The organism is Streptomyces sp. RLB3-17 (genome assembly GCF_007113425.2).
Lineage (GTDB): Bacteria > Actinomycetota > Actinomycetes > Streptomycetales > Streptomycetaceae > Streptomyces > Streptomyces mirabilis_D.
The window spans coordinates 2,042,756-2,099,415 of the sequence record NZ_CP041610.2 but is presented as its reverse complement, the minus strand read 5'-3'; the positions used below and the strand labels follow the sequence as shown (position 1 = coordinate 2,099,415).

The window sequence follows — 56,660 nt, the reverse complement described above, 5'->3', positions numbered from 1 at the left end:
CCTCAGGTCATCGGATGTCCCGGCGAAATCTCTTGCGTGGTGCGGCTCTAGGCGCCGGCGCGCTCACGCTCCCCGCCCTGCTGTCCGCCTGCGGCGACGGACCCGGCGGAAACAAGAACGAAGTCACCGTGGGGTCCAACGCCTCGGACCCGGTCCCCAAGAAGGCGTACGCGGCGGCCTTCTCGGCGTACGAGAAGAAGTCCGGCAAGAAGGTCAAGGTCAACACCAAGGACCACAACGACTTCCAGGAGAACATCAACCGCTATCTCCAGGGCACGCCCGACGACGTCTTCATGTGGTTCGCGGGGTATCGCATGCAGTACTTCGCGGAGAAGGGGCTCCTGCACGAGATCAGCGACGTGTGGAGCGGATTCACCGGCTTCTCCGACGCCCTGAAGGAGCAGTCCACCCACTCCGGCAAGCAGTACTTCGTGCCGTACTACTACTACCCGTGGGCCGTTTTCCACCGCAAGAGCCTCTTCCAGTCCAAGGGCTACCAACAGCCCAAGACCTGGGACGACTTCATCGCGCTGGCCAAGCGGATGTCGAAGGACGGGACGCCGGTCGCCTTCTGCGACAAGGACGGCTGGCCCGCGATGGGCACCTTCGACTACATCAACATGCGCCTGAACGGATACGACTTCCACAAGTCCCTGATGGCCGGCACGGAGTCATGGACCGACACCAAGGTGAAGAACGTCTTCGACACCTGGCGCGAGGTCATGCCCTACTACCAGAAGGGTGCCCTCGGCCGGACCTGGGAGGAGGCCGGGCAGAGCCTGCAGCAGCGCAAGACGGGGATGGCGGTCTTCGGAATGCCGCACCCGGGCACCCAGTTCCCCGAGAACGAACGCGACGACATCGACTTCTTCGCCTTCCCCGAGATCGACCCGCAGTACGCGCAGGACGCCGTGGAAGCGCCCATCGACGGCTTCCTGGTCGCCAAGAAGTCGAAGAACCTCGACGGCGCCAAGGCCCTCCTGAAATGGCTGGGCACCCCCACCGCCGAGAACACCTACCTCGCCCTCGACCCCAACAACGTGGCCGTCAACGACGGGGCCGACACCACCAAGTACAGTGCCCTGCAGAAGAAGTCGGCCCAGCTCGTCTCGGGCGCCAAGCAGATCTCGCAGTTCATGGACCGCGACACCCGTCCGGACTTCGCCTCGACCGTGATGATCAAGGCGATCCAGGACTTCATCGGCAACCCGAAGGACGTCGACGGTCTCTGCAACAGCATCGAACGACAGAAGAAGACCATCTTCTCGTCGCCCGTCGGCTGATCACTGGGGGAAGACGTTCCGTGGCGCTCAACATCCCACGGCGCGCCGGACGACGGCGGCTGCGGCGGTTCACCCGCCGCGACACCGTCGTCCTCGGCGTGCTCCTCGGCATACCCGTCCTGCTCGACATCGTCATCGTCTGGGGCCCGACCCTCGCCTCCATCGGGCTCTCCTTCACCTCCTGGGACGGCATCGGCGACATCCACTGGGTGGGCGGCGACAACTACAAGAACGTGTTCGAGAACTACCCGGCGTTCTGGCCCGCCGTCCGCCACAACGTCCTGTGGCTGCTCTTCCTCGGCCTGATCGCCACCCCGTTCGGACTGTTCCTCGCGGTGCTCATCGACCGCGGAGTGCGCTTCAGCCGCTTCTACCAGTCCGTGATCTACCTGCCGGTCGTGCTCTCGCTCGCCATCGTCGGCTTCATCGCCCAGCTGATCCTCGGCACCGACCAGGGCGTGGTCAACACGATCCTCAACAACCACGAGAACCCGATCGACTGGCTCGGCGACGCGCACCTCAACATCTGGATGATGATGATCGCGGCGAGCTGGCGGCACACGGGTTACGTCATGATCCTCTACCTCGCCGGGCTCAAGTCCGTCGACCCGCAGCTGAAGGAAGCCGCCGCGATCGACGGCGCGAACGCCCGCCAGACCTTCTTCCGTGTCGTCTTCCCGACCCTGCGCCCGGTCAACGTGATCGTCGGGGTCATCACCGTCATCGAGGCGCTGCGCGCGTTCGACATCGTCTACGCGGTCAACAAGGGCCGCAACGGCCTGGAACTGCTCTCCGTCCTGATCACCGACAACATCATCGGGGAAGCCAGCCGCATCGGATTCGGCTCCGCCATCGCGGTCGTCCTGCTCACCGTCTCCCTGGGGTTCATCGTGACGTTCCTGGTCCAAGAGCTGCGAGGTGCGCGCGAACGATGACCGCCGACATCCGCACCGGCGCCCCCGCGCGCCCCGCAGCCGCTCCGGAGAAGGTGCCCGCTCCCCGCCGCCGGCCACGCCCCGGCCGCTTCGGCGTCCACATCTTCCTGATGGGCGTCTCGCTCGCCTTCCTCGCGCCGCTCCTGCTCGCCGTCTACGCCTCGCTGCGCCCGTACGAGGAGACGGCGCAGAACGGCTACTTCTCCTTCCCGAAGCACCTGTCCTTCGAGTACTACCGCCGCGCCTACAGCGAATCCGGCATGGGCAAGTACTTCACCAACACCCTGCTCATCGCCGTGCCCGCCGTCCTCGTGACCCTCTTCCTCGCCTCGTTCGTCGCCTTCGCCGTGTCCCGGCTGAAGCTGCGTGGGGGCCTGGTCCTGCTGATGTTCTTCACCGCGGGCAACCTGCTGCCCCAACAGGTCATCGTCACCCCGCTGTACGTCCTGTTCAACAGGATCCCGCTGCCGTGGTGGATGTCCGACTCGCTGACGATGTACGACTCCTACTGGGCCGTCATCATCGTCAACATCGGCTTCCAGATGGGCTTCTGCGTCTTCGTGCTGGCCAATTTCATGCGGACGCTGCCACAGGAGATCCTCGAGGCCGCCATCGTCGACGGCGCGGGCGTGTGGACCCAGTTCTGGCGCATCACCCTCCCGCTGTGCCGCCCCGCCCTCGCGGCCCTCGGCACCCTGGAGTTCACCTGGATCTACAACGACTTCCTCTGGGCCCTGATCTTTATCTCCAACCCCGACAAGCTCCCGATCACGTCATCCCTCAACAACCTCCGCGGCCAGTTCTTCACCGACTACAACCTGCTGGCCGCGGGCTCCGTCCTGGTCGCCCTCCCCACGATCCTGGTCTTCCTGCTCCTGCAACGGCACTTCGTCGCGGGCCTGACCCTGGGGTCCACCAAGGGGTAGGTCCTGACGAGCGATGACGCCCGCTCCTGCGAGGGCCTTCCTCCAGTAGCCGCGGGCCACCGAGCAGTACGTGACTGCCGTCAAGCTCTCCGGCAGCAACAGCCATGCCGAACGAATGGCCTCCAGCTGGGTCGCGCGTCAGGTCGGTGGAGACCACGCTTCAGGTCCGCCGCCGTGCCACTCGATCACCCTTGAGTTGGCCACGTCGACTTCGTCGATCCCTTCCAGTCCGGCGTAGCGGAGGAAGGCGGCCAGGTCGCGCAGTGAGTGTGCGGTGAGAAGTTCTCCGTTGACGCGCACCTGCCGACTGCCGTCGGTCGGGGATGGTGGGTACACGATCACATGCAGCTCTCCGGGCATGGTTTCAGACTCGCCCGGCCCGCCCGGATGCGCATCCGGAGCCCGGGCTCAGAGCCCCCCGGGCAACGCGTGCCGGACGGCGTGGGCGCTCGTAGGCTGATGTCGCTTCCCGGTAAGCGGTGGCGCCGGCCCTCGATGCCGGCCCGTTCCCCCGGGCCGATGGCAGGGTGCTGCTCGCGCCGGTCACTTCCGTTCCAGCGCGGCCAGCCGCATCTCAAGCTGGTCAACCCGGTGCCGTAGCAGGGTGACCTGGGCTTCCAGGCTGACTTCCCGTTCCGCCCTGCGCTGAATGCGCGGTGACGCGGCGGCGCGCTCGATCACCGCGTCCAGCTGGACCAGGCGCTGCGGCCCGTTCGGGCCGTCCACCAGCCGGGACCGGATCTCGCCGTTGCGGTACCAGGACCGCAGGGCCGAGCGGGAAACGCCGGTCTCGGCTTCCGCCTTGGCCAGCGTGACCCAGGGTGTCTCGTCCAGCTGCTCGAACAGCTCCAGCTCGTTCTGCCAGCGCGCGAGCCGGCCCTCCCAGTCCGACGGTGTCTCCATCACACCCTCCCTTCAGCAGAGTGACCCTATTAATAACAGTGTATTGACATGGTTGGGACTATGGAGCCATGCCATTTGAACGGTTCACGGTGGAAGCCCGCAAGGTGGTCGTCACGGCTCAGGAGGAGGCGAGGCTGCTCAAGCACCACCACATCGGCACGGAGCACATCCTGTTGGGGCTGCTCGACGCGCCGGACAGCATGGCGGCGCAAGTTCTGCACCGGCTCGGGTACGACAAGGAGACGGCGCAGGTCGATATCGCCGCGGTGGCCAAGCCCGGCACGCAGGAGCTGAGGGGTCATATCCCCTTCGCGCCGAGCGCGAAGAAGACGCTGGACCTCGCCCTGCGAGAGGCGCAGCAGCTGCACCACACCTCCATCGGTACGGAACACATCCTGCTCGCCCTGGTCACCGGGGACGGTGAGGGCGTCGGCGCGAAGGTGCTTGCCGAGCGGATCAATCCGGTCAGCAAGATCCGTGCCGCGGTGCTGGCGTCATTGGAGGGATCGCAGGACATCGAGGCCGGCCCATGGCCGGCCGGCACGCCTGCCACCGAGGACACCGTGTCCGCCGCCAGCGCGCTGGCCGGTGGTGCACCGGTCGGCAGCCATCACCTGCTCGAGGCGATGCTGCGGGCGGAGAACAGCATGGCGGCCAGGGTGCTGCGCGAACTCGGGGTCGACCCGGACGCGGTCGCCGCCAAGATCGACGAACTGGATCCGGAGACGACCACGGACGCGAACCCGGAGGAGGCCGCCGCACGCAAGATGGAAATCCGGCTGGTCGACGACGAGGTGCACCTGATCCTGCGGGACCCGACAACGGTCACGATCGCCAAGAAGGTCACCGAGCTGTCCAACGGCCCGATCCAGGGCGTCGGGCCGGCGGCCGGCATGTTCGTCCCGCTCTGGCGGTCGACCAATCAGCTGCTGCTGCAGATCCAGCGTGTGCTGGAACCGGAACCCGGAGAGGAGGACGGATCCGCCGCGAGCAACGTGGCCAAGGTCGTGCGCACGGTCCTCGCGCCCCGGCTCCGCCGGCGAACCGGCTGAGGGCCGGAACCTGTCGGCGGGACAGGTGAGGACGCCGTCGGCCGGCACGCGCCGGTAGTCGCGCCTCGCCGAGCCGAACGAGGCCGGCCGACCGGCCAGGTTCCCGACCGAGGCCGGCCGACCGACCAGGTTCCCGACCGAGGCGGTCGGCGCGTCCGGTCTCGCGTTCGGCGCCGCGCCGGTGGGCGCCCGCGCGCACCACGGGTCGATCTCCCGCGAGCAGGCAATACGGCGAATCGGAGGCGACCATCACCATCACCATCACCATCACCATCGTCGGAGCCGGACCGGGCGGACCATCTGTGTGCTGGTGGCTCGGCGGCGCAGCCGGCCCGCGTTGTCAGTGGCCGCCCGTAGCATTGTCGTCAACATCCCAACGATCCAGTCGGGTTGTTGCTGATGCCCCGCCCGGAACAGCGCCCGGTGCGGGGCTCGCTGCTGTCAGAAGCGGCGGGACAAGGCGTCCCGACTGTGACACCGGGGTCCACCGAGGGCTGATCCGCGAGTCACTCGCAGCCGACGCCGTCTCCGTCGCGGTCGAGGTGGCGGCCGTAACCGGGGTCTCCCACGTGGACGGGCGCGGCGCCCGCCGCCCGGGCCGCGGCGCAGTTCTCGTAGTACACGGAGCCCCCGCCGCTGTCGTCGCTGCCGGCACCGCCCGCGGCGGCGGGCTGCGCGGTGACCGTCGCGCGTACGGTCTTCGTGCTCCGCACGGTCACGGTCTCGGCGGGCGTCGCCGTGACCGTCTCCGTGGCGGTCCGCGTCGCGGTCGCGGTCGTCGTCGCGGTGACGGTGGTGGTCGGACCGGGCTTCGCCGCGGCGGACTCGGTGGTGTTTCCGCCGCTGTTGCCGATGCCGGCGCCGATGAAGAGGGCCACGGCCAGCGCGGGCAGTACGTAGCGCTTGCGGGCCCAGCCCGGGGCGGTGCGGGCCGATGCGGCGGGTGGTGCCGTGTACGGGTTGGTCATGTCCCCCCCTGAGGTGTTTCGAGTGGGATGACGGTAGTGCCGCTGATGTGACCGAAGGGGAGGAGTGGGAGTTGCGTGACCCACCCGTGACTCCTCGTCGCCTCGGGAGTTGAACCGGGCATGAAGAAGCGCAGCATGCTCGCCATCGCCTCCCTCGCCACCGGGTTCGTCGTCGCGGCGATCACCCCGTCCCACGCCGTCGACGGCGATTCCCTGGGCGACCTGCCCGTCAAGGACACGCTCAGCAGCCTCGACCACACGCTCAGCAGCGACAGCCTGGCGGTGGACGACACCGCGCTCGGCAAGGACGGCTGAAACGCCGGGGCGGACACGCGGCGCCGGTGCTCCCCGCGACCGGAACACCGGCGCCGCGCCGTCGGCTCCCTCATCTGCGGCTGGTTTCCGTGGCAGGGTGAAGCGGGCAAGCCTCAGGGGGCCAATAGAAGAGGGGGAACTGTCCGTGATCGTCTGGATCAACGGAGCGTTCGGTGCGGGGAAGACCTCCACCGCACGGGAACTGATCGACCTGATCCCGAACAGCACGCTCTTCGACCCCGAGGTGATCGGCGGCGAGCTCGCGCACCTGCTGCCCGCCAAACGCCTCGCCGAAGTCGGCGACTTCCAGGACCTGCCGATCTGGCGGCGCCTGGTGGTCGACACCGCGGCCGCCCTGCTCGCGGAGCTCGGCGGCGTGCTCGTGGTTCCCATGACCCTGCTGCGCCAGGAGTACCGTGACGAGATCTTCGGCGGTCTCGCCTCGCGCCGGATCGAAGTACGCCATGTGCTCCTCGCCCCGGCGGAAACGATCCTGCGGGCGCGCATAGCCGACCGGGAGATACCCGAGAACCTTCCCGACGGCGAGATACGGGTGCGCCAGTGGTCCTACGACCACATCGAGCCCTACCGCGCGGCGCTCGCCTCCTGGCTCACCGCCGACGCCCACCCCGTCGACACCAGCGCCCTCACCCCGTACGACACCGCAGTGCGCGTCGCCGAAGCCGTACGCAGCGGTGACGCGTCGGCGTGCGACATCGTGCAGACCCCCGAACCGACCTCCGAGACCGTCGCCGCCGGAGTCCTCCTCTTCGACGAGGAGGACCGGGTGCTGCTCGTCGACCCCACCTACAAGGCGGGCTGGGAGTTTCCCGGCGGCGTCGTCGAGCCGGGGGAGGCTCCCGCGCGCGCGGGCATGCGCGAGGTCGCCGAGGAGACCGGCATACGGCTCGAGGACGTACCCGGTCTGCTGGTGGTGGACTGGGAGCCGCCCGCACCCCCCGGCTACGGCGGTCTGCGCCTTCTCTTCGACGGCGGCCGCCTCGACTCCGACGAGGCCCGCCGGCTGCTGCTCCCCGGCCCCGAACTGCGCGCCTGGCGTTTCGTGACCGAGCGGGAGGCCGCGGACCTGCTGCCACCGGTGCGCTACGAGCGGCTGTGTTGGGCCCTGCGGGCGCGGGAGCGCGGCGCCGCACTCTACCTGGAGGCCGGTGTACCGCTCGGCTGACGTCGATGCCGGGCCACCCCTCGGCCGACGCCGAGGGCGTACGGACACGGGGTGATCCGGCGCCGATGGTCGACGGCGCACGAGCGCAGGCTGTTCACCAGACCGAGCCAGAGGGTCCTCGCCGGGTTGCGAGGACCCTCTCGGCCGGGTGGTCAGCTCGCCGCGTACTTCTGGAGGAACAACGCCTCCGTGACCGAGAGACGCTCCAGCTCGTCGGGGGAGACGCTCTCGTTCACGGCGTGGATCTGCGCCTGCGGCTCGCTCAGGCCGATGAGGAGGATCTCCGCGTGCGGGTAGAGCGAGGCGAGGGTGTTGCACAACGGGATGGAACCGCCCTGGCCCGCGGACTGCATCTCCTCGCCCGGGTAGGCGATGGCCATCGCCTCGGCCATCGCCGTGTACGCCGGGCTGGAGGTGTCGGCGCGGAACGGCTGGCCCTGGCCGATCTGCTCGGTGCGCACCCGCGCGCCCCACGGCGTGCGCGCCTCCAGATGGGCCTGCAGGAGCTTGGTCGCCTCGACCGCGTCCACGCCCGGCGGCACCCGCAGACTCACCAGCGCACGCGCGCCCGCCTGCACGGACGGGGTGGCGCCGACGACCGGCGGGCAGTCGATGCCGAGTACGGTGACGGCCGGACGCGCCCAGATGCGGTCGGCGACCGTACCCGAGCCGACCAACTCGACCCCGTCCAGCACCTTGGCGTCCTTGCGGAACGCCTCCTCCTCGTACTGCAAGCCTTCCCAGCGCGCGTCCCCGGTCAGCCCGTCGATCGTCGTCGAACCGTCCTCGGCGCGCAGCGAGTCCAGTACGCGGATCAGCGCGCCCAGCGCGTCGGGCGCCGCCCCGCCGAACTGGCCCGAGTGCAGATTGCCTTCCAGCGTGTCGATCTGCACGCGAACGAGCGTCATCCCGCGCAGGGTCGAGGTGACCGTCGGCAGACCCAGCCGGAAGTTGCCGACGTCGCCGATGACGACGGTGTCGGCGGTCAGCAGCTCCGGGTGCTGTTCGGCGTACCGCTCCAGACCGCCCGTGCCCTGCTCCTCCGAACCCTCGACGATCACCTTGACGCCCACCGGAACGCCACCGTTCGCCTTCAGCGCGCGCAGCGCGAGCAGGTGCATGATGAACCCGCCCTTGCAGTCGGCGGCGCCGCGCCCGTACCAGCGGCCGGCGCGCTCCGTCAGCTCGAACGGCGGGGTCGTCCAGGCAGCCTCGTCGAGCGGCGGCTGCACGTCGTAGTGCGCGTACAGCAGCACGGTCTTGGCGCCCTCGGGCCCGGGCAGGAAGCCGTACACCGACTGCGTGCCGTCCGGGGTGTCCAGCAGCGCCACGTCCTGAAAACCCTCGGCGCGCAGCGCGCCGGCGATCCAGTTCGCGGCGCCCTCGCTCTCGCTCCTGGGGTACTGGTCGAAGTCCGCCACCGACTTGAAGGCCACCAGTTCGGCGAGCTCCACCTGCGCCCCGGGCATGAGCGAGGCGACGGTCTCGGCGACCGGATTCGACGACATGGGCACGCTCCTTGTAGGTGCGACGTTGTACTTCTGTGTACAAGTGATCGGGTGGTGCGTACGCGCGTTCCTGGTGTGCAGGGCGCATACGCCCCTGATCCTCCCACAGTGGCCTGCGGCGATGCCCGCCGTAGGATGCTCGGGACCGTGGCGGCAGACGGCTGGACTGGGAGCAGTAGACCATCGTGAGCAGCGAGAACTCTTCGGCGGACGACGAACAGCGGGTGTGGGACGTCGTCGTGGTCGGCGCGGGGCCGGCGGGCGCCTCGGCCGCCTATGCGGCAGCGGTCGCGGGACGCAGCGTCCTGCTGCTGGAGAAGGCGGAACTGCCCCGCTACAAGACGTGTGGCGGCGGCATCATCGGCCCCTCGCGCGACGCCCTGCCGCCCGGCTTCGAACTACCGCTCCAGGACCGGGTGCACGCGGTCACGTTCTCGCTCGACGGCAAGTTCACCCGCACACGGCGCTCCAAGCAGATGTTGTTCGGGCTCATCAACCGGCCCGAGTTCGACCAGCAGCTCGTCGAGCACGCCCAGAAGGCGGGCGCCGAGCTGCGCACGGGAGTGACGGTCTCGCGGGTCGAACAGCACGGGTCCGCCGTGCCCGACCGGCGCACCGTCGCCGTCGTCCTCCAGGGCGGCGAGGCCGTGCTGGCGCGGGCGGTCGTCGGCGCGGACGGCAGCGCCAGCCGCATAGGGGCGCACGTCGGGGTGAAGCTCGACCAGGTCGACCTCGGCCTGGAGGCGGAGATCCCGGTGCCGGAGACCGTCGCCGAGGACTGGCAGGGGCGGGTCCTGATCGACTGGGGTCCCATGCCGGGCAGTTACGGCTGGGTGTTCCCCAAGGGGGACACGCTCACCGTCGGCGTGATCTCCGCGCGCGGCGAAGGTGCCGCCACCAAGCGGTACTTGGAGGACTTCATCGCCCGGCTCGGGCTCGCCGGCTTCGAGCCGGGCATCTCCTCCGGACACCTGACGCGCTGCCGCGCCGACGACTCCCCGCTGTCGCGCGGGCGCGTGCTGGTCTGCGGCGACGCGGCGGGGCTGCTCGAACCCTGGACCCGCGAGGGCATCTCCTTCGCCCTGCGCTCCGGTCGGCTCGCGGGGGAGTGGGCGGTACGGATCGCCGAGGCGCACGACGCGGTGGACACCCGGCGCCAGGCGCTCAACTACGCCTTCGCCATCAAGGCGGGGCTCGGCGTGGAGATGGCCGTCGGCAAGAGCATGCTCGCGGCCTTCGAGCGCCGGCCGGGCATGCTCCACGCGGCGATCACCAGTTTCCGGCCCGCCTGGAGGGCGTTCGCCGGGATCACCCGCGGTTCGACCACGCTGGGCGAGTTGGTGCGTTCCCACCCGATGGCAGGGCGCGCCCTGTCCGCGCTCGACCGGCGCTCGGCCGTCGCCGCGCCGACGGTTGTTGAGAGCACTCCGACCACGGAGTGACCGTCGGCCGCGGAGCCGTGTCCGTGTCCGTGTGCGTGTCCGTCTCCGTGGCCCTGGAGTGCCGGTGGCCGACGGGGGTGTCCGTCGGCTCCCGGCCGGTCAGCTCGTGACCGTGATCCGGAAGACCGGGTGGTCGGGGGCGATGCGGCGCAGCTCCTCGGGGGAGGAGTCGGGGCCGACGCCTCCGAAGAAGACACCGACCTCGGCCTTCCAGCGCTTGAGGTAGGCGCGCAGCAGCGGAACCTTGTCGTCGTCGCCGACCTCGGTCGCGGTGAACGTGTCCACCCTCTTGCCGAGGCGCAGTTCGCCGCCGCCCGCGGCCCGCATGTTGTGCGTCCACTGGACGTGGCCGCGGGGGGCGACCAGGTACTGCTGTCCGTCCACGGTGAGCAGATTGACCGGGGTGGTGCGCCACGCGCCGCTCTTGCGGCCACGGACGGCCAGGACCCGGGAGCCCCAGATGCTGAGACCGCGGCGGGTCATGAACGCCACGCAGCGGTTGAAGACGTTGACGGTGAACCAGCCGGGCTTCTGGACGTGTGTGGACATGATGACCCCCATCGGTTGCGAGAGCGCCGCTCTCTGAGTGGGAGCGCTGCTCGCTTTTGTGAGCACCGCTCTCGCTTGAGAGCAGTCTGCATGAGATCAGTGATCCAAATCAAGAGCAGTGCTCTCGTTTGTGTGCACTGCTCTGAAAGCGTGGCACACTCTCCCGCATGAGTACCGCACGCGGAGCACGCGCCCGAGCCAGGATCGAGGTCACCGCGGCCATCAAGGAAGAGGCACGCAGACAGCTCGCCGCGGAGGGCGCCGCCAAGCTCTCGCTCAGAGCCGTCGCCCGGGAGCTCGGCATGGTCTCCTCCGCGCTCTACCGCTACTTCCCCAGCCGTGACGACCTGCTGACCGCGCTCATCATCGACGCCTACGACTCCCTCGGCGAGAGCGCGGAGACGGCGCACGCGCAGGTCGCGGGCGCCGGGCCGCGCGAACGCTGGATCGCGGTGTGCATGGCGGCGCGCCGTTGGGCCCTGGCGCAGCCGCACGAGTACGCGCTCATCTACGGTTCGCCCGTGCCCGGCTACACCGCGCCGGACACGACCATCCCGGCCGCCTCCCGCGTGGGGCTGCTGCTGGTCGGCATCGTGCGTGACGCCTATCGGGGCAAGGGCGTGGCCCGCACCCCGCTGCCGCCCGACCTGAAGGCCGAGGCGCAGCGGATGGCCGCCGACCTCGCGCCCGACCTGCCGCCCGAGGCGGTCGCGGCGCTCGTCGCCGCCTGGGCCCAGCTCTACGGGCTGATCGGGTTCGAGCTCTTCGGGCAGTTCAACCGGCTCGTGGAGGACCGCGAGCCGTTCTTCCGGCACGCGGTGGACCAACTCGCCCACGGCGTGGGCCTGGTGTACCCCGAGCCGACCGGGTCATCGGGCAAGGGGAACGGCACGGGCGGTCCCTGACGACGACCGGGTGGTGATCCGTGGAGGGACCGGGCGGTACTCCGTGGGGAGTACGCGTGATCACCTCGCCCGGCTGACGCCACCGGCGGCCCGTGCCGTCTAGCGTGACCGTCATGGAAGAGCAGCGAACCCCCAGGTCCCCGGTGTGGGCCGGGGTACCGCCGTGGTGGCGGCACGGACCACCGGGGTGGCGCCGATGGAGCGGCGAGGACCATGGTGACGGGCGCGGCGGGCGCGGTGACCGGTGGCCGTGGCGTTCCACCCTGCTGCTGACCGTCTTCGTGGTGGGCGGCTCCCAGTTCGCGGCGCACGCCCAGGACAGCGAACGCACCCCCCTGGACCCTTTCGGGAGGGCGCTGCTGATCCTCGGCACCGGCCTGCTGCTGTGGCGGCACCGGCACCCGGTGCTCGTCGCCTTCGGCACGGCCGCGGCGGCGCTGGTCTATCTGGCCGCCGGATATCCGTACGGTCCCGTCTTCGTCACCGTGGCCGTCGGCTGCTTCGGAGCGGTCGTCGCGGGGCACCGCTGGGCCGCCTGGACGGCCGTCGGCATGCTGTGGGCCAGCCATCTGCTGGTGGGGCACTGGCTCTACCGTTGGTTGCCACCCGCGGGGGACCGGGCCGCCTCCTGGAACCAGGAACTCGGCTTCCTCACGTGGGGCGTGCTGGTCGTGGTGGTGTCGGAGCTGGCCCGGATACGCCGTGAGCAGTGGGCCCGCGACCGCGCCGAACGCGCGCGGGCCGCCGCCCGGCGCGCCGACGAGGAGCGGCTGCGGATCGCCCGTGAACTGCACGACGTCCTCGCCCACAGCATCTCCGTGATCAATGTTCAGGCGGGCGTCGGCCTCGCGCTTCTCGACTCCGACCCGGAACAGGCGCGCACGGCGCTCACCACCATCAAGGAGGCCAGCAAGGAGGCGCTCGGCGAGGTCCGCCAGGTGCTCGACACACTCCGTACGCCGGGGGAGGCGCCGCGCGCGCCGGCGCCCGGGCTCGACCGGCTCCCCGAACTCGTCGAACAGGCGGCGAGCGCGGGTCTGACGGTCGAGGTAGAGAAAACCGGCGGCGTTCCGAAGCTTCCGCCGGGTACCGACCTCGCCGCGTTCCGTATCGTCCAGGAGGCCCTCACCAATGTCGTACGGCACTCGGGGTCGCGGCACGCGCGCGTGCGGCTCGAAGCCGCGCAGGGCACGCTGCGGCTGCGGATCGACGACGACGGGCCCGCGACCGGCACCGACGCGGGCGGCAGCGGCAACGGGCTGGCCGGTATGCGGGAGCGGGCCGTCGCCCTCGGTGGCACGATCGAGGCGGGCCCGCGCGACGACGGAGGCTTCCGGGTGCTGGCCGTGCTCCCGCTGAAGGTCAAGGAGGACCGGTGAACGGTGCGGGAGAGCCGGCGGACGGCGCAGGAGAGCCGGCGGGTGGCGGGGGAGGATCGGTGGACGGCGGGAGAGGATCGATGGACGGCGCGGGAGGACCGGTGGACGGCGCGGGAGGAACGGTGATCCGCGTCCTGCTCGCCGACGACCAGTCACTGGTCAGGGCGGGCTTCAAGGCGCTGCTCGACGCACAGGCGGACCTGGAGGTGGCCGGTGAGGCGGCCGACGGCGAGGAGGCGGTGCGCAAGGTGCGCGAACTGCGCCCCGACGTCGTTCTGATGGACATCCGCATGCCGCTGCTCGACGGCCTCGCCGCGACCCGCCGTCTCACCGACGACCCGGACCTCAAGGACGTGAAGGTGGTCATGCTCACCACCTTCGAGCTCGACGAGTACGTCTTCGAGGCGATCCGCTCCGGTGCCTCCGGCTTCCTCGTCAAGGACACCGAGCCGGACGAACTCCTGCGCGCGGTACGGGCGGTGGTCGGCGGCGACGCGCTGCTGTCACCGGGCGTGACGCGTCGGCTGATCGCGGAGTTCGCGGCCCGCTCCAAGGAGCCCGCGGCCGCGGAGTCGCTCGTCCGGCTCACCGAGCGGGAGCGGGAGGTGATGGCCCTCGTCGGTATCGGACTGTCGAACGACGAGATCGCGCGGCGTCTGGTCGTCAGCCCGCTCACGGCCAAGACCCATGTCAGCCGCACGATGGTGAAGCTCGGCGCCCGTGACCGGGCCCAACTGGTCGTGCTGGCCTATGAGTCGGGGTTGGTGCGGCCGGGGTGGCTCGGGTGAGACCCGGCCGCGCGGCCGAAGCGGACGAGTACCGTGACCACGCGTACCGCGAAGAGCGCGGTCGCCAGCAGTACCCCCGAGGTGATCAGGCCCTTCTCGATGGTGAGCGGGAGATCGAAGAGCAGCGCGGGGCCGGATACGGCGCCCAGCGCCAGGCCCGCCGCGAAGGTCGCGCTGAGGAGCGCGTACCCGATCTCGATCGTCATCGCGTCCCGCTGCTCCTGCGTGCGTCTCCCCATGGTCCGAGTCTGTCACGACAGCGCGCCCGGCGGACAAGGGGTTGCCCGCCGGGCGCGTCGGGTCGAAGCATCGGGCCCAAGTGTCGTGTCTACGCGGTGAGTTGACGCGGTGAGTTGAGGCCGACGGTGAACCGGATCAGTCGCCGATCGCCACCCGCCCCTCCGAGCCCTCCCGTACGGAGTCCTCCCGCGCGGATTCGTTCCCCGTGGAGCCGTTCCCCATGGAGTCGTTCCCCGCGGACCGTGCGACCACGACGGTCGGCCTCGGGCGCCGGGTTCGCAGCCCCGGCAGGGTGATCAGCAGCCCCGCCACGGCGATCCCCGTCACCACGATCAGACCGGGCCGGTAGCTGTCGAGGACGGCCTGCGGGGAGGAACCCGCCGAGGAGTTCGCGGTCACGACGGCGGTCACCACGGCCAGGAAGAGGGCGCCGCCCACCTGGACCGAGGTGTTGAGCAGACCCGAGACCATGCCCTGCTCGTGGTCGTCGACACCGTTGGTGGCCTGGATGTTGAGCGAGGGGAAGATCAGCGCGCAGGCCGCGCCGATCAGCAGCATGGTCGGCAGGATCACGGCCGCGTACCCCGGGTCGAGGCTGATGCGCAGGAACAGCGCGTAGCCGACGACCATCAGCACGAAGCCCACCGCGATGAGCCGCGGGGTCCCGAAGCGGTCGACGACGGCACCGACCTTCGTGGAGGAGAGCGCGACCAGCGCGCCGGCGGGCAGGAAGGCGAGCGCGGTGTGCAGGGCCGACCAGCCGAGCAGCGACTGCATGTACAGCGTCACCAGGAACTGGAATCCGACGTACGAGCCGAAGAACGCCATCGCGCCGAGCTGGGCGCGGATCTGACTGCCGGAGCGGAGCACGCCGAGCCGGATCAGCGGCCCCGCCGAACGCCGCTCGACACGGACGAAGACGGTGAGCAGGACGGCCACGGCGAGGAAGGACAGGAGGGTACGGGTCGAGGCCCAGCCGACCTCGGGGGCCTGGACGACGGTGAACACCAGCAGCAGCATCGAGGCCGTGCCGAGGACGGCGCCGGGGATGTCGTAGCCGTTGTGGTCCTTCTCGCGTTCGCTGCGCGGCAGCAGCTTCAGGCCGACGAGCAGGGCGAGCAGCGCGATGGGCGCGGGCAACAGCATGGTGAGGCGCCAACTGGCCTCGGTGAGCAGGCCGGACAGTACGAGGCCCATCGAGAAGCCGGTGGCCGCGCACGTCGTGTAGATGGACAGGGCGCGATTGCGCAGAGGGCCCTCGGCGAAGGTCGTGGTGATGATCGACAGGCCCGCCGGGGCGGTGAACGCCGCGCTCAGGCCCTTGATGAAGCGGCTGGCGATCAGCAGCGGGCCCGAGTCGACGAGCCCGCCGAGCAGCGAGGCGAGCGCGAAGACGCCCAGGGCCACCAGAAAGACCTGGCGGCGGCCCAGCAGGTCGGCGGTGCGACCGCCGAGGAGGAGCAGTCCGCCGTATCCCAGGATGTAGCCGCTGACGATCCATTGCAGCGTCGAGGTGGAGAGGTCCAGTTCGGAGCCGATGGACGGCAGGGCGACGCCGACCATCGACACGTCCAGCGCGTCCAGGAACATCGCGGCGCAGAGCACCAGCAGGGTGCCCCACAGCCGCGGGGTCCAGCGTCCCTCGGTGGTGGAGGTGGTGAGCGGAGAGGTCATGCGGGAGACAGTACATGCACATGCATCGAATGCAAGCGCATTTAATTCCGATGCAACAAACTCGATTCTTTGCTACGGTGCGGCCATGGCGGCGAAGAAGGCCGAGCAGGTGCTCGTGGACCAGTGGCGTGACATCCTCGCGGTGCATGCGCGCACCCTGTGCGAGCTCGACCGCGAGCTGCACCGACACGGCCTGGGCGCAAGCGACTTCGAGGTGCTGGACGTGTTGGCGGGAGGCGCCGCGTCCGACGGTGACTGCTCCTATCGCGTCCAGGAGATCTCCGACCGCGTCCATCTGAGCCAGAGCGCCCTGTCCCGGCTGATCGCCCGCCTGGAGAAGGACGGTCTCGTGACGCGCGGCATGTGCCCGGAGGACCGGCGGGGGGTGCGCGTCTGCCTCACCCCGAAGGGACGAACGCTCCATGCCGAGGTGCTGCCGGTGCAGCGGGCGGTGCTGACGCGGATGCTGGCGGACGGGACGGCCGCCGGCGACTGACACCGCGGACCGCGGGCCGGAGGTCACCACGCGCGGACCGCAGACCGGAGGCCACCACACGCGGACCGCCATCGCACGCGGACCGACCCGGACCGACCTGGTCGGGCCCGGTGTCTCAGCCTCAGGTGATGCCGGACTTCTCCCGCCACAGCGCGGCGAGCGAGGTGTCACCGGTCACGTCGGGGAACGGCAGCCGGTTCCACAGCGCCAGATAGAGCTGTGCCGCGGGCCCCGCCAGCTCGCAGTCGACGTCTCCGCCCGCCGCCACGCCCCACTCGCTGACCGGCGGCTCGGGCGACAGCCGTACGGTCCACACCGCGTCCACGTCGGTGGCGCGCACCCGCAGCACGCGGGGCGTTCGGGAACGCACCTGGCTCCTCGAACGTCCGTGGAAGCCACGCAGCAACTCGTCGATCCCGTCCACCGCGAAGCCCCGCGTCACCGTGTCCGGCGTCGCGTCGAGCGCCGACTGCGCGTCGACCCGGTGGATGGTCGTCTCGTGCGCCTGCCGCCGTGCCCAGAAGGCGAGCGGCGAGGGTGCGGGCAGAAAGCTCCAGCAGGACAGGTCGGGCGGAGCGGCCGCGAGCGTGTCGACCAGGCGGCGGTGGCCGTCCCTGAACCAGGCCAGCAGTTCGGCGCCGTCCAACTCGGGCAGGCCGCCGTCCGGGTGGTACGCGGCGTACCCCTCGGCGACGAACGCCGTCGCCCACCGGTGCACCATGCCCGTGTGTCGCACCAGATCCCGCACCTGCCATCCCGGGCAGGTCGCCACTTTGGCGTCGGGTCCCGCCTGCTCGGCCGCCGCGGCGAGCGACCGGCCCTCCTGGTCCAGGGCCTCCACGAACTCCGGAATCTCCATGCGGCGAGTGTGCCAGGTGGTGGGCAAGGAGAAGCCCCGGCTGGACGGGGGAGACCAGCCGGGGCCGTATGTCGTGGCCGGCGGAGGGCGGTCGCCTCGCGGCGGAACGCTCCATGGGGCTTCAGCCGGACGATCGTCCCCATGGGCTGTAGGTGAGACCCGGGGACACTGTCCCCTCCGCAGCCACGTACGGATCAACGGCCGATGCCCCTGGGTTGTTCCCGCCCGGCTCCGTCGCCCGCTGTGAGGTGGAGCACGCCCGCCCGGTCCGCGGGGGCGTCCGGCAGGACCCAGGGGCGACGTGCCGTCAGCTCACGGCCGCCCGGCGCGTCCCGAACCCGATCAGCGCGGCCAGCGCCGCCAGCGCCGTCACGCTGGTGAGGGCGACGGGCAGCGAGAACCAGTCGGCCATGAACCCGATCGCGGGCGGGCCCAGGAGCATGCCGCCGTAGCCGAGCGTCGAGGCGATGGCGACACCGCTCGGGCCGGCGAGGGAGCCCGCGCGTTCGACGGCGACGGGGAAGATGTTGGCGAGTCCGAGCCCTGTGATCGCGAAGCCGAGCAGGGCCGCCCACACGGAGGGGGCGAGCGCGCCGAGCAGCATGCCGGTGGCGGCCGTGGCGCCGCCTCCCACCAACGTCCGGGTGCGACCCAGCCGTTCCAGCAGCGTCGTACCGCCGGCCCGGCCGATGGTCATGGCGAGCGCGAAGCAGGAGTAGCCGGCGGCCGCGACGCCCGGGTGGGCCCGCAGATCCTGTTCCAGGTGGAGGGCTCCCCAGTCGGCCAGGGCACCCTCGCCGTACGCGGTGCACAGGGCGATCAGGCCGAAGACGAAGACCAGCCCCCGGGTGCGTGCGTCGAGGCGACGCGGGGCGCGCTCCTCGTGTGACTGTCCGCGCTCCGGGGGCGCCGGAGGCTCATGGCTCAGCAGAGTGCGTCCGGCGAGGGCGGTCACCAGCAGGCCGATCACGGTGAGCGCGAGCAGGTGCCGGGTGGGGGACAAGGAACCCGCCACCAGCGCGCCGAGCCCCGCGCCGATCATGCCGCCCAGGCTGAACGCCGCGTGGAAGCTCGGCATGACAGGCCGCCGCAGCGCGGCCACCAGGTCGACGGCGGCACTGTTCATGGCGACGTTGATACCGCCGTACGCCGCTCCGAACACGAGCAGGACCAGCCCCAGCGCGACCGCCGAGTGCGTCAGTGGGGGCAGGGCCACGCTCAGCGCCAGCAGGATGCCGCAGACGACGGTCACCGGATGGCTGCCGAAGCGGCGGCACAGTCGGCCGGTGAGCGTCATCGTGATCACCGCTCCGGCGGAGACGCCGAGCAGGGCGAGCCCCAGGGCGCTCACCGAGGCGCCGGTCTGCTCCTTGATGGCCGGGATGCGCACGACCCAGCCCGCGAAGACGAAGCCGTCGAGGGCGAAGAAGGCGGTGATGGCGCCACGCAGGCGGGTGAGGTCGTCGGGGCCCCGCACGGCACTGTGCGACCGGGCTTTGTTTATTAGCGGCACAAAGTCAGCGTAGGTGGCGGGCCGGGGTGGGGGCAAGGAGCCTGTCGCGCCGAGCCGGACACGAGCAGGGCGGAACCGCGCGACGCCCTCGCCTGCGCCGGGGTGCAGCGCGTGGTGTCGCTCGGCCGGGCCGACGGTGCGCCACCGGGCCTCTCCCGCGACGGCTTCCACCCCCTGCGGCGCCTCATGCGCCGGGCGGACGAGGAGTGCATCGGGCTCCGATCCGCCGTCGAGACCCGAGCGCCGATGGCCTGTTCGGATCCGGGCAAGCCAATTCCCACTCTTCCGTTACGACAGACACCCTTGACAGCTTGCGTACTGATTCGCGACGTTTGAGCCTCGCGGAAGAGTTCGAGACGCGTCATGGGGGAATGGGGGGCGGTCGGCCGTGCGATCGATGAACAACGATCCTCGCGCCTTAGGGGTCCGCGCTGCGAACGGTACGTCCCTCGCGGAGCCCGCGGAAGGGCGGTTGATCTGAGGTGGAGATCACGATCCACAGACCGGAGGAGCTGAGCAGTTCGCTCCTCCTGGCCTGGCATCGGGTGATGGACGAGTCACCCGACTACGCCAACCCGTTCCTGGCCCCGGAGTTCGCGGCGGGGATCGACAGGTACCGAGGCGGGGCCCACGTGGCGGTCCTCCACGAGAGAGGGGAGCCCGTCGGCTTCTTCCCGTACGAGCGCAACTCCCTGGGCGTCGGCCGGGCCATCGGTCTCGGTCTCTCCGACTGTCAGGCCCTGGTGCACCGCCCCGGGGTCACCTGGGACACGCAGGAACTACTGAGGGCCTGCGGGCTGTCCGTCTTCGAGTTCGACCACCTCGTCGAGGAGCAGAAACCCTTCGGCAGACATGTCACCGGGACGTTCGCCTCACCGGCGATAGACCTGAAGGTCGGCGAGGGCACCTACGCCGAGTGGCTGCGCGGCGCCTACCCGGGACTGGCCAAGACGACGCTGAAGAAGGAACGCCGCCTGGGACGCGACCTGGGCGAGATGCGGTTCGTCTACGACGAGCGCGACCCGCGGGTGCTGCGCACCCTCATGCGCTGGAAGTCCGCCCAGTACCGCAGGACGGGACGGATGGACCGGTTCGCGCGGCCCTGGATCGTGGACCTGGTGGACCATCTCTTCCGGGTCCGGGAGGAGCACTTCAACGGAGTGCTGTCCGTGGTGTACGCCGGTGACCGGCCGGTGGCCGCACACTTCGGACCGACCTCGCGCACGCTGTTCGCGGCCTGGTTCACCGCGTACGACCCCGAACTCCGGTACTACTCGCCCGGGTTGATCATGCACCTCCGGATGGCCGAGGCCGCCGGGCGGGAGGGCGTGCGGCTCATGGACCTGGGCCGTGGCGACAAGGAGTGGAAGGACTGGCTCAAGACCCGGGAGCTGCGCGTGGGCGAAGGGTTCGCGACCCGTCCCCACCCGATGGCCACGGCGCACCGGCTCTGGCGCAGGCCGGTGCGGGGCCTGCGCAACACGGTCCTGGCCCATCCCAGGCTGCGGGATCCGGCCGACCGGCTGCTGAAGACGGTCGGCACGCTGCGTACTTCGGGCCGGCCGGAGTCCGGCGCGGCGGGCCCCCGCGCCCGCTGAGCGGCTTCTCCACCGACGGTCCGGGGGCCGTGCGGCATCGGTGGGGGCGCGTCCACCCGGAGGGTTTCCGGGTGGTGTCGCGTGGCTTGGAGTGGCATGGGCGACGTGGTGGGTAATCTCGCGCTCCGACCGGCGGCATCGCTGCGAGCGGACCCAGGAGAAGACCCATCACCGAACCGAAGCCCGTACAGGCGGAGCCCGCCCCGGGAGATCAGCCCCGCGAGGCCGAGCAGCTGAGGGACATGCTGCGCCAGCCCGCGTACCGGCGGACGTTGCTGTTCTGCGGCCTGATCGGGATCCCGGTGTCGTTGGTGGCGTTCTGGTTCCTCGTTCTGCTGCACGAGCTGGAACGCCTGATCTGGGTGGACTGGCCGCACCGTCTCGGGTGGTCGAATCCGCCGTGGTGGTGGCCGTTGCCGCCGGCTCTGGTGTCGGGTGCCGTCGTCGCCCTGGTCGTCCTGCGGTTTCCCGGCCGGGGCGGACACGTCCCGGCGGGGGGCCTGCAGCCCGGAGGCGCGTCGAAGGCCGCCGTTCCCGGCGTGGTCCTCGCCGCGCTGGCGAGTCTGCCGCTGGGAGCCGTGCTCGGGCCCGAGGCGCCCCTGATCGCCCTGGGCGGCGGTCTGGCGCTGATGTTCAGGGATCTCGTACGTGTTCCCGCGACCGAGGCGAACACGGAGTTGCTCGGTGCCGCGGGCGCCGCGTCGGCCATCTCCGTGATCTTCGGGAGTCCGCTGGTGGCGGCCGTGCTCCTGATGGAGGTGTCCGGAGTGGGCGGGCCGCAGTTGTTCGCGGTGATGCTCCCCGTCCTGCTGGCCGGCGGGATCGGCGCCATCGTGTTCACCGGCTTCGGACACTGGACCGGGCTGAAGACCGGAAGCCTGGAGATCGGACTGCCCGCGCCCTCCGTTCTCGACGCCGGGGACGTGGTGTGGTCGGTGCTCATGGCGGTCGTCATCGGGGCGGCCATCCACTGGATCCTCGTGGGCGGGCGGATCGCGGCGCGCCTCGTGGTCGCGCGCCCGTTGCGCAACACGGTGCTCTGCGCACTCGGCGCGGCCGTCTGCGCGGCGCTCTACGCGGTCCTCACCGGCCGTTCGCCGTCCGACGTCGCCCTGTCGGGCCAGTCCATGCTGGGGCAGCTCGCCACGGACCCGCACGCCTGGTCGGTCGGCAGCCTGGTGGCGGTCCTGGTGTTCAAGAGTGTCGCCTACGCGCTCTGCCTGGGCAGCCTGCGCGGCGGTCCGGTGTTCCCCGCGCTGTTCCTGGGCGGCGCGACGGGCGCCCTGCTCGCGCCGCTGCCGGGGCTCGGCGTCGTGCCGGGCGTGGCGGCGGGCATGGCGGCCTCGTCCGCCGCCGCGCTCCGACTGCCGGTCAGCTGTGTGGTGCTGGTCGTGCTGATGGTGGGCAACTCGGGCACGGTGCCGGTGATCGTGCTTGCCGCGGTGGTGTCCTTCGTGACCACCGAACTGCTGTCGCAGGGGCCGGGAATCCCGGTGTTCAGCGATGGAGCGCGTCGAGCGCCTCGTCCAGCGTCGTCGCGGCCATGATCAGCGAGAGATGGGTGAAGGCCTGCGGGAAGTTGCCCAGTTGCTCCCCGCTGGGACCGATCTCCTCGGCGAACAGGCCTACGTGGTTCGCGTACGTCTGCATCTTCTCGAAGGCATAGCGGGCCTGGGGGAGGCGCCCCGCGCGGGCGAGGGCGTCGACGTACAGGAAGGTGCACAGACTGAAGGTTCCTTCGGAGCCGCGCAGTCCGTCGGGCGAGGCCCCGGGGTCGTAGCGGTAGACCAGGCTGTCGGAGACGAGGACGCGGTCCATGGCGTCCAGGGTGTTGAGCCAGCCGGGGCTGCGGGGGGCCAGGAATCCGACCCGGGGGACGAGCAGCAGGGAGGCGTCCAGGACGTCGCCGCCGTAGTACTGGACGAGGGCCTGCTCCTTCTCGTTCCAGCCGCGCTCCATGACCTGTTCGAGGATCGCGTCCCGGGCCCGGGTCCAGCGCACGGTGTCGGCCGGTCTGCTGAAGTCGCGCGCCAGCTTCAGGCCGCGGTCGAACGCGGCCCAGCACATCACCCGGCTGTAGGTGAAGTCCTTGCGTCCGCCCCGGGTCTCCCAGATGCCCTCGTCGGGCCGGTCCCAGGAGTCGGCGAGCCAGTCGAGGGTGGCGGCGAGCCCCTTCCAGCCGTGGTAGCCCGTCTGTTCGCCGACCTCGCGGCCCTCGGCCAGGGCGTAGAGGGCCTCGCCGTAGATGTCGAGCTGCAGTTGGTCACAGGCGGCGTTGCCGGCCCGGACCGGGTAGGAGCCGCGGTAGCCCTCGAAGTGCTCCAGGATCTCCTCCGTCAGATGGGGGTCGCCGTCGACCCGGTACATGATCTGGAGGGGTTCGTCGTCGGGGCCCTCGCGGGCGTTCAGGCGGTCGCCCAGCCAGCGGGTGAAGCGGGTGGCCTCCTCCACGAAGCCGAGGTCGAGCAGGGCCCGCACCGAGAGGGAGCCGTCCCGCACCCAGGTGTAGCGGTAGTCCCAGTTGCGCTCGCCGCCGACCTGCTCGGGCAGTCCCATGGTGGCGGCGGCGACCGGGGCGCCCGTGGGGGCGTAGGTGAGGAGCTTGAGGGTGATCGCGGAGCGGTGCACCATGTCCGTCCAGCGGCCGTGGTAGCGCGAGGTGCGCACCCACTTCTGCCAGAAGTCGACGTTCTCCCAGAGATCTTCGGTGATCCCTTCGACGGTGGGGGGCGGTGGCGCCTCCCCGTCCGGCGCGCAGACGGTGAACACCACGGCCGCCGTCTCCCCGGCGTGGAGGGTGATGGCGCCTCGGACGTCCTGCCCGTCCCGTTCGAGCGGGATGCTGCCCTGGAGGTAGGCGGTCGTCCCGGGAGCCCGGAACGTCGCCGTCTCCTGCATCGGCCTGTCGTGCGTCAGGTCGAGGTCGTGGGCGGCCCGCGCGTAGTCGAACCGCGGCCGGCATTCGAGTGTGAAGCGCACGGTGCCGCGCACCGAGCGGACGACCCGCACCAGGCTGTGCCGGTCGGTCGCCGTCGGGCCCGGCTGGACCGGCATGTGGTCGACGATCTCGCCGACTCCGTCGGGCGACATGAAGCGGGTCACCACGATGGCGGTGTCCGGGTAGTAGAGCTGTCTCCAGGTGCCTTCGGGGTGTTCGGGCGCGAGGAGGAAGTAGCCGCCGCCGTCGTGGTCGAGCAGCGCGGCGAAGATGCTCGGTGAGTCGAAGCGCGGTGCCGCGAACCAGTCGATGACTCCCTGGGACGAGACCAGAGCGGTGGTCTGAAGGTCCCCGACGAGCCCGTGGTCGGCGATGGGCGGATAGCGATCCATGCTGCTCTCCTTGTCAGGCGTGTCAGGCGGTTTCCGCCTTGACCCGCCCGGAACGGACGGCGTCGAGGAGTGCCCGGTGGTCCTGCTCGTTCTGGTCGGCATAGCGCTCGGCGAACGTCACCAGCGCCCGGTCGAATACCTCACCCCCGCCCAGGTAGGCGGCGATGGCGATCCGGTCCCCCGACCTCGCGTGCGCGCGGGCCAGCGTGGCACCGCACAGTTCACCGAAGGCCCGCATCCCGTCCGGCACCATCGACTCGGGCTCGGCGATGCCCTTCCAGTCCCGCAACTGGCGTACATAGAAGTCCCGTCGGCCGCCGTCGATGCCGTCGGCCCGAGCCCAGCCGAGGAAGATGTCGCTGGTGGCCTGCATGAGCCGCTGACCGCAGACCACGCGCTCGCCCTGCGTCCGGCAGTCGCTCGCCCCGGTGAACGGCGCGAGTACCGACTCGTCGGCCTCCTTGGCCTGCAGGAGCAGCGGATCCTGGTCGTCGCGGCCGAGCAGCAGAACGATCCAGCAGCGGGTGCCCACGCTGCCGACCCCGACCACCTTGCGGGCCATGTCGACCAGCCGGTACTGCTCCAGCAGCAACCGCCGGTCCGACGGGAGGCTCTGACCGTACCGTTCGATCATCCGGCCGATCCGCTCCTCCAACGCGTCGCGTTCGACGTCCGGAAGCAGGTCCTGGAGCGGTGTGACCAGCGGGGGATCCGGAGCGATGCGGACCCTCCCGTCGACGACGTGGGTCAGCTTGTCGAAGGCCTGAAGGCTGTCGCGGGTGCGAGCCTTCGCCACCGACCGGGTCCAGCGCTCGCGGGCTCGCGCGCTCACCTCCTGGATGACGTGGGTCCGCACCCAGTCGTCGTCGAACCGGGCGTACCACACGGGGAGATTGCCCAGCGCGGCGAAGCGCCGCTGCCACTCGCGGTACGACCGCACCGTCGACCGCACGACGCCGGCCCGCTCCTTGGCGCTGAAGCCGTTCGCCCGGCCGGCGATGACGAAACTCGTGCACAGCCGCTTGACGTCCCACTCCCACGGGCCGGGCAGTGTCTCGTCGAAGTCGTTGATGTCGAACATCACGCGGCGCTCGGGCGAGGCCAGCAGCCGGAAGTTCAGCAGGTGCGCGTCGCCGCACACCTGCGTGGTGATCCCGCTGCGGGGAGTGTCGGCGAGGTCCCCGGCCATGATGGCGGCGGCCCCCCGATAGAAGCGGAACGGTGACTCGATCATCCTCCCGTAGCGGATAGGTACGAGCTCGGGCACCCGGGTCGCGGACTGCGCCTCGATGACGTCCACGGGGTCGGGACGCTTCCGAGCGGGAGTGAACTCGGCGTGACTGGAGCGGGGTACGGCGGCCCGGGCGGCCTTGCCGGTCTCGGCACGCTCGCGGGGGGTGCGGTGCGCGACGACGCCGTCGGCCGGGTGGTGCGAGGTCATCGCAGTCGGTCCGCGATGCGATCACCGACACGCAGGGCGTTGGCGATGGCCGTCAGGGACGGATTGACCGCTCCGATGCTCGGGAAGAAGCTCGTGTCGACGACGTACAGGTTGTCGAGGTCGTGGGCCTTGCAGTCCACGTCGAGGGCGGAGTCGGCGGGGTCGCGGCCGAAGCGGACGGTGCCCGCCTGATGCGCCGTGGCGCCGATGGGCATGCCCTTGTGCAGGTAGATGCTCCGCGACAGGAGATGGTGTTCGTACATGCCCAAGTGGCTGAGCATGCCCTGCAGTTTGTGCCGCAGGTGGTTCAGTCCGGCGATGTTGTTCTTCTCGTCGAGGGCCAGGTGGATGCCGCCGTCCCGGTCCAGCGTGACGCGGTTGTCGGGGGCGGGCAGGTCCTCTCCGCACAGCCAGAAGTCGACCGCGTGGTGGGCCAGTACCTCGAAGGGCATGTCGGGAGAGACGGCCCCGGCCCAGCGGGGCGCCTCGCCGTGGATCTGTTCGGAGTCGGACTTGCCGAGCATCTGGATGCCGCCGAGGGGATACTCCCAGTCGTCGGATCCCAGGTACCAGTCGTGCAGGGCCAGGGTCTTCTGGAACCTGGTGTCGTTCGGTTCCTTGGACACGGCCATCAGGGCGAGGTTGTTGTGCCGCATGTAGTGCCGGCCCACGACGTCCGAGCTGTTGGCCAGCCCCCGCGGATGCCGGTCGTTCGCCGAACGCAGCAGCAGGACGGCGGAGTTGACGGCGCCGCAGGCGATGACCACGATGTCCGCGCTGAACTCCACGGTCGAGCCCTCGCCGCCCCCGTTCCCGACCGTCGCGACGACCGAGGTGACGCTGCGGCCGGTCGCGTCCGTCTCCAGACGCCGCACGTCCGCGTGGGTGACCATCTCGACGTTGTCGTGTTCCAGGGCGGGGTCGACACAGATGACCTGTGCGTCGGACTTCGCGCCGACCAGGCAGGGGAAGCCGTCGACACGGTCGCAGCGGATGCAGGCGCTGGTGTGGGTGGCCCGGCCCCGGTCGTCCTGGGTGAGGTTCACCCCGATCGGGAGGTGGAAGGGGTGCAGCCCCTGCTTCTCCAGATCATGGCTGAGCTGCTCGATGCGCGGCTCGTGCTGGACCGGCGGATACGCGTACTGGGCGCTGGTGGGACCCTCGGTCGGGTCCTCGCCGTGCCGGCCGTGGACGAGGTAGAGATGCTCGGCCTGGGTGTAGTACGGCTCGAGTTCCTCGTAGCTCAGTGGCCAGGCGGGGGAGATGCCGTCGTGGTGGCGGAGTTCGCCGAAGTCCTCGGGGCGCATACGGAAGAGCGCGGCGCCGTAGAACTTGGTGTTGCCGCCCACGTAGTAATTGACCTCGGGCGGGAACCGGTTTCCGTGTTTGTCGAACCAGAATTCCGGCGCGCGGTATTTCCCTTTGACGAAGACGGCGGTGGAATCCCAGTTGTCGCGTTCACGAGGAAGATAGTCCCCGCGTTCGAGAAGGAGGATCCGCTTCCCCGTGGGCGCCAGCCGGTGGGCGATCGTGCCACCGCCCGCACCGGTGCCGACCACGATGACGGCGTAGTGCTGTGCGTCGGTCATGCAGGCCACCGTCCCCACTGCCCACCGTGGGCATCTGCCCCGAAGCCCAAGGTATCCCTGGGGGATATTTACGGCGAGTTGGACTGTTCGGGTGAGCCGAGGTGCCGGGACACGGCGGGTTCCCGCGCGATCACCGCCCCGGCGGTGATCCCGGCGGCGATGACGACACAGAGCCCGATCAGCCATGACAACACCGTGAAGACCGCACCCAGCGACCCGTAGCGGTCCAGGCTGCGGTTGAGCGCGCTGGGCACGTACAGCTTGGCGACCACCGACAGTGTGGTCAGGGCCACCCCGGTCAGGAGCGCACCGGGCAGCAGGGGCAGCCAGGGGACGCGCGCGGCCAGCAGCAGGTGCTGGGTCCACCACCAGACGCTCACCTGGGTGACCAGCAGGAGCGGCACGCCCAGCCACGCCCCCACGCCGAACCCGGTGCGCAGCGGTCCCAGCAGGGCGAGGATGACCAGCCAGGCCGCGATCCACACGAGCCATCGCCAGGCGGCGATCCGTGCACTCGCACCCGGCAGCCGCCAGGCGCGTTGGCACAGGCGCTGCATCGCCCGGCTGCACGCCGTGGCGGAGAGCAGCACCATCAGCGAACTGACCGCTCCGGCGCTCTGCTGCAGGTTCGCGGGATCCGCCTCGAAGACCTTCTTCAACTCCTGGTCGGAGGAGCCGTTGATACCGAAGACGTCGTGCAGAGAGGAGACGATCTCCTTGCGCACCCCCTGCGGGGCGAAGGACGCGACCACGAAGAGCAGCGGAACGGCGGTCAGGAACACCTGGGCCGCCAGCCGGGTCGCGGAATCCAGCAGGTTCACGGCGATCAGGTGCGAGGTGAGGCGGGTGATCACCGGGAAGCGTTCCTCGGCGCCGGCGCGCAGCCGCCGCAGCCGCGCCCCCAGTTCCGCGGCCCGCCCGCGCATGCGGCCCGCCCGGCCGTCGGTGGGCGGGACCGATCCTCTGCCTGCGCGCAATTCCGCTCCCCGGGTCCGGACTGGGCTCCACGCCCCGAGGCGTGACCACGCCACCAGGGTGCCGTCCCGGGCCGCCGCCCGCCTGCGGCGCGAGCGCCGTTGCGCCGTACGGGGGAGAGGCCGCCCGAGGAGTCCCGGACGGCACCGCTGAATGGTGGGTGCGGGCGGGAGCGGTGACGATGGGGCCATGCGCGCATCCGGCGCCGCCCCGAACCTCGCGCGGCCGTACGGGGGCAGCGATGGTCCTTGACCTGGTCCTCATCGGTCTGGCGATCGCCGTGAACCCCTTCTCGGTCACCGCGTTCGTGCTGGTGCTGTCCACACGGGGCGGGATCTGGAACGGGCTGGCCTTCGTCCTCACCTGGCTGGCCAGTTTCGTCGCGATCATCGCCGTGGTGCTGCTGATGACCGGCGGGAAACCGCCGCCGCCCAAGTCGGCGCCCTCCACGGCGGCCCTGGCCGCCAAACTGGCCATCGGCGTGGGCCTCGTCTGGTACGGGGAGCGCACCCGCCGCGGGAGGGGCAGGCGGCGCAAGTCGTCCGGGATGATGTCCCGGCTCGACCGGATCTCCCCGTGGACGGCGGCCGGGCTGGCGCTGTTCCTCCAGCCCTGGGGGCTGGTGGCCGCCGGTGCCGCCACCGTGGTGGAGGCGGACCTCTCCCACGCCGCCTCGTACGCGGCGTTGCTGGGCTACTGCCTGCTGGCCAGCTCCAGCCTGCTGGCCATGGAGGTCTACGCGACCTTCGCCCCCGACTCGTCCCGCGTCCGGCTCGGACGGCTGCGGACGTGGCTGGAGGGCCATCAGGACGAGGCGATCGTGACGGTGTGCCTGCTGCTGGGGCTGTGGCTCGTGGGCAAGAGCATCTACCAGCTGACCGCCTGACCCTGACCGGCCATCACCGCACCGCCCGGGTGACGGCGACCATCAGGGCACCGTCGGGGCGAGCGCCGGCCCCTACGGGATCGCCGGGTGACGACCGTCGTCACAGGATCGCCAGGGGATTGACGGGCGAGCCGGTGGCCGCGGGCAGCCGGAGCGGGGCGATCACGCACAGGAACGACCAGCGGCCTTCCCGCGCGCAGATCGGCGCGAGGTCCTCGAACCGCAGATAGTCGAGCAGATGCAGCCCCAAGGCGTGGACGGCGAGCACATGCACCGGGAACGCGACCCCTCGCACCACGCTCGGGGCCGTGTCGTTGTTGCCGTCACTGCCCAGCACCGCCACCTCCCGGTCGGCCACGAACTCCATCGCGGTCGGATGGAGTCCGGCACGGGCGGCGGCCACGTCCCAGGGGCCCAGCTCCTCGCGGCGCCGGCGGTGTCCGACCCGTACGAGCAGGATGTCGCCGCGGCCGACCCGTAGCCCCTGCCGGGTCTCGGCGGCGCTCAGGTCCTCGGCGGTCACGTTCGATCCGGGCTCGAGCCAGGAGAGGCCGTGCACCCGGGGTATGTCGAGGAGGACGCCACGCCCGACGATGCCGTCGCGGGCCAGCTCGACGGACAGGACGCTCGCGCCCTCCGGCGACAGCGCGTCGGCCGCCGGTATGCCGCCGTGCAGCGTGCCGTCGTAGATGACATGGCACAGTGCGTCGAGGTGGCTGTCCACATCGCCGTGGATGTTCATGGCGAAGCGGTCCCGCGCGAAGTCCAGGCCCTTCGGGGCCGGTTCGCCGTCGGCCGGAGCGGTGAGCCGGTGCTCGGCCGGATCGGCGTCGTCGGGTTCGGTACGGGTCTCCACGGGGGCGGCGAGCGACACCGTACGTCCCGACCGCACCTCGCGGACGGCCGCCAGCACCTGTTCCTCGGTGATCGTGTCCAGGGCGCCTCGGCGCCTGCCACCGAGAGAGGCCGTGCCGCGCAGTCGGCGGTAGAGCGACCGGAACTCGGCCTCGCTCAGCTCGTCGGGCATCGGCATGTCACCAGACTCCGACAGAAGCCGGATTCCGGCACGCCGAGTTGCCGGGGACAGGCCCCACCGCGTTAATGAAGGAGCGACCTGTCCACGTCACGAGCCGGCGCACCGCACCGAAACGCGGAGGTCCGGATGGACATGATTCATGTCCGCGCGGTGTGCCCGCCGGAGCTCACGCGGCGCACCATGGCCCTGCTGGGCGACGAGCCGTGCGCCTTGAACGTGGTCCTCCAGACGGGCGGCGTACGCAACCCCGACGGTGACGCCATCGAGTGCGACGTCCTGACCGGAGCCGCGAACGACGTGCTGCGCGGCCTGCGGGACCTGGGCCTTGAGCGCCACGGCTCCATCGTCCTCGATCCGGTGGACACGGTGTTCTCGGAACACGCCGCGAGGACCGCGGTCCAGCGGCTCGGGGCCACGCCGCGCGCACCGGTGTGGGCGCAGGTGGAGGCGCGGATCCGGGCCGAGGGCAGATACCCCCCGAGCTTCTACCTCTTCCTGGTCGTCGCCGGGCTCATCGGCGCGGTCGGCATCATCACCAACTCCCAGATCCTCATCGTCGCCGCCATGGTGGTCGGACCCGAGTACGGGGCCATCACCAGCGTCGCCCTCGCGATCGACCACGGCTCCCGGCCGAGAATCCGGCAGGGCCTGATGGCCCTGCTCGTGGGCTTCGCGCTGGCCGTCGCCGCGACCTTCCTCTTCTCGCTGCTCGTCCGGGGCTTCGGGCTCCAGCCGAGGGCCTTCGAACTGGGTGTCAGGCCCGTCTCGAATCTGATCAACACCCCCAACTTCTTCTCGGCCGTGGTGGCGGTGCTGGCCGGCGTCGTCGGCATCGTCTCGCTGGCCGAGGCCCGGACCAGCGCTCTCCTCGGCGTCTTCATCTCGGTGACCACCATTCCGGCCGGGGCCGACATCGGGGTCTCGTGCGCGTTCGCCAGCTGGGACGAGGCCTGGGGGTCGCTGCTCCAACTCCTGCTCAACATCGTCGTACTGATCGTGGTCGGGACCGGCACGCTCAGGTGCCAGCGGGCGATCTGGCGGCGGGTGGGCGAACGCCGGCACCGGCGCGAGGTCAGGCGGACGGCGTAGGGGCGGACGGCGCCGGAGGAGACGACGTCGAAGTGGCCGCGGCCGAGGGAGCGCCGGTGTCCAGGAACTCGCGGATCGCGAAGGCGACCAGCACGATCACCACGGTCCACACCACGACCCACGTGGTCGGGTAGCTCCAGGTGAACAGCACGATCGCGGCGACCGCCAGGATCGCGGCGCCGATCCACCGCTTGAAGCGGTGCACGAACCGGCCGACCGGACCCAGCGGGAGCCCCGCCGACACGGCGACGTCGCGCAGGGCGCCGATGCCCCTGCGACAGCCCGTACGGATCAGGACGGCGATCCGGGACGGCCCGACGAGGAAGGCGCCGGCGGCCGTCACGAGCGCGAGCGCGCCGACCGCGCGAACACCGGCGCGCAGGAACCTGACCAGGGAGTCGAACACCGTGGCGGCGGCGTCCTCGGACGTCCCGACCGGCAGATGGTCGAGATAGACCGCCCGTGCGACGGCCAGGACGATGCCGAGCACGACCATGGCGGCGAACACCCCCAGCGCGGCCCCGATCAGGGCCCGGCGACGGTCGGTGGCCAGGTACACGCCCGCGGCGGCGATGAGCACGGCGATGACGGGGAGCCAGCCGCCGATGATGTCCAGCACCCGCAGATACGTCTTGATCTTGCCGATGTCCTTCGACGCGAACACCACGAAGTCCGTGTGGACGGCCGGGATCCGAGCGGCCGGTTTGAAGCCGGCGCTGACCAGCCGGTCCTTGACCTGGGCCACGATCGGCGCCACGTCGATGGTGACCTGACCGTTCTTGGCGGACACCGCACCGGTGGCGTTGCCCGTGAGAGCCTTGTCCAGCGCGCTGTGGGCCCGGCGGTTGGCGTCCACCCAGACGGTGTCGAAGGCCTTGCTGGAGACCACCCGCTGCACGGTGTCGCCGACCAGACTCTTCAGACCGCTGGTGATCGGGCCGCCCAGGTCGCCGAGCAGCTTGGCCGCCCTCGGCGGGGCACCCTTCTCCGACGCCGCCCGCTCCAGATCCTTGACCAGCGCGTCCACGTCGATCTGCGCCAGGACGGCGGTGGTGACCCGGTTGGTGACCGCCTTCTGCACATCCGGATCGCTCGCCAGCGGCCCCACGGTGGCGACATAGCGGTCCGTGTCCCGGACGATGTTGTTCGCCCAGACCGCGACGACGGCCAGCAGCGACAGCAGCGAGGCGAGGAGAATCAGCAGGACCGAACCCGTCGAGCGGAGCCAGTGGTGCCGCGCGGCCCGCGACGGCCCCCCGGTCTCCAGAGCGCTCACCCGGTGCCGCAGCTCGTCCAGCTCGTTGCGCTCCCGCGCCGAGAGCCGCTGCTCGCCGGACGGTTCTGGGGGCTTGCGGTCCGGGTCCGATGGAGGCGGGCTGCTCGTCATGGTTACAGCAGAGGCGTACGGATCCGATCCCGCGACCCGGAACCGGCCCGGCGGGTGAATACCGCACCGAGGTGCGGCGCCTTCCGTCCGATGCTGCAATGGAATTCCGGCCCCGTCGATGCGCAGGCATTCGGGGACAGGGGAAACTCCATGACCACCCAGGGGTGAAGCCGTGAGCGATTCCGCCGTGAGCGATGAATTCGCCGAAATGGGCCCTATCGACTATATAGTTGTCGAGTTTCCCGGCAACCGCATGACCGGCGAAGGCCTTCCCCTGCTGGTCGACCTGGTGGACCGCGGCGTCATCCGGATCCTCGATCTGATGTTTGTCAGGAAGGAGGAGGACGGATCCGTGGTCGGCATGGAGATCGCCGACTTCACCGGCGACGGAGCCCTCGACCTCGCCGTCTTCGAGGGCGCCTCCTCCGGCCTGCTGGGCGAGGACGACATCGAAGAAGCGGGCAGCGCCCTGGAGCCCGGCAACTCGGCCGGAATCCTGGTCTACGAGAACCTGTGGGCCGCTCCCTTCGCCACCGCCCTGCGCCGCGGCGGTGCGCAACTGGTCGCCTCCGGGCGCATCCCGGTGCCCGCCGTGCTGGCCGCGCTGGACGCCACGGAGTAGCCACGGCCGCCGCCCGCGCGTTCGGGAGGCATCGGCGCCGTGCCCGTGAGCGCCTGATTCGTCAGGGGCCCGGGCGCCCGGCGCAGCGCTCGACGCCGGCCCGCACCCGGGCGAGGTTCATCGGCAGGTCGGCCGTGGCATCCAGGGTCATGCCCGGCTCGTCCCGCTCCAGCGGCTCCAGCGTCTCGAACTGCGAGTCGACCAGCCGGGCGGGCATGAAGTGGCCGGTGCGCCGGGACACACGGTCCCGGGCCGTCGCCCGGTCCAGGGCGAGGTACAGGTACCGCAACGCCGGCCCCCCGGCCTCCCGGAACTCGTCGCGATAGGCGCGCTTGAGGGCGGAACAGGCGACGACCAGTCCCTCGTGGGCCTCGGCGGAGCGACGGATGCGGTCGGAGAGGGCACGCAGCCAGGGCGCGCGGTCGGCGTCGTCCAGGGCGTGGCCCGCGGTCATCTTCGCGATGTTCGCCGCGGGATGGAAGTCGTCGCCCTCGACGAACGCCAGGCCGAGCTCCACGGCGACCGCTTGGCCGAAGGTGGTCTTCCCGGATCCCGACACGCCCAGGACCACTATGATCGGGGGCCTTTTCCCGCCCCCTTCGCCGCCTCCGGCGCTGCCCCCGGCCCCGGTCACGGATTCTCGGGTTCCCGGCCTGGTGCCGCCTGCCGCAGGTCCGCCTCGGTGAGGGGCTGGAGCGCCCCGCGGGTGTCCAGCCGGTAGAGCAGGACGAGCGGCGGCCCCACGAGCACCAGCGCGATGATCGAGACCAGCATCAGCCAGCGCAGCGTCGTCGACGCCCCGGCCGCCTGGGACACGGTCAGTGAGGTGGGGATGAGATAGGGACGCTGGGCCAGTCCCCAGGCCACGACGACGAGGGCCACGCTGCCGATCGCGGTGACCCTCGCCCATCCCGTCGCGACGCGGTACAGCAGCCAGGCGGTGGCCAACGCGCTGACGACGGCGATGAGCACGAGGACGAGACCGACTCCGCCGGTCAGCCCGTCGTGGACGTAGGGCGCGTCGTCGTGGGTCACGGCGAGGCCGACGATCGCCAGCACGGCGAGGACGACGAGAGTGCACCAGGCCCGCAGCCGGAAGTAGCCGACGAGGTCGGGGGCGTCGAAGCGGCGGGCGTCGGCGGTCAGGAACACCGCCCCGAGGAAGGCGGTCGTGGCGACGGTGAGCAGCCCGGCGATCACGGAGGTCCCGTTGGACCAGGCGTCGGCGGACGCCTGTGTGCCGGGCGCCACCCGGCCCGTGGCGATGCCTCCGACCGTCGCGCCGAGGAAGAAGGGGGTCAGCAGCGAGGAGACGGCGAAGACGGCGCCGTAGACCCTGCGCCGGGCGAGGCGCCGCGCGGGCTTGCGCAGGGCGAAGCCGGCACCGCGCAGGACGAGTCCCACGGCCGCGAGTGCCAGCGGGAGCCACATGGCGGAGAAGATCGTCTGGAACAGGACCGGGAACCCGGTCCACATGATGACCAGGACGAAGATGAGCCAGACGTTGTTGGTCTCCCACACGGGTTCCATGGCGTGGTCGATGAGCCACCTCGGGCGTTTGCCGCGTTCGGTGCCGCCCGCGACGAGGTCCCAGAATCCGGCACCGTAGTCCGTGCCACCGGCGCACGCGTAGGCGGCCACCGCGACCAGCAGCACCCAGGCGACGACGTCCTCGATCATTCGTCTCCCCCGTCCCCGCTCGCGGTGGTCGACAACGGGCGGGGCCCGTAGGGAGTGGCGCCCTCCAGATCCCCGGTGGCGGCACCCGCGGGCGCGCCCTCGTCGGCCAGCCGCCAGCGGTGGCTCATCTTCACGAGGACGGTCAGGAAGGAACCGAAAGCGAGGACGTAGACCACCACGACGATGCCGAACATCGTCCACAGGGACGCGGCGCGGGTGCCCGTGACCGCCTCCGAGACCCGCATGTTCTGGTAGACGATCCAGGGTTGCCGGCCCACCTCGGTCGTGATCCAGCCGCACTCCACGGTCAGCAGACAGGCGGCGCCGGCGAGGGCGGCACACCGCAGGAACCAGGGCGACCGGGGCAGTTCACGACGTCGCAGCCGGCACCAGCCGTACCAGAGCGCGAGCAGTAGGAGCAGGCTTCCGACGGTCACCATGATGTCGAACGCCCAGTGGGCGATGGTGGCCTGGATCACCGTCGGGCGGTCGCTCGCCGGGACCGACGTCAGGCCGGTCACCTCGGTGGACGGTCTGAATCCGGCGAGGATCGAGTCCAGTTGGGGGATCTTGATCCCGCCGGAGACCGACCCGTCGGTGTGCAGACGCCCGAAGAGGTACTCCGGTACGTGGGTGTCGGTCTTCCACACCAGCTCGGTGGCCGCGAACTTCACGGGCTGCTTGTGGAAGACGGAGCGGGCGATGGAGTCCCCGAGCACGAACTGCACGGGGGTGAGGATCGCGGCGACGGTGAACGGCAAGGTGAAGCCGAGCCGGTGGTAGCGGTCCCGGCGGCCGCGCAGCAGGCCGACCGCGTACACCCCGGCGACGACGTATCCGGCGGTCAGGACCACGCCGACCACGAAGTGCCAGTACTCGGGGCCGAACATCGGTGTGAAGACCGCCTGCCGCACATTGACGTTCACCGGCTTGCCGGAGGCGTCGAGAGTGAAGCCGCGCGGGGTGTTCATCCAGGCGTTCGCGGCCACGATGCCGAACGCCCCCATCAGGGCGGCCAGCGGCAGCGGCAGGCCGAGCCAGAAGTGCGTCCACGGCTTGAGCCTGCGCCAGCCGTACAGGTAGATGGCGATGAGGATCGCCTCGAGGAAGAACGCCCAGGCCTCGATCCCGAAGCCGAGGCCGAAGACATCGCCCCACCGGCCCATCATCCCCGGCCACAGCAGACCGAACTCGAAGGAGAGCACGGTGCCCGTCACGATGCCGATCGCGAACTGGACGGCCATGACCGCCGACCAGCGCCGTGCGAGCAGCAGGGCGATGGCGTCGCCCTTGCGCAGCCCGCGGTAGTGCATGAGGAGTGTGATGGCGGGCAGCGCCACGCCGAAGGGTACGAGCAGGATGTGGGAGGCCAGGGTGAAGGCCATCAGCTCCCGGGCCGGGAGGAGTTGTGGTGGGCCGTCCGCGAGAAGGTGCTCGACTGCGCTGTTCACATGACCTCGGTGGTTCGTACGGGCTGGCTGAGGGGCCCCGCGCTTCAGCCGCCGGTGGCGAAACCGGGGAACAGCGTCATTCCGCCGTCCACATAGATCGTGGTGCCCACGACGTAGTCGAAGAGGTCGGACGCGAGCGCCGCCACCGCGTTCGCGATGTCGTCCGGGTCGCCCACGCGGCGGTAGGGGATGAGCCGGAGGAGGTCGGCCTCGGCCTCGGGGGTGTCCCAGGCGTCGCGGTTGATGGGCGTGCGAATCGCGCCCGGGGCGATGGCGTTCACCCGGATCCTCTGCGGCGCGAGCTCCTGGGCGAGGGTCGCCATGAGCATCTGCACCCCGCCCTTGGACGACGCGTAGTTCACATGGCCCGCCCACGGGATGATCTGGTGGACCGAACTCATGCAGATGATCTTCCCGGCCGAACGGGAGACCTCGGGGACGACGCCTCGCCGCAGGAACTCCTTGGTCGCTTCGCGGGCGCACAGGAACTGTCCGGTCAGATTGACGTCCAGCACCTTCTGCCACTGGGCCGTGGTCATCTCGGTGACGGGGGCGTCGCGCTGGAGCCCGGCGTTCGCCACCATGATGTCGATGGTCCCGAACTCCTCGACCATGCGGGACACCATGTCGACGACCTGGTCCTCCTGCGACACGTCCGCCTCGTGCGCGTAGGCGCGCACCCCGAAGCCCTCGATCTCGCGTACGACCTCTTCCGCGGCGTCCCGCCCGGACACGTAGTTCACCACCACGTCGGCGCCCACCCGGCCGAGGCCGATGGCCGTGGCCTTGCCGATGCCGGAATTCGCGCCCGTCACCAGCGCCTTCTGCCCCTTGAGGAGCGGGAAGGCAAGAGGTTGGCGACCATCACTGCCGCTGCTTTCCACGCATGTCTCCCTGTGGGTGCCGACGCGGACCATCGGAGGAATCCGCTTTTCGGAGGAATCCGCCCCACAACGAAAACACTGGTGAGCCGGGACGGCGCGTCGGCACGTCCGCTGTCAGCCGGTCGGGGGGCCGGCCCGGGCTGAACGGCCGAATGCCGATCCGCGGGGTCCACAGGGGTCCACCCGGGACGGCGCGCTCGGCTACTCGGTGCGGGGCTGCCGGCTGATTCCGACGCACAGCGCCCAGATGACGAAGGCGTCCACGGCGATCAGCACGATGGCCCAGACGGGGTAGTACGGCAGCCACATGAAGTTGGCGATCATCGACAGGCCCGCCAGGGTGATTCCGACCACGCGTGCCCACATCGCTCCGGTGAACAGGGCGGCGCCGGCGAGGACGACCAGGACGCCGAGGGAGAGGTGGATCCAGCCCCAACTCGTCAGATTGAAGTTGTAGGCGTAGTTGCGGGTGAGGACGAAGACGTCGTCCTCGGCGATGGCGGAGATTCCCTCGAATATCGCCATCACTCCGCCGAAGATCATCATGACTGCGGCGAAGGCGGTCCAGCTGGACGCCCACGGTCCGCCGCTCCCGGTCTCGTGTCGCTGGTGCATTCCAGTCGTGGTCATATCGAGCTCCTCCCACGTAGACCTCACCACTGACCTGTGACCGGTCGGTGGTCCGCATTTCAGCTTGCCATGAGAGTCACCGTCCGGCAGAACGGCGGAATTCCCGCGGGGTGGCGCCGATGTCGATGTGCGGGGAAATCCGTGCGGTGCTCCAATGGACGTGTCCCATGCGCCGAGAATTTCCCGTCGGTCAGGGGAGTGCGGATATTTCGCGGGCCGCCTCCCGGATTCGCGGGCCGCCTTCCGGATTCTCGGGCCGCCTTTCCAGAAAGGAAACCGCCGTGCCAGGTCTCCTTCGCGGGGTCGCCCGCACAGCCGTGGTGGCCGGTACCGCGACCGCCGTGTCGAACCGTGTGTCACGCCGTCAGCAGGGGCGATGGGCTCAGCAGGAGTACCAGGAGGCCCCGCCGCAGCCCGCGCCCGCCGCGCCGCCCCCACCGCCCGCCCCGGCCGACGACATGAGCGGCAGGATCGATCAGCTGAAGCAGCTCGGGGAGCTCAAGGCCCAGGGCGTCCTGACCGAGGCCGAGTTCGAGGAGCAGAAGCGCCGGATCCTTGGGTAGTGACGTTCCATGAACCTCACGACTGCGGAAGGCCTGCGATGGGAGCCCAGCGGGCGCTGGGTGCGCGGGTGCAAGGGCGAGGTCACGGTCGTCGACAGCCGGCACCCGGTCCTCGTCTGGGAGCCCGACGTGCCCGTTCCGCTGTACGCCTTCCCACGCGCGGAGGTCCGCGAGGATCTGCTCCGCCCGGCGCAGAACCCGCCGACCGGCACGCACAGCGGATCGCGGGTCTTCTACGACCTCGAAGTCGACGGCGCACTGCTGGAGAACGCGGCCTGGACGTTCCCCGCCGACGACCTGGCCGGTCACATCGCCTTCGAGTGGTTCAGCCGCAGCGGCCGGGGGCTCGACCGCTGGTACGAGGAGGACGAGGAGATCTTCATCCACCCCCGCGATCCGCACAAGCGGGTGGACGCCCTCCCGAGCAGCCGTCACGTCCGGGTCGAGGTCGGCGGCACGGTCGTCGCGGACACCCGCCGTCCGGTGCTGCTCTTCGAGACCGGCCTGCCGACGCGGTACTACATCCCGCGTGAGGACGTCCACCTCGACCTGCTCGTCCCCAGCGACCTCAGCACGGGGTGCCCCTACAAGGGCACCGCCGCGTACTGGTCGTGGCGGGGTGGCGGCGACGCCCCGGCGAACCTCGTCTGGAGCTACCCGGAGCCACTGCCCGCGGTGGGCGCCGTCAAGGGCCTCCTCGCCTTCTACAACGAGGCGGTCGACATCACCGTGGACGGGGAACACCTGGAGCGGCCCGTCACCCCGTTCACCACGACACTCTCGGCGCGACCTGCGACGTGACGGCGGCGCGGGCTGTCACCTGGCCTTGTTGACGAAGTCGTTGGTGTACGTCTTGGACAGATCGACGCTGTGACCCTTGACCGTCGTGTCGAAGGTGGCGAGGACCTTGTAGACGGTCCTGGGACCGTCGGCGGGCATCAGACCGTCGGGGGAGTACATGCCCTTCTCGTTCTGGAGCGCCTTGGTGTAGACGGCCTTGCCGACGCCCGCGTAGTAGGCGGCCGGCATCTTGTCGGCGATCTCGGCGGCGGAGTGGGCCTGGATCCACTTGAGCGTCTCGACGTAGACGTTGACCAGCTTCTGCACCACCTCCGGGTTCTTCCGGACGTACTTGGTGGTGAGGTAGAGACACGAGGCGGGGTAGGTGCCGCCGAGCGTGGCCTTCGCGCCCGCGGCCGTGCGCAGGTCGATCAGCGGCTGGGCCAGCTTCTTGCGCTCCAGCAGCGAGACGGTCGGCTCGGTGGTCATACCGGCGTCGATCTGTTTGTTCCGCATCGCCGCCACGAAGGTGGAGCCGGCGCCGACGGCGACCGACGTGGCGCTGCCCGCCTTGACGCCGTTCTTCGCCTCCAGGTACTGGGTGAGGAAGTTGGTGGAGGAGCCGAGGCCGGTCACGCCCAGGTGCTTGCCGCCGAAGTCCGCCGGGCTCTTGACGCTGCCCGCCTCGTCGGTGCGGACCATCTCGACCTCGCCGGGGGCGCGGAGCAGTTGCACGACGGACTCGGTGGACCTGCCCTTGGACCGCAGGTCGACGGTGTGGTCGTAGAACCCGACCACCGCGTCCACCTGGCCGGAGATCATGGCGGTCTCGGCCTCGACCCCGTCCGGCTCGTCGTAGAACCGCACATCCAGACCCTGCGCCTGGTAGTAGCCCAGCTCCCGGGCGAGCGTCACCGGCAGATAGATCTGCTTGTCGAGGCCGCCCACGATGATCCGCACCGCGGGCGTGCCGTCGCCGTTCCTGGACGCGACGGCGGCGCTGGACCTGCCCCCTCCTCCGCTGCAGGCGGGCACGGCCAGGGCGAGGGCGGCGCAGACGGCCCTGGCGAGCAGGGACGTGGTGACCGGCTTCATCACTGGTCTCCTTTGCGAGCGGGTGGGCGGGGACATGCGGGCGTGGCGCAGAAGGTACCCGCCCGAGTGCTCGTGCTCACGGCCCGGGGCCGCCCAGGTGGCAAGCACCTGGGCGGCCCCGTGATCGGCGAGGCTCAGCCGTTCGGCCCTGCCGGGGTCGTGGTGGTCTTGAAGCCCTCGGTCTTGTTGGCCTGGATGGCGAAGTCATTGGTGAACGTCTTGCTGAGGTCCACCGATCCCTTCACGTTGCCGACCAACTGCTCTGTCGCCAGAGAGGTCTTCGGACCGCCGGCCGGCATGATGCCGTCCGGGAGGAACTGACCCTTGTCCTGGGTCAGGGCCGAGATGTAGTCGGCCTTGGTCACCAACTGGTTCGACACGAACGACGCCGGAAGCTTGTTGGCGATGTCGGCCGCGCTGTGCGTGTTGATCCAGTGCATGGTGGCGACGAGAGCGTCGACGACCTTCTGCGTCGCGTCCTTGTGCGAGTTCACCCAGTCGGTGCGGGCGATCACGCTGGCCGCGGGATAGGCACCGCCCATGGCCTGCGTGGCGCCGGCCGTGGTGGCCAGGTCGATCGCGGAGGCACCGACACCCTTCTTCTGGATCGCGGCGACCGTCGGCTGCGTCGTCATGACGCAGTCGACCTTGCCGTTCTGCAGCGCGGCGATGGCCGTGGAGCCCGCGCCGACCCCGATCCGGTGGTACTGGCTGGTCTTGACGCCCTTCTTGGCGGCCAGGAACTGGGTGAGGGTGTCGGTGCCCGAACCCAGGTCGGTGACGCCGAGGGTCTTGCCCTTCAGGTCGGCGCCCGAGGTGACGCCCGACTTCGTGGTGCACATCTCACGCTCGCCCGGGGCGCCGGAGAGCTGGACGACGTCCTCGACCGCCTTCCCCTTCGCCTGGAACTCGATCGTGTGGTTGTACCAGGCGCCCGCCATGTCCACCTGCCCCGAGGCCATGGCTTCCTCGGCGCCGACTCCGCCGTCCTGCTCGGTGCTCAGCTGGACGTTGACGCCGTACTTCTTGTAGAAGCCGAGCTGCTGGGCGAGTTGGTACGGCAGGTAGATCTGCTTGTCGAGGCCGCCGGCCATGAGCTTGACGGTCGGCGTGGAGCCCGAACCGCCGCTCGAGGCGGACGAGTTGCCGGAGCAGGCACTGACCGTGCCGAGGGCGAGAACGGTGAGCAGAGACGCGGCGACGGCGACGGGTCGTCTGGACATGGCTGACCACATTCCTTTGCTGAGGGTTTCGAGATCTAGCTGAGGGTTCTGAGATGAAGGAGGGGAAAGTGCGGAGGCGTCAGAGGGAGTTCGCCTCGGTCGGCGCCGGCGGGCGCCACGACAGCAGCCGGTGCTCCAGCTTGCTGATCAGCCACTCGGCGCCGAGCACGATGACCGAGATGACGAGCATCGTCGCGAACACGCCGTTGGGGTCGAACTGGTTCTGCGCGGTCTTGATGACCAGGCCGAGCCCGCTCTGCGCGCCGAGCACCTCGCCGACCAGCGCGCCGACGATGGCGAAGCCGAAGGCGCTGTGCAGGCTGGCGATGATCCAGGTGAGCGCGGAGGGCACGGTGACGTGCCGGATGATCTGCGCCTGCGAGGCGCCGAGCACCTTGGCGTTGGCGAGGATGTTGCGGTCGACCTCACGTACGCCCTGGAAGGCGTTGAAGAAGACGATGAAGAACACCAGTACCGCGGCGAGCAGGATCTTCGGCAGTACACCGATGCCGAACGCGACGATGAAGATCGAGCCGAGGACGATACGCGGGATCGCGTTGACCACCTTGATGTAGGGGCCGAGCACATCGGCGAGGAACCGGCTCTGGCCCAGTGCGACGCCGAAGATCACGCCGGCGACGGCCCCGAGGGCGAAGCCGGCGAGCGCCTCCTGGATCGTTGTCCAGATGTTCGAGTAGAAGGACCCGAACTCGGTGCCGTGCTGGAAGAGGTCGACCAGCCGCTTGGCGATGCCCGACGGCTGCCCGAAGAAGAACGGGTCGACGATCCCCCAGGTGGTGAACGCCTGCCAGCCGCCGATGACGAAGGCCGCGAGGCCGATACGGCCGGCCCACACCAGCGCGGTGCGCCGCCGGGCGGCCCGCTTCGCGGCGGCCGCGGCCGAGGACGGTGTGCCGTCCTTGACCAGCGCGGCGGAAACTGCGGACGTCGTGCTCATGCCGTACCTCCTGCGGTGCGTGCGTAGGCGCGCTCCACCTCCTCGCGCAGCGTTTCCCAGATCTGGTGCTGAAGTTCGATGAAGCGGGGCTGGAAGCGGATCTCCTGGACCGCGCCGCGCGGGCGGGGCAGGTCGATGTCGAAGACCTCCTTGACCGATCCGGGGCTGGACGTCATGACGACGACCCGGTCGGCGAGTGCCACGGCCTCGTCGAGGTCGTGGGTGATGAAGATGACCGACGGACGGATCTGCTCCCACAGGCCCAGCAGCTCGGTCGACATGATCGCCTTGGTCTGCACGTCCAGGGCGCCGAACGGCTCGTCCATGATCAGGATCTTCGGTTCGTTGATCAGCGCCGCGGCCATCGCCACGCGCTTGCGCATACCGCCGGAGAGCTGGTGCGGGTAGCGGTCCTCGAACCCGGACAGGCCCACCCGCCGCAGCCAGTCGCGCGCCGAGACCTGGGCCTTCTGCTTGGGGACACCGCGGAAGACCGGGCCCATCAGCACATTGCCGAGGACGGTCTTCCAGGGCAGCAGCGCGTCGGTCTGGAACATGAAGCTGACGCCGTCGGTGACACCGTCCACCTCACGGCCGCCTACCTTGACCGAGCCCTCGCTGGGCCGGTCGAGCCCGGAGACCATGCTCAGGGTCGTCGACTTGCCGCAGCCCGTCGGGCCCACCACCGCGCAGAACTGGCCAGGCTCCACGGTGAACGAAACGTCCTGCAGCGCCGTGAACACCTCACCCGCGGGAGTCAGAAATCGTTTGGTGAGCCCTGAAATCTCGACTCGCGCGCTGTCCTGGCCGCTTTTGTCGGCGACCGTGCTCAACGCGGCATCGTTTCGCGAAGCCATCTGAGGCCGTCTCCTTCCCTAACCTCGGGGTCGAGGAAGGCAGACGCTAGAGGCCGCCTCGTATTACGTCGCTGTTTCAGACGTATCTCGCGTTAGTTGTGTTAACCGGGGTTCTGCACGTTCTGCTCAGGGGGCCAGGGGTGGGCAGGGTGTCCCTGGTGGGGCACAATCACGCCACCACGGGTTACGGCGAAGGGGCCGGGCCCGGCAGCAAGACAAGGGCGAAGGCACCTGTGATGCCCATCCGAATCCGGATCGGCCGCGCCGGGAAGGGGAGGCTCTCCGCGCGGATTCTGGCCAATCAGCTGGCCATCCTGGCCCTCTCCGGAGCCATCGGTTTCGTACTGTTCGCGTTCGCTCAGCGGGCCGAGATCGACCGCTCATATGAGCAGCGGGCGCTGGCCATCGCCGAGACCACGGCCGCCGAGCCGCAGATCCAGCAGGCCATGGAGTACGGCGGTGGCGGCGACATCGTGCAGACCGTCGCCGAACGGATCCGGAAGGCGTCGGGGGCGTCGTACGTGGTCGTGATCGACCTGCACGGCATCCGTCACTCGCACCCCACCCCGGCACTGATCGGCGAGCCGGTGGGCGAGCCGATCGCGGTGCTCGACGGTCTCCCTCACGTCGGCTCCGACCAGGGCGCGACCGGGCGGTCCGCCAACGGCAAGGCTCCGCTGAAGGGGCCCACGGGCACGCTGGTGGGCGAGGTGTCGGCCGGCATCCCGGAACACGACGTACTCGGCGAGCTGTGGCGGGAGCTGCCCACCTTCGGCCTGTACGCCACGATCGCCACCGCGCTCGGCTCGGTGGCCGCGTTCCTGCTGGCCAGACGCCTGAAGCGGACGACGTTCGGGCTGGAGCTGGAGGAGATCGCCGGCCTGCTGCAGGACCGGGAGGCGATGCTGCACGGCATCCGGGAGGGCGTGGTCGCCTTCGACCCCGAGGGCCGGGTCACGGTCATCAACGACGAGGCCCGCCATCTGCTCGGTCTGGGCACGGCACTGGGCAGTCGGCTGGACGAACTCCTGCCCGAGGGGCGGCTGCGCCGGGCACTGGACGGCAGCCTCAGTGGGACGGACATCACGGTCCTCACCGACGACCACTGCCTGGCCGTCAACCGGATGCCGGTGACGCTGCACGGCCGGGCGCTGGGAGCGGTGGTCACCGTGCGCGACCGCACCGAACTGGTCGGACTGCTCAGGGAGCTGGACTCGGTACGTGGGCTGACGGACGCGTTGCGCGCCCAGCAGCACGAGTTCACCAACCGGATGCACACCCTGGCCGGGCTGCTGGACGTGGGGGAGTACGAGTCCGCGTACGAGTACGCCGTCGAGCTGGCCGGAGCCGACCAGGAGCTGACCGAGTCGGTGCGCGAGCACATCGGGAACGCCCTGATGGTCGGTCTGATCGTGGCCAAGACGACGGTCGCCGCCGAGCGCGGCGTACGGATCGTGCTGGGTGAGGACTCCGCGCTCGGCGAGCAGCCGCCGCATCTGCACCGGCTGCTGACCATCGTCGGCAACCTGCTGGAGAACGCCCTCGACGCCGCGGTCGGCGGACCGGCCCCGGCGGGCGGCCGGGAGGTACGGCTCACGGTCGTCGAGGCCACCACGCAGGTGCTGGTGCGGGTGGCCGACACCGGACCTGGCATCCCGCCGGGCGCGGCCGAGTCCATCTTCGAGGACGGCTGGTCGACCCGGCCGGACCGCGGGACCGCCCGGCGCGGCCTCGGACTCGCCCTGGTCCACCGGCTGGTCCAGCGGCACGGCGGCACCATCACGGTCAGCGAGGGGTCCGGCGCGGTCTTCACCGTGACACTGCCCCTGCCGGACGCCGCGCCCGCGCCGCAGGGCGCACTGTTCACGACGGCCCTGCCGGTACCGGCAGGTGCCCTGGCCGCAGCCGATGGAGGGGAGCGCTGGTGATACGGACCCTGGTGGTGGACGACGACTTCCGCGTGAACGGACTCCACTGCACCTATGTGGCCCGCGTCGAGGGCTTCGAGGTCGTCGGCCAGGTGGCGAACGTGGCCGAGGCGCTGGACGCCGTCCACACGCTCCACCCGGAACTGCTGCTCCTCGACATCTTCCTTCCCGACGGCAGCGGCCTCGACGTGCTGCGACAGCTGACCGGCGACGCGGGTGGCGCCCGCCCCGACGCCATCGTGATCACGGCCGACCGGGACATCACCTCCGTGCGGACCGCGATGAAGCTCGGAGCCGTCGGATACCTCGTCAAGCCCTTCGGTGCCGAGGCCCTGGCCGAGCGGCTCACCGCCTACCGCGCACTCCAGCACCGGGTGAACGTCCTGGGTCCGGCGGCGGAGACCGACCAGGCTGACGTGGACGCCCTGTTCAGCGTCGTCCGCCCCACCGCCCTGCCCACCGTCCCGGCCAAGGGCCACTCCGCGCCGACCCTCGCCCTGCTCCACGAGACGGTCCGCACCGCCCGCCGGGACGTGTCGGCGGCCGAGGCGGCGGAACTGACCGGCGTCTCCCGCGCCACGGCCCAGCGCTACCTGTCCTATCTCGTTCGGGAGGGCATGGTCCGACTGGAACTCCGTTACGGCGCGACCGGCCGCCCGGAACACCGCTACCGCACCGTGTCCTGACGTCCCGGCCGGTGCAGTCGGCGCACACTGAAGGCATGCTCACGGCGGACCGCTCCCGCCCGCCCTGCACCCACAGGAGTCACGCATGCCCCTGCTGCGTACAGGCGACCTGGACCTTTACCACCAGGTCGTCGGGGAGGGCGACCTGGAGGCCCTGATCGAGCGGCTCGGCCCCGCGCCCGCGCACGTGGCGGGCAGTTCCTTCGGCCGGTCGATCGCACTGGGGCTTGCGGCGCGCCGGCCGGAGTTGTTCCTCAGCATCACGGTCCACGAGCCCCCGCTCGTCGCGATCGTGGCCGACGACCCGGACGCGCTGGGACAACTACGCCCGACGCAGGCCTCGATGGACGCCGTCCTCGCCCATCTCCGCAAGGGCGAGCACCGACAGGGCGCACGGCAGTTCGTGGAGGAGGTGGCCATGGGACCCGGCACCTGGGACCGGCTGCCCGCCGCGGTGCGCGAGACGTTCGTGCACAACGCGCCCACCTGGCTGGACGAACAGTCCGACCCCGACTGGGCGAAGATCGATACCGACGCCCTCGCCCGGTGCGCCGCACCGGTACTGCTCAGCGGAGGCACGCGGAGCCCGATGTGGTTGGCGACGATCCTCGACCGGCTGGCCGCGGCCCTGCCACGGGCGCGGCGGGGGACCGTCGAAGGGGCGGGGCACATTCCCCATGTCACCCATCCGGGGCGGTACGCCGACGCCCTCACGCACTTCGTCCGGACGTCCTGAGACGCGGGCCCCGCCACTCGTCGGTACTGTCGGAAGGGATCGCCGCTCGCTCTCCGCTCCTGGTTCCCCGACCGGGCGGCGGAGCGAAGGAGGCAGGGTGTCGTGACCGTGATCTCCCTGAAGTCCGCCCAGGTGCGGGAAGGGCTCACGCTGCCCTACGCCGAGGCCGGCTACCCCGGTGGCACACCGGTCGTCCTCGTGCACGGACTCGGTGACTCCTGGTGGGCCTTCGAGCCCCTCCTCAGGCGCCTTCCGGCCGCCCTGCGCGGCTACGCGCCCACCCAGCGCGGCCATGGCGACGCCGACCGCCCGTCCGAGGGCTACACGCCCGAGGACTACGCCGCCGACCTCGTCGCCTTCCTGGACGCCGTCGCCATCGACCGCGCCGTGCTCGTCGCGGCCTCGAGCGGCGGCGTGCCCGCCCGGATGGTCGCGGGCAGCCATCCCGACCGGATCTCGGGGCTGGTGCTGATCGGCGTACCCGGCACGCTCGAGGACAAGCCGGCGGTGACCGGTATGCGGGAGGCCGTCGAGGGGCTCTCGGACCCCGTCCCCCGGGAGTTCGTCGAGGAGTTCGTCTCCGGCGCGGTGGCCCGACCCGTCGCCAGGGGCCTCGTCGAGACGATGATCGAAGAAAACCTCAAGGTCCCCGCGTACGTCTGGCGGGAGACCCTGCGCGGACTGCTCGACACCGATCTGCGCGCGACCCTCGCGGGCATCCTGGTGCCCACCGTCGTCATCTGGGGTGACCAGGACGACCTGCTGCCCCGCGCCGACCAACAGACCATCCTGGACGCCATCCACGGTTCACGCCTGATCGCCTACGAGGGCGTCGGGCACGACGTCCACTGGGAACAGCCCGACCGCGTGGTCGCCGACCTCGCCGCCTTCGCCGCGCATCTCGCACACCCCGCGACTCCCGGCACGTCATGAAGGCGTGGGGGACGGCAGATTGGCGAGTTACCTATTGAATACCCGGGGTTACATCCATCCGGCCGACAAGACTTGCTATCGTGTTACTCGTTGGTAGCAAGTCGAACGGGGGCCACGAGGGGCCGGCGTATGCATCGCCGCCGCTCCTCGGGCGGGTTGGTCGAGAGGGACTGTCCGGCAAGGGGGCCGGGCGGCCACGGCACCTGCGCGTACGCACCCCGCGGCCTTCGAACTCCACTTTTCTCGCTCACTCATTCGAACAGGTGAGACTCCTCATATGGCTCGTTCCCTGGTCGACTTACTGACCACGCATGCCTCGCAACAGCCGGAGCGGACGGCATACCGCTACCTCGTCACGGGCGACTGCGACGGAGAGATCCAGGACATCTCGTACGGACGTCTGGCCCGTCGGTCCCGAGCCGTCGCCGCCTGGCTGCAGGAACGCGGCCTGGCCGGATCCCGTGCCCTGCTGCTGTACCCGCCCGGCCTGGAGTTCATCTGCGGCTACCTGGGCTGTCTTTCGGCCGGGGTCGTCGCCGTGCCGGGCGTTCCCCCGCAGGGGCGGTCGCAGAACCACCGTGCCCTGACCCGCATGAAGCGCCTCATCGCCGACGCGGACGCCAAGGTGATCCTGGGCGGCCGTGAGGTGCTCGCCACCCTGGCCGCCCAGGCGGAACACCTGCCCGAACTGGACGGGATCACCTGCGTCGCCACCGAGGACATACCCGACGAGGCGGCCGACTCCTGGCGCGAGCCCGACCTCACCGCCGACTCGGTCGCCTTCCTCCAGTACACCTCCGGCTCCACCTCCGCCCCGCGCGGCGTGATGGTGACGCACGGGAACCTGCTGGACAACGAGCGGGCCATCACCGAGCGGATGGGCCACACCCCGGACACGCTCGCGGAGTACGACCACGAACTGTTCGTCAGCTGGCTGCCGGTGTACCACGACATGGGCCTCATCGGCCCGGTCCTGAACACCGTCCACCTCGGCGCCACCGCCACGCTCTTCTCGCCCCTGCACTTCCTCCAGCGGCCCGCGCGTTGGCTGACCGCCCTCAGCCGCTACCGCCCGCACACCAGCGGCGGCCCCAACTTCGCCTACGAGCTGTGCCTCAAGCACGCCACCCCCGAACTCCTCGACGGACTCGACCTCGGCCGGTGGAAGGTCGCCTTCAACGGAGCCGAACCGGTACGGGCCGCCACCCTGCGGCGGTTCACCGAGACCTTCGCCCCGGTCGGCTTCCGCCGCGAGGCCCTCTATCCGTGCTACGGCCTCGCCGAGGCCACGCTCATCGTCACCGGTGGCTCGGCCGACACCCCGCCCGTCCTCGCCGCGGCCCCCGGGTCGAGTCCGCACGCGGGCGCGGCCGACGCGGCCGCCGTCGGCTCCGGGCGGCCGATCCCCGGTACGACCGTGGTGATCGCCGACCCCGAGCGGCGGGAGGAGTTGCCGGAGGGAGAGGTCGGCGAGATCTGGGTGAGCGGCGCGGGCGTCGCCAAGGGCTACTGGCGCAACGCCCTCGCCACCCGCGAGACCTTCCGGGCCACGCTGAAGGACCGTCCGGACCGTTTCCTGCGGACCGGCGACCTCGGATTCCTGCGCGAGGGCGAGCTGTTCGTCACCGGCCGCCTCAAGGACCTGATGGTCATCGACGGACGCAACCACTACCCGCAGGACCTGGAGCTGTCCGCCGAGATGTCCCACGGGGCGCTCCGGCCGGGCTGCACCGCCGCGTTCTCCGTGGACGGCGGCGTCGAGGGCGAGCAGCCCGTCATCGTCGCCGAGACGGCTCCGGACGCGGCGGCCGACTCCGAGCGGATCACCGAGGTGATCCGCAGCGCGATCGGCGAGGCCCACGGCCTCGCGGTGCGTGACGTCGTGCTGGTCCACCCCGGCACCATCCCCAAGACGTCCAGCGGGAAGATCCAGCGCCACGCCTCCCGGGCGGCCTATCTCGCCGACGCCCTCGCGGTCGTGGGCGCGTCCGCCGCTAGATGAGGTAGACGAGGTCAACCCCCCTGTCGGCGCGGACACCCGCGCCGAGGGGGCACCCCGGTGTACCCGCCGTACACCAGGGGTTCCTCAGTCGTGCGCCGGTGCCCGCGCCGTCCACCCGTCGCCGTCGACCGGTCGCCGTCCACGGTCGCCGTACCCGTCGTACGGAATCCGCCTGAACCCGAGTTCACGAGGACACCTTTCCCGATGCCTGCGAGCGAGTCCCCGAAGCAGTTCCCCGAGATGTCCCTCACGACCTCCGAGGACGTGACCTCCGAGGACGTGCGGGCCTGGCTGACGTCGGCCGTCGCCGAGGCGGCCGGGCTCGACCCACTGGCCGTCGACCCCGAGCGGCCGATCGCCGAATTCGGCCTGGGATCACGCCAGTTGGTGACCCTGGCCGCGGAGCTCTCCGGTCGGATCGGCCGCCCCGTGGAGCCGTCCCTCGTCTTCGACCACCCCACCGTCGCGGCGCTCGCCGCGGCGGTCCTCGACGACGGACCCGTCGGCGCGGCGGCGCCGGTGCCGGCGGACGCGCCCGTACGCGGCGACGAGGACATCGCCGTCATCTCCATGGGCTGCCGCTACCCCGGCGGCGCCGACGACCCCGAGGCGCTGTGGCGGCTGCTCGCCTCCGGCGAGGACGCCATCACCGAGGTGCCCGCGGGCCGTTGGGACACCCGGGGGCTCTACGACCCCGACCCGGAGGCCTCCGGCAAGGCGTACACCCTGCGCGGCGGCTTCCTCTCCGACATCGACCGTTTCGACGCGCACTTCTTCGGGATCTCACCGCGCGAGGCCGCGGCCATGGACCCCCAGCAGCGGCTGCTGCTCAGGACCGCCTGGGAGACCATCGAGCGCGCCGGGATCGTCCCGGACACCCTGAACGGCAGCTCCACGGGCGTCTACATCGGGCTGTACGACAGCGGCTACCAGGCCTCGGCCGCGCTCGGCCGGCTCGACGGGCACGTGGGCACCGGTTCGGCGTCCAGCGTGGCCTCCGGACGCATCGCCTACACCCTCGGCCTTCAGGGCCCGGCGGTCACCGTCGACACCGCCTGCTCCTCCTCCCTCGTCGCCCTGCACCTGGCCGCGCGGGCGCTGGCGAGCGGCGAGTGCGACCTCGCGCTGGCGGGCGGCGCGACGCTCCTCGTCACCCCGCGCGGACACGTCGAGTTCAGCCGGCTGCGCGGGCTGTCGCCGTCCGGGCGGTGCAGCCCGTTCTCGACCGACGCGGACGGCGTGGTGTGGGCCGAGGGCTGCGGTCTGGTGCTGCTCAAGCGGCTCGCGGACGCGCGCCGCGACGGCGACCGGGTCCTCGCCGTCGTCAAGGGGTCGGCCATCAACCAGGACGGCCGCAGCCAGGGCCTGAGCGCCCCGAGCGGCCCGGCGCAGGAACGGGTGGTGCGGGCCGCCCTCGACGCGGCCGGACTCCGCCCGGACGACCTGGACCACATCGAGGCGCACGGCACGGGCACCCGGCTCGGGGACCCCATCGAGGGCCGGGCGCTCGCCGCCGTCTTCGGGCCGGGGCGCCAGGCCGACCGGCCGCTCGGTGTCGGCTCCCTCAAGTCCCAGATCGGTCACACCCAGGCCGCGGCGGGCATCGGCGGTGTCATCAAGACGGTCCTGGCCCTCGGCCACGAACTGCTCCCCGCCTCGCTGCACGCCGACACCCCGACCGAGCACGTGGACTGGGCGGGCGGCGGCCTGCGGGTGCACAGCGCCGCCCGGGCATGGCCGCGGGGCGGCGACCGGGTGCGGCGGGCCGGGGTGAGCGCGTTCGGGATCAGCGGTACGAACGCGCACGTGGTGCTGGAGGAGGCGCCGCGGGACCTCGTACGGCCGGCCACCGGGACACCCCTGGCGGACCTCCCCGGCGCGACCCTCTTCCCGCTCTCCGCCCGTACCCTCCCCGCCCTCCGGGGCCAGGCCGCCCGCCTCCTCGAAGCGCTCGACGCACAGCCGCGGCCGACGCTGCCCGAGGTGGCCGCGACGCTGGCCCACCACCGCACGCACTTCGAGCACCGGGCCGTCGTGCGGGCGACCGACCGCGACGGCCTGCTGACCGCCCTGCGCGCACTCGCCGAGGGCCCGACCGACACCGACACCGACACCGACACCGGTACTGGTACCGGTACCGATACGGTCGTCGGACCCCAGCAGACCGTCCCCACCGGCAAGGTGGCGTTCGTCTTCCCCGGCCAGGGCTCCCAGTGGACCGGCATGGCCCGCGACCTGCTCGACCGCGACCCGGTGTTCGCGGACGAACTCGACCGCTGCGACGCCGCCCTGCGCCCTTTCACCACCTGGTCGGTGGCGGCCGTCCTGCGTGGTGCCGAGGGCGCCCCGCCCCTGGACCGCGTGGACGTCGTGCAGCCGGTCCTGTTCGCCGTGATGGTGTCCCTGGCCGCGGTGTGGCGGGCCCGGGGTGTACGGCCGGACGCCGTGGTCGGGCACAGCCAGGGCGAGGTCGCCGCGGCCTGCGTCGCGGGCGCGCTCAGCCTGAACGACGCCGCCGCGGTGGTCGCCCTGCGCAGCCAGGCCCTGACCGGACTGTCGGGCACCGGCACCATGGCGGTCGTCGCCCTCCCGCACGCCGAGGTCGAGAACCGCCTCGCCGACCTCGACGGACGCGTCTGCGTCGCCGCCGTGAACAGCGGCCGCTCGACGGTGATCGCCGGTGACGTCGGGCCCCTGGAAAACCTGCTCGCCGACCTCGACCGCGAGCAGGTCTTCGCCCGCCGCCTCGAGGTCGACTACGCCTCCCACGGCCCCGGGGTCGAGCCGGTCCGCGCGACGGTCCTCGACGAACTCGACGGCGTCACCACCTGCCCGACCTCCGTCGCCTGGTACTCCACCGTCACCGGCGAGCCGGTCACCGAGGAGCTGGAGGCCGACTACTGGTACACCAATCTGCGCGAGCCCGTCCGCTTCGCACCCACCGTGGAGCGCATGGCCGCGGACGGCTACCGCTGCTTCGTCGAACTCGGCCCCCACCCCTCCCTCGTCACCGCCCTGCACACCGTCGCCGAGGACTCCGGCCACGAGAACCTGGTCGCCGTCGGCTCACTGCGCCGCGACGAGGACGGACCCGCCTGCCTGGACCGGGCCACCGCCGAACTCCACGTCCACGGACGGCGGATCGACTGGCGCCGGCTGGTCCCCGACACAGCCCCCGCCGACCTGCCGACGTACGCCTGGGATCCGCGGCGCCACTGGATCGAGCCCGAGTCCACGACCGGTGCCTCCGGCCTCTTCGACCGTGCCGCGCACCCCCTGCTAGGGATCCAGCTCCAGTCGCCGGACGAGACCCGTTGGACCTTCCGGGGCGAGTGGTCCGAGGACACCGCCGACTGGCTGCCCGACCACACCGTGTTCGGCCGGACCGTCGTCTCCGGCACCACCCTGATGGAACTCTGCCGCGCCGCGCTCGCCGTGGCCCGCCCGGACGACCCGGCCGACCTCACCGATCTGCTCCTCCTCAGCCCGCTCACCCTCCCCGACTCCGGCACGGTCGAGGTGTCCGTCGAGGTGGTCACCGCCGGTCCCGTACCGGACATCACCGTGCACAGCCGCCCGCGCGCCCTAGAGGCCACGGGCTGGACCCTGCACGCCACCGCGTCCGCGTCCGCGCCCGCCGCGCCGACGGCGGATCGGCCCCCGGTGTGGCCGGAGGCCGCCGAACCGGCCTGGACCCCGGAGACGTACGAGCGGCTCACCGCGCTCGGCCTCGGCTACGGCCCGGCCTTCCAGGGCGTACGGTCGGCGGTCACGACCGGCGACGGTGAACTGCTGGCCCGGCTCTCGCTGCCGCCCACGGCCCGCGACGCGGCAGACCCGTACCCCCTCCACCCCGCCCTGCTGGACGCCGCCCTGCACGTGGCCGCGGCGCTCGACGCGTCCGACGGCCGGGTGCTGCTCCCGGTCGCGGTGGGCCGGTGCGTCCTGCCGCCCGGTGGCGCGAGGGAGCTCACCGCTGCCGTACGACGCACGGGCGGCTCCGGCACGGACCTCACCCTGGACGTCACGCTGTGGGACACCGACGGCTTCCCGGCCGGTCGTCTGGAGGGCGTACGACTGCGGGCGGCGGACCCGGCTGACCTGAACGGCGCCTCGGAGAACCCCCGGCACCTGTACGAGGTGGTCTGGACGGCCGTACCCGAACAGCCCGACGAGGCGCCGGGCACCGAGTGGGCCGTCGTCGGCGACCCCGCGGACCCGGAGGTCGCCGGGGCCCTGCGCGGCCTCGCGGCGGCGGGGACCCACGTCCGGAGCGGGACGGGCGGCGCGGACGTGAGCGGGGTGGGCGGCGTCGACGTGAGGGGGACGGGCGGCGTCGACGTGTTCGTACGGTTCTGGCCGCGCCCCGCGACGGACGCCGAACCGTCCGCCGCGGCACAGGAGTTGGCGGTCGCGGCCCTGGCCGAACTGCGTGCCCTGATCGCCCTCCCGCAGGACGAGGCACCCGCCCGGACCGTGTGGGTGACGCGCGGTGCGGTCGGGGCCGTCGACAAGGACACCGTGCCCGGCCTCGCCCAGTCCGTGCTGTGGGGGCTCGCCCGCAGCGCCCGCGCCGAACACCCGGAACTCGGCCTGACCCTGCTCGACCTCGACCACTCCGACCCGGCGGACGCGCTCCTGACCGCCGCCACCCACGCCGAGGAGCCCGAACTCGCCTCCCGCGCGGGCACCTTGCTCGCGCCGCGACTCGTCCGCGCCCGCGCCCGCGACCGGGACGCGACCGGCACCCCTGTCGTCCCCGACCTGGCCGGCCGCCCCGCCCTCGTACCCACCGACGGCACAGTGCTGGTCACCGGAGGTCTCGGTGCCGTCGGGCGGCACATCGCCCGGCTGCTCGCCGAACACGGCGTTCCGCGCCTCCTTCTGACATCTCGTCAAGGACCAGACGATCCACGCGCCGCCGAGGTGGCCGCCGAACTGACCGCGCTCGGCGCCGAGGTCGAGGTCGCGGCCTGCGACATCGCGGACGCGGCGGCCGTGGCCGGGCTGCTCGGCCGTATCGGGGAGGAGTCGCCGCTGCGCGGTGTCGTGCACTGCGCCGGAGTCCTGGCCGACGGGGTGGTCGCCGAGCTGACGCCCGAACGCCTCGCACAGGTACTGCGCCCCAAGGTCGACGGCGCCGCCCATCTGCACCGGCTCACCGCCGACGCGCGACTCGACCTGTTCCTGCTGGTCTCCTCGGCCGCCGGAGTCGTCGGCAACGCGGGCCAGGGCAACTACGCGGCGGCCAATGTCTTCCTCGACCAACTCGCCCACCACCGGCGAGCCCTGGGCCTGCCCGGCGTCTCCCTCTCCTTCGGCGCCTGGGCGGGCGAGGGTCTCGCCGCCGCGCACGCCGACCTGGACCGGATGGCCCGGCTCGGCCACCGCGCCCTCACCCCCGACCAGGGCCGCGAACTCGTCGAACTCGCCCTGCGGCAGGGCGCCCCGCACCTGGTCGCCTGGGCCCTGGACCTGCCACGCCTGCGCGAGACCGCGACGACCGCGGCCACGACGGGTGTCGGCGGTACGGCGGCGGTGTGGCGCTCGCTGCTGCCCGCCCCCCGCACCGGCCGCAGCGGCGGCGACGGTCTGGCCGACCGCCTGGCCCGGCTGCCCGAGGCCGAACGCGCCGAACGCGTCCTGGCCCTGGTCCGCGAGGAGATCTCCCGCGCCCTCGGCCTGCGCTCGACGGAGTCCGTCCGCCCCGACCAGCCGCTGCGCGAACTCGGCATGGACTCGGTGACGGCGGTCGAACTCCGCAACCGCATCGGCGCCCGGATCGGCGCCAAGCTCCCGGCCACCCTGCTGTTCGACCACCCCACCGCGGCCCGGCTCGCCGCGCACCTGCTGTCCACCGCCCTCGCGGCGGGCGACCGCACCACTCCCGCCACACGGCCCACACGCGCCACGACGCCGGCCTCCGACGAACCGGTGGCCCTGGTCGCCATGGCCTGCCGGCTGCCGGGCGGTGTGAGCGATCCGGAAGGCCTGTGGAACCTGGTCGCGGAGGGGCGCGACGCGGTGGGCCCCTTCCCGGCCGAACGCTGGGACGTGGCGGCGCTGTACGACCCGGACCCGGACGCCGTCGGCAAGTCGTACGCCCATGAGGGCGGCTTCCTGAACGACGATGACCTGACGTCCTTCGACGCGGGTTTCTTCGGGATCACCCCGAAGGAAGCGGCCGCGATGGACCCGCAGCAACGGCTGCTGATGGAGACGGCCTGGGAGGCGCTGGAGCGCGCCGGGATCGTGCCAGCCGAACTCGCGGGCAGCGCCACCGGTGTGTACGTCGGCATGTTCGGCAGCGACTACCTGGCGGGGTCCCGCCTCGACCAGCTGGACGGGTACGTCGGTACGGGCTCGGCGCTGAGCGTGGCCTCGGGGCGGCTCGCCTACGCGCTGGGGCTCGGCGGCCCCGCGCTGACGGTGGACACGGCGTGCTCCTCGTCGCTGGTGGCACTGCACCTGGCGGCGCAGGCGCTGCGGGCCGGAGAGTGCGACCTCGCGCTCGCCGGTGGCGTGACGGTGATGGTGACCCCGGGAACCTTCGTGGAGTTCAGCCGACTGCGGGGCCTGTCCCCGACCGGCCGCTGCCGCTCCTTCTCCGACGACGCCGACGGCGCCATCTGGGCCGAGGGCGCCGGCATGGTCGTACTGAAGCGACTGAGCGACGCCCGGCGCGACGGTGACGAGGTGCTGGCCGTGCTGCGCGGCACGGCCGTCAACCAGGACGGCCGCAGCCAGGGGCTGTCCGCGCCGAACGGCCCGGCGCAGGAACAGGTGATCCGGCGGGCCCTGGAGCTGTCCGGGCTGCGGCCCGCCGACATCGACTACGTGGAGGCGCACGGCACGGGCACCACGCTGGGCGACCCGATCGAGGCGAACGCCCTGGCTGAGGTCTTCGGCGACTCACGCCCGCAGGACCACCCCCTGTACCTGGGCTCGCTCAAGTCCAACATCGGACACGCGCAGGCTGCTTCGGGTGTGATCGGCCTCGTCAAGGTGGTGCAGTCGCTGCGCCACCGGACCCTGCCGCGCACCCTGCACGCCGACACACCCAGCAGGCACGTCGACTGGGAGAACAGCGGCCTGCGGCTGGTGCGGGACACGGCGCCCTGGCCGTCGTCGCCGGGGCGGACACGACGGGCCGGAGTGAGTGCCTTCGGGATCAGCGGGACCAACGCGCATGTGATCGTGGAGGAGGCCCCGCCGGTCGAGAGGGCGGACGGGAAGGGCGAAGTCCCGCCGGGAAAGCGGCTGTTCGTGCTGTCGGGACGCAGCGAGGCCGCCCTGCGGGGGCAGGCCGCGCGACTGGCCGACCACCTGACCGAGGAGGCCGGCGAGGACATCGCCCTCCTCGACGTCGCCCACACCCTG

At 71.1% G+C, this 56,660-nt stretch carries 49 protein-coding genes (1 of these 49 cut by a window edge); 25 read left to right on the top strand and 24 right to left on the bottom strand.

Features of this window, described 5'->3' with window-relative positions; genetic code table 11:
- Nucleotides 1–14: 14 nt before the first annotated feature.
- Genes FNV62_RS09900 through FNV62_RS09890 form a run of 3 tightly spaced genes read left to right on the top strand, consistent with a single transcriptional unit; the run spans nucleotide 15 to nucleotide 3,144 of the window.
- Nucleotides 15–1,283: an ABC transporter substrate-binding protein gene (locus tag FNV62_RS09900; protein WP_054228801.1), complete on the top strand. Its 1,269-nt coding sequence runs from the start codon at nucleotides 15–17 to the stop codon at nucleotides 1,281–1,283.
- 20 nt (nucleotides 1,284–1,303) lie between these two features.
- The gene (locus tag FNV62_RS09895; protein ID WP_079089220.1) at nucleotides 1,304–2,218 is read left to right on the top strand and encodes a carbohydrate ABC transporter permease; all 915 of its coding nucleotides are present in this window, start codon (nucleotides 1,304–1,306) and stop codon (nucleotides 2,216–2,218) included.
- On the top strand, nucleotides 2,215–3,144 hold the full coding sequence (locus FNV62_RS09890; RefSeq protein WP_144315102.1) for a carbohydrate ABC transporter permease: 930 nt from the start codon (nucleotides 2,215–2,217) through the stop codon (nucleotides 3,142–3,144). The genes FNV62_RS09895 and FNV62_RS09890 overlap by 4 nt, the downstream gene beginning before the upstream one ends.
- Nucleotides 3,145–3,282: 138 nt before the next feature.
- Here FNV62_RS09890 and FNV62_RS09885 read toward each other — a convergent pair whose 3' ends face one another.
- Together FNV62_RS09885 and FNV62_RS09880 are read right to left on the bottom strand one after the other, a co-directional pair.
- On the bottom strand, nucleotides 3,283–3,504 hold the full coding sequence (locus FNV62_RS09885; RefSeq protein ID WP_054228798.1) for a hypothetical protein: 222 nt from the start codon (nucleotides 3,502–3,504) through the stop codon (nucleotides 3,283–3,285).
- A 183-nt stretch (nucleotides 3,505–3,687) separates the two neighbouring features.
- The gene (locus tag FNV62_RS09880) at nucleotides 3,688–4,047 is read right to left on the bottom strand and encodes a hypothetical protein (RefSeq protein ID WP_060894811.1); all 360 of its coding nucleotides are present in this window, start codon (nucleotides 4,045–4,047) and stop codon (nucleotides 3,688–3,690) included.
- Nucleotides 4,048–4,115: 68 nt separating this feature from the next.
- Here FNV62_RS09880 and FNV62_RS09875 point away from each other — a divergent pair, with 68 nt between their 5' ends.
- Entirely contained in the window at nucleotides 4,116–5,099 is a 984-nt protein-coding gene (locus tag FNV62_RS09875) for a Clp protease N-terminal domain-containing protein (RefSeq protein WP_097283608.1), read from the top strand.
- Between the two features lie 506 nt (nucleotides 5,100–5,605).
- On the opposite strand, the gene FNV62_RS09870 is transcribed toward FNV62_RS09875, so the two are convergent.
- Entirely contained in the window at nucleotides 5,606–6,067 is a 462-nt protein-coding gene (locus FNV62_RS09870) for an excalibur calcium-binding domain-containing protein (RefSeq protein WP_143607398.1), read from the bottom strand.
- A gap of 120 nt (nucleotides 6,068–6,187) precedes the next feature.
- Here FNV62_RS09870 and FNV62_RS09865 point away from each other — a divergent pair, with 120 nt between their 5' ends.
- Nucleotides 6,188–6,382, top strand: a complete 195-nt coding sequence (locus FNV62_RS09865) for a hypothetical protein (protein WP_054228794.1) — start codon at nucleotides 6,188–6,190, stop codon at nucleotides 6,380–6,382.
- 145 nt (nucleotides 6,383–6,527) lie between these two features.
- The gene (locus FNV62_RS09860) at nucleotides 6,528–7,568 is read left to right on the top strand and encodes an NUDIX hydrolase (RefSeq protein ID WP_097283606.1); all 1,041 of its coding nucleotides are present in this window, start codon (nucleotides 6,528–6,530) and stop codon (nucleotides 7,566–7,568) included.
- A 152-nt stretch (nucleotides 7,569–7,720) separates the two neighbouring features.
- Here the strand turns inward: FNV62_RS09860 and FNV62_RS09855 are convergent, their stop codons facing one another.
- Nucleotides 7,721–9,076 (bottom strand): dipeptidase, encoded by a 1,356-nt coding sequence (locus FNV62_RS09855; RefSeq protein WP_144315100.1) that lies wholly within the window; start codon nucleotides 9,074–9,076, stop codon nucleotides 7,721–7,723.
- Nucleotides 9,077–9,261: 185 nt separating this feature from the next.
- On the opposite strand from FNV62_RS09855, the gene FNV62_RS09850 reads away from it, so the two are divergent.
- A complete protein-coding gene (locus FNV62_RS09850) occupies nucleotides 9,262–10,518 on the top strand; it encodes a geranylgeranyl reductase family protein (protein ID WP_097283604.1) in 1,257 nt (418 codons plus the stop codon).
- Nucleotides 10,519–10,617: 99 nt separating this feature from the next.
- On the opposite strand, the gene FNV62_RS09845 is transcribed toward FNV62_RS09850, so the two are convergent.
- Nucleotides 10,618–11,067 (bottom strand): nitroreductase family deazaflavin-dependent oxidoreductase, encoded by a 450-nt coding sequence (locus FNV62_RS09845; protein ID WP_079089222.1) that lies wholly within the window; start codon nucleotides 11,065–11,067, stop codon nucleotides 10,618–10,620.
- A gap of 167 nt (nucleotides 11,068–11,234) precedes the next feature.
- On the opposite strand from FNV62_RS09845, the gene FNV62_RS09840 reads away from it, so the two are divergent.
- The 3 genes from FNV62_RS09840 to FNV62_RS09830 all read left to right on the top strand — a co-directional run bounded on the left by FNV62_RS09840 (nucleotide 11,235) and on the right by FNV62_RS09830 (nucleotide 14,139).
- Complete coding sequence (locus tag FNV62_RS09840; RefSeq protein WP_144315098.1) at nucleotides 11,235–11,972, top strand: TetR/AcrR family transcriptional regulator; 738 nt, start codon at nucleotides 11,235–11,237, stop codon at nucleotides 11,970–11,972.
- A gap of 113 nt (nucleotides 11,973–12,085) precedes the next feature.
- Nucleotides 12,086–13,351, top strand: coding sequence for a sensor histidine kinase (locus tag FNV62_RS09835; RefSeq protein WP_143654554.1), 1,266 nt, complete (start codon nucleotides 12,086–12,088; stop codon nucleotides 13,349–13,351).
- Nucleotides 13,352–13,473: 122 nt separating this feature from the next.
- A complete protein-coding gene (locus FNV62_RS09830; RefSeq protein WP_054228788.1) occupies nucleotides 13,474–14,139 on the top strand; it encodes a response regulator transcription factor in 666 nt (221 codons plus the stop codon).
- Here FNV62_RS09830 and FNV62_RS09825 read toward each other — a convergent pair.
- Nucleotides 14,100–14,378 (bottom strand): DUF6332 family protein, encoded by a 279-nt coding sequence (locus tag FNV62_RS09825; RefSeq protein ID WP_144315096.1) that lies wholly within the window; start codon nucleotides 14,376–14,378, stop codon nucleotides 14,100–14,102. The genes FNV62_RS09830 and FNV62_RS09825 overlap by 40 nt on opposite strands.
- Nucleotides 14,379–14,514: 136 nt before the next feature.
- The gene (locus FNV62_RS09820; RefSeq protein WP_144315094.1) at nucleotides 14,515–16,053 is read right to left on the bottom strand and encodes an MFS transporter; all 1,539 of its coding nucleotides are present in this window, start codon (nucleotides 16,051–16,053) and stop codon (nucleotides 14,515–14,517) included.
- 85 nt (nucleotides 16,054–16,138) lie between these two features.
- Here FNV62_RS09820 and FNV62_RS09815 point away from each other — a divergent pair, with 85 nt between their 5' ends.
- Nucleotides 16,139–16,549, top strand: coding sequence for a MarR family winged helix-turn-helix transcriptional regulator (locus FNV62_RS09815; protein ID WP_164404848.1), 411 nt, complete (start codon nucleotides 16,139–16,141; stop codon nucleotides 16,547–16,549).
- 121 nt (nucleotides 16,550–16,670) lie between these two features.
- Here the strand turns inward: FNV62_RS09815 and FNV62_RS09810 are convergent, their stop codons facing one another.
- Complete coding sequence (locus FNV62_RS09810) at nucleotides 16,671–17,408, bottom strand: maleylpyruvate isomerase family mycothiol-dependent enzyme (protein WP_143607395.1); 738 nt, start codon at nucleotides 17,406–17,408, stop codon at nucleotides 16,671–16,673.
- 307 nt (nucleotides 17,409–17,715) lie between these two features.
- A complete protein-coding gene (locus tag FNV62_RS09805; protein ID WP_144315091.1) occupies nucleotides 17,716–18,885 on the bottom strand; it encodes an MFS transporter in 1,170 nt (389 codons plus the stop codon).
- A gap of 138 nt (nucleotides 18,886–19,023) precedes the next feature.
- Here FNV62_RS09805 and FNV62_RS09800 point away from each other — a divergent pair, with 138 nt between their 5' ends.
- From FNV62_RS09800 to FNV62_RS09790, 3 genes are all read left to right on the top strand, one after another.
- The gene (locus FNV62_RS09800; RefSeq protein WP_144315089.1) at nucleotides 19,024–19,257 is read left to right on the top strand and encodes a hypothetical protein; all 234 of its coding nucleotides are present in this window, start codon (nucleotides 19,024–19,026) and stop codon (nucleotides 19,255–19,257) included.
- A gap of 146 nt (nucleotides 19,258–19,403) precedes the next feature.
- Complete coding sequence (locus FNV62_RS09795) at nucleotides 19,404–20,519, top strand: GNAT family N-acetyltransferase (protein ID WP_054228782.1); 1,116 nt, start codon at nucleotides 19,404–19,406, stop codon at nucleotides 20,517–20,519.
- A gap of 242 nt (nucleotides 20,520–20,761) precedes the next feature.
- Nucleotides 20,762–22,066, top strand: a complete 1,305-nt coding sequence (locus FNV62_RS09790) for a chloride channel protein (RefSeq protein WP_205523142.1) — start codon at nucleotides 20,762–20,764, stop codon at nucleotides 22,064–22,066.
- On the opposite strand, the gene FNV62_RS09785 is transcribed toward FNV62_RS09790, so the two are convergent.
- The 4 genes from FNV62_RS09785 to FNV62_RS09770 all read right to left on the bottom strand — a co-directional run bounded on the left by FNV62_RS09785 (nucleotide 22,017) and on the right by FNV62_RS09770 (nucleotide 27,856).
- Complete coding sequence (locus FNV62_RS09785) at nucleotides 22,017–23,849, bottom strand: glycoside hydrolase family 15 protein (protein WP_143607392.1); 1,833 nt, start codon at nucleotides 23,847–23,849, stop codon at nucleotides 22,017–22,019. The two genes, FNV62_RS09790 and FNV62_RS09785, sit on opposite strands and share 50 nt — an antisense overlap.
- 22 nt (nucleotides 23,850–23,871) lie before the next feature.
- Nucleotides 23,872–25,290, bottom strand: a complete 1,419-nt coding sequence (locus tag FNV62_RS09780) for a DUF2252 domain-containing protein (protein WP_143607391.1) — start codon at nucleotides 25,288–25,290, stop codon at nucleotides 23,872–23,874.
- Nucleotides 25,287–26,879, bottom strand: a complete 1,593-nt coding sequence (locus tag FNV62_RS09775) for a GMC oxidoreductase (RefSeq protein WP_143607390.1) — start codon at nucleotides 26,877–26,879, stop codon at nucleotides 25,287–25,289. The genes FNV62_RS09780 and FNV62_RS09775 overlap by 4 nt, the downstream gene beginning before the upstream one ends.
- A 68-nt stretch (nucleotides 26,880–26,947) precedes the next feature.
- Entirely contained in the window at nucleotides 26,948–27,856 is a 909-nt protein-coding gene (locus FNV62_RS09770; protein ID WP_225900217.1) for a YhjD/YihY/BrkB family envelope integrity protein, read from the bottom strand.
- Between the two features lie 239 nt (nucleotides 27,857–28,095).
- Between FNV62_RS09770 and FNV62_RS09765 the strand changes: the two genes are divergently transcribed.
- Nucleotides 28,096–28,740 carry a GAP family protein gene (locus FNV62_RS09765; protein ID WP_097283592.1) on the top strand — a complete coding sequence of 215 codons (645 nt, stop codon included), beginning with the start codon at nucleotides 28,096–28,098 and terminating at the stop codon, nucleotides 28,738–28,740.
- Nucleotides 28,741–28,840: 100 nt separating this feature from the next.
- Here FNV62_RS09765 and FNV62_RS09760 read toward each other — a convergent pair whose 3' ends face one another.
- Nucleotides 28,841–29,773, bottom strand: coding sequence for a cyclase family protein (locus FNV62_RS09760; RefSeq protein WP_179858099.1), 933 nt, complete (start codon nucleotides 29,771–29,773; stop codon nucleotides 28,841–28,843).
- A gap of 129 nt (nucleotides 29,774–29,902) precedes the next feature.
- On the opposite strand from FNV62_RS09760, the gene FNV62_RS09755 reads away from it, so the two are divergent.
- A complete protein-coding gene (locus tag FNV62_RS09755; protein ID WP_097283591.1) occupies nucleotides 29,903–30,865 on the top strand; it encodes a DUF389 domain-containing protein in 963 nt (320 codons plus the stop codon).
- Here the strand turns inward: FNV62_RS09755 and FNV62_RS09750 are convergent.
- Nucleotides 30,849–32,252, bottom strand: coding sequence for a hypothetical protein (locus FNV62_RS09750; RefSeq protein WP_225900216.1), 1,404 nt, complete (start codon nucleotides 32,250–32,252; stop codon nucleotides 30,849–30,851). The genes FNV62_RS09755 and FNV62_RS09750 overlap by 17 nt on opposite strands.
- 208 nt (nucleotides 32,253–32,460) lie before the next feature.
- Between FNV62_RS09750 and FNV62_RS09745 the strand changes: the two genes are divergently transcribed.
- Nucleotides 32,461–32,874 (top strand): DUF6325 family protein, encoded by a 414-nt coding sequence (locus FNV62_RS09745; protein ID WP_054228775.1) that lies wholly within the window; start codon nucleotides 32,461–32,463, stop codon nucleotides 32,872–32,874.
- A 61-nt stretch (nucleotides 32,875–32,935) separates the two neighbouring features.
- Here FNV62_RS09745 and FNV62_RS09740 read toward each other — a convergent pair whose 3' ends face one another.
- The 5 genes from FNV62_RS09740 to FNV62_RS09720 form a co-directional block, all read right to left on the bottom strand.
- A complete protein-coding gene (locus FNV62_RS09740) occupies nucleotides 32,936–33,508 on the bottom strand; it encodes a gluconokinase (RefSeq protein WP_097283590.1) in 573 nt (190 codons plus the stop codon).
- Nucleotides 33,505–34,554 (bottom strand): cytochrome d ubiquinol oxidase subunit II, encoded by a 1,050-nt coding sequence (locus FNV62_RS09735; protein ID WP_143600689.1) that lies wholly within the window; start codon nucleotides 34,552–34,554, stop codon nucleotides 33,505–33,507. Before FNV62_RS09735 ends, FNV62_RS09740 begins: the two co-directional genes overlap by 4 nt.
- Nucleotides 34,551–35,939 carry a cytochrome ubiquinol oxidase subunit I gene (locus FNV62_RS09730; protein WP_144316448.1) on the bottom strand — a complete coding sequence of 463 codons (1,389 nt, stop codon included), beginning with the start codon at nucleotides 35,937–35,939 and terminating at the stop codon, nucleotides 34,551–34,553. The genes FNV62_RS09735 and FNV62_RS09730 overlap by 4 nt, the downstream gene beginning before the upstream one ends.
- A gap of 110 nt (nucleotides 35,940–36,049) precedes the next feature.
- Nucleotides 36,050–36,889: an SDR family oxidoreductase gene (locus FNV62_RS09725; RefSeq protein WP_143612688.1), complete on the bottom strand. Its 840-nt coding sequence runs from the start codon at nucleotides 36,887–36,889 to the stop codon at nucleotides 36,050–36,052.
- A 201-nt stretch (nucleotides 36,890–37,090) separates the two neighbouring features.
- Nucleotides 37,091–37,519 (bottom strand): hypothetical protein, encoded by a 429-nt coding sequence (locus tag FNV62_RS09720; RefSeq protein ID WP_054228772.1) that lies wholly within the window; start codon nucleotides 37,517–37,519, stop codon nucleotides 37,091–37,093.
- Nucleotides 37,520–37,800: 281 nt separating this feature from the next.
- On the opposite strand from FNV62_RS09720, the gene FNV62_RS09715 reads away from it, so the two are divergent.
- Together FNV62_RS09715 and FNV62_RS09710 are read left to right on the top strand one after the other, a co-directional pair.
- Nucleotides 37,801–38,082 (top strand): SHOCT domain-containing protein, encoded by a 282-nt coding sequence (locus tag FNV62_RS09715; RefSeq protein ID WP_097283588.1) that lies wholly within the window; start codon nucleotides 37,801–37,803, stop codon nucleotides 38,080–38,082.
- Nucleotides 38,083–38,091: 9 nt separating this feature from the next.
- The gene (locus FNV62_RS09710) at nucleotides 38,092–38,883 is read left to right on the top strand and encodes a DUF427 domain-containing protein (RefSeq protein WP_144315086.1); all 792 of its coding nucleotides are present in this window, start codon (nucleotides 38,092–38,094) and stop codon (nucleotides 38,881–38,883) included.
- Between the two features lie 15 nt (nucleotides 38,884–38,898).
- Here the strand turns inward: FNV62_RS09710 and FNV62_RS09705 are convergent, their stop codons facing one another.
- The 4 genes from FNV62_RS09705 to FNV62_RS09690 all read right to left on the bottom strand — a co-directional run bounded on the left by FNV62_RS09705 (nucleotide 38,899) and on the right by FNV62_RS09690 (nucleotide 42,995).
- Nucleotides 38,899–39,957, bottom strand: a complete 1,059-nt coding sequence (locus FNV62_RS09705) for an ABC transporter substrate-binding protein (RefSeq protein WP_144315084.1) — start codon at nucleotides 39,955–39,957, stop codon at nucleotides 38,899–38,901.
- Between the two features lie 134 nt (nucleotides 39,958–40,091).
- Complete coding sequence (locus FNV62_RS09700; RefSeq protein WP_205521694.1) at nucleotides 40,092–41,180, bottom strand: ABC transporter substrate-binding protein; 1,089 nt, start codon at nucleotides 41,178–41,180, stop codon at nucleotides 40,092–40,094.
- A gap of 79 nt (nucleotides 41,181–41,259) precedes the next feature.
- The gene (locus tag FNV62_RS09695) at nucleotides 41,260–42,138 is read right to left on the bottom strand and encodes an ABC transporter permease (protein ID WP_054228767.1); all 879 of its coding nucleotides are present in this window, start codon (nucleotides 42,136–42,138) and stop codon (nucleotides 41,260–41,262) included.
- The gene (locus FNV62_RS09690; RefSeq protein ID WP_079089704.1) at nucleotides 42,135–42,995 is read right to left on the bottom strand and encodes an ABC transporter ATP-binding protein; all 861 of its coding nucleotides are present in this window, start codon (nucleotides 42,993–42,995) and stop codon (nucleotides 42,135–42,137) included. The genes FNV62_RS09695 and FNV62_RS09690 overlap by 4 nt, the downstream gene beginning before the upstream one ends.
- A gap of 236 nt (nucleotides 42,996–43,231) precedes the next feature.
- On the opposite strand from FNV62_RS09690, the gene FNV62_RS09685 reads away from it, so the two are divergent.
- The 6 genes from FNV62_RS09685 to FNV62_RS09660 form a co-directional block, all read left to right on the top strand.
- Nucleotides 43,232–44,923 carry a sensor histidine kinase gene (locus tag FNV62_RS09685; RefSeq protein ID WP_079089705.1) on the top strand — a complete coding sequence of 564 codons (1,692 nt, stop codon included), beginning with the start codon at nucleotides 43,232–43,234 and terminating at the stop codon, nucleotides 44,921–44,923.
- A complete protein-coding gene (locus FNV62_RS09680; RefSeq protein WP_054228765.1) occupies nucleotides 44,920–45,609 on the top strand; it encodes a response regulator in 690 nt (229 codons plus the stop codon). The genes FNV62_RS09685 and FNV62_RS09680 overlap by 4 nt, the downstream gene beginning before the upstream one ends.
- 85 nt (nucleotides 45,610–45,694) lie before the next feature.
- Complete coding sequence (locus FNV62_RS09675) at nucleotides 45,695–46,345, top strand: alpha/beta fold hydrolase (protein ID WP_144315082.1); 651 nt, start codon at nucleotides 45,695–45,697, stop codon at nucleotides 46,343–46,345.
- A gap of 102 nt (nucleotides 46,346–46,447) precedes the next feature.
- Nucleotides 46,448–47,278 (top strand): alpha/beta fold hydrolase, encoded by an 831-nt coding sequence (locus FNV62_RS09670; protein ID WP_144315080.1) that lies wholly within the window; start codon nucleotides 46,448–46,450, stop codon nucleotides 47,276–47,278.
- A gap of 277 nt (nucleotides 47,279–47,555) precedes the next feature.
- Nucleotides 47,556–49,280 (top strand): fatty acyl-AMP ligase, encoded by a 1,725-nt coding sequence (locus tag FNV62_RS09665; RefSeq protein ID WP_143607384.1) that lies wholly within the window; start codon nucleotides 47,556–47,558, stop codon nucleotides 49,278–49,280.
- Between the two features lie 204 nt (nucleotides 49,281–49,484).
- Nucleotides 49,485–56,660, top strand: the 5' portion of a protein-coding gene (locus FNV62_RS09660) for a type I polyketide synthase (RefSeq protein WP_144315078.1). The gene runs 6,810 nt beyond the window's last position; the window shows 7,176 of its 13,986 coding nt (coding positions 1–7,176); its start codon is at nucleotides 49,485–49,487; its stop codon lies beyond the right edge, outside the window.

Bases quoted from the DNA above. Each gene is read 5' to 3' on its own strand.
- FNV62_RS09900 (WP_054228801.1), top strand. From the start codon at position 15: ATGTCCCGGCGAAATCTCTTGCGTGGTGCGGCTCTAGGCGCCGGCGCG.
- FNV62_RS09890 (WP_144315102.1), top strand. From the start codon at position 2,215: ATGACCGCCGACATCCGCACCGGCGCCCCCGCGCGCCCCGCAGCCGCT.
- FNV62_RS09885 (WP_054228798.1), bottom strand. From the start codon at position 3,504: ATGCCCGGAGAGCTGCATGTGATCGTGTACCCACCATCCCCGACCGAC.
- FNV62_RS09880 (WP_060894811.1), bottom strand. From the start codon at position 4,047: ATGGAGACACCGTCGGACTGGGAGGGCCGGCTCGCGCGCTGGCAGAAC.
- FNV62_RS09875 (WP_097283608.1), top strand. From the start codon at position 4,116: ATGCCATTTGAACGGTTCACGGTGGAAGCCCGCAAGGTGGTCGTCACG.
- FNV62_RS09870 (WP_143607398.1), bottom strand. From the start codon at position 6,067: ATGACCAACCCGTACACGGCACCACCCGCCGCATCGGCCCGCACCGCC.
- FNV62_RS09865 (WP_054228794.1), top strand. From the start codon at position 6,188: ATGAAGAAGCGCAGCATGCTCGCCATCGCCTCCCTCGCCACCGGGTTC.
- FNV62_RS09855 (WP_144315100.1), bottom strand. From the start codon at position 9,076: ATGTCGTCGAATCCGGTCGCCGAGACCGTCGCCTCGCTCATGCCCGGG.
- FNV62_RS09845 (WP_079089222.1), bottom strand. From the start codon at position 11,067: ATGTCCACACACGTCCAGAAGCCCGGCTGGTTCACCGTCAACGTCTTC.
- FNV62_RS09840 (WP_144315098.1), top strand. From the start codon at position 11,235: ATGAGTACCGCACGCGGAGCACGCGCCCGAGCCAGGATCGAGGTCACC.
- FNV62_RS09835 (WP_143654554.1), top strand. From the start codon at position 12,086: ATGGAAGAGCAGCGAACCCCCAGGTCCCCGGTGTGGGCCGGGGTACCG.
- FNV62_RS09825 (WP_144315096.1), bottom strand. From the start codon at position 14,378: ATGGGGAGACGCACGCAGGAGCAGCGGGACGCGATGACGATCGAGATC.
- FNV62_RS09820 (WP_144315094.1), bottom strand. From the start codon at position 16,053: ATGACCTCTCCGCTCACCACCTCCACCACCGAGGGACGCTGGACCCCG.
- FNV62_RS09815 (WP_164404848.1), top strand. From the start codon at position 16,139: ATGGCGGCGAAGAAGGCCGAGCAGGTGCTCGTGGACCAGTGGCGTGAC.
- FNV62_RS09810 (WP_143607395.1), bottom strand. From the start codon at position 17,408: ATGGAGATTCCGGAGTTCGTGGAGGCCCTGGACCAGGAGGGCCGGTCG.
- FNV62_RS09790 (WP_205523142.1), top strand. From the start codon at position 20,762: ATGCTGCGCCAGCCCGCGTACCGGCGGACGTTGCTGTTCTGCGGCCTG.
- FNV62_RS09785 (WP_143607392.1), bottom strand. From the start codon at position 23,849: ATGGATCGCTATCCGCCCATCGCCGACCACGGGCTCGTCGGGGACCTT.
- FNV62_RS09780 (WP_143607391.1), bottom strand. From the start codon at position 25,290: ATGACCTCGCACCACCCGGCCGACGGCGTCGTCGCGCACCGCACCCCC.
- FNV62_RS09775 (WP_143607390.1), bottom strand. From the start codon at position 26,879: ATGACCGACGCACAGCACTACGCCGTCATCGTGGTCGGCACCGGTGCG.
- FNV62_RS09765 (WP_097283592.1), top strand. From the start codon at position 28,096: ATGGTCCTTGACCTGGTCCTCATCGGTCTGGCGATCGCCGTGAACCCC.
- FNV62_RS09760 (WP_179858099.1), bottom strand. From the start codon at position 29,773: ATGCCGATGCCCGACGAGCTGAGCGAGGCCGAGTTCCGGTCGCTCTAC.
- FNV62_RS09755 (WP_097283591.1), top strand. From the start codon at position 29,903: ATGGACATGATTCATGTCCGCGCGGTGTGCCCGCCGGAGCTCACGCGG.
- FNV62_RS09750 (WP_225900216.1), bottom strand. From the start codon at position 32,252: ATGACGAGCAGCCCGCCTCCATCGGACCCGGACCGCAAGCCCCCAGAA.
- FNV62_RS09745 (WP_054228775.1), top strand. From the start codon at position 32,461: ATGGGCCCTATCGACTATATAGTTGTCGAGTTTCCCGGCAACCGCATG.
- FNV62_RS09735 (WP_143600689.1), bottom strand. From the start codon at position 34,554: ATGATCGAGGACGTCGTCGCCTGGGTGCTGCTGGTCGCGGTGGCCGCC.
- FNV62_RS09730 (WP_144316448.1), bottom strand. From the start codon at position 35,939: ATGGCCTTCACCCTGGCCTCCCACATCCTGCTCGTACCCTTCGGCGTG.
- FNV62_RS09720 (WP_054228772.1), bottom strand. From the start codon at position 37,519: ATGACCACGACTGGAATGCACCAGCGACACGAGACCGGGAGCGGCGGA.
- FNV62_RS09710 (WP_144315086.1), top strand. From the start codon at position 38,092: ATGAACCTCACGACTGCGGAAGGCCTGCGATGGGAGCCCAGCGGGCGC.
- FNV62_RS09705 (WP_144315084.1), bottom strand. From the start codon at position 39,957: ATGAAGCCGGTCACCACGTCCCTGCTCGCCAGGGCCGTCTGCGCCGCC.
- FNV62_RS09700 (WP_205521694.1), bottom strand. From the start codon at position 41,180: ATGTCCAGACGACCCGTCGCCGTCGCCGCGTCTCTGCTCACCGTTCTC.
- FNV62_RS09695 (WP_054228767.1), bottom strand. From the start codon at position 42,138: ATGAGCACGACGTCCGCAGTTTCCGCCGCGCTGGTCAAGGACGGCACA.
- FNV62_RS09690 (WP_079089704.1), bottom strand. From the start codon at position 42,995: ATGGCTTCGCGAAACGATGCCGCGTTGAGCACGGTCGCCGACAAAAGC.
- FNV62_RS09685 (WP_079089705.1), top strand. From the start codon at position 43,232: ATGCCCATCCGAATCCGGATCGGCCGCGCCGGGAAGGGGAGGCTCTCC.
- FNV62_RS09675 (WP_144315082.1), top strand. From the start codon at position 45,695: ATGCCCCTGCTGCGTACAGGCGACCTGGACCTTTACCACCAGGTCGTC.
- FNV62_RS09665 (WP_143607384.1), top strand. From the start codon at position 47,556: ATGGCTCGTTCCCTGGTCGACTTACTGACCACGCATGCCTCGCAACAG.